Here is a 57,671-nt window from a genome sequence, read left to right as displayed (position 1 = left end):
CGCAGAGCCATGATCTTATGTTAGGTGGACGCTATCGCTGCTTTCAAAATGGAATAAGTAAAGAGCATTGGCCTACCCGCGCACAATATGATTACCCTACCTTATTTTGGAATGATTCTGCGTTGAAATGTAATGGCTTAGATCTGCTGACAAAGGCCGCCAAAGAGTTAGAGCAATTCGACCCCTTTGCCGCCAATATATGCTTTACTCGCCCTATAGATACGTCCTTACCAACCTGTGATACACCGAAGCTATTACCTCACGTGCAGTGGCACCAGAATCCAACTAATGTCGATGAGATACGTTGCCAGAGTAATATTTTCGTTTCTACTAGCCCAAAAGAATACTTTGGATTCGATACCCTCGAGGCAATCGCGGCCGGAATGTGCGTGATCATTCCTCAAGATGGTGCTTATTGGGATCAAGCATTAACTGATGGTGTTAATTGCCTAAAATACAAACCAGGGTGTACTGATTCTCTAATCAAGGCCATTTCTATAGCGAACCAAGATTTGGAATTAGTTGTTAGACTTGGCGATGAGGGTTTAAAAATCGCGAAACAACATCAAGCATCAAACTCTTATCGCGCAATTGTGTGTGGACTTGATAAGCCAATGTTTACGCCTGCGCCATTTTTACTCATCCCTACGAACGAAACTCGTTAAGGTTGATATTATGCGATTGCCAAAACTACCTAACTCACTAAAAAACATGGCCATATACGCAACCAGTATATTTCTGGTAAAGGGTATGTCGTTAATAATGCTTCCTGTCATGGCTCAGTTTCTTTCTCCTGCTCAGCTAGGAAAAATGGAATTGCTCGCCACCGTCACTGTTTTTTTTAGTTTGCTTGTTGGCCTAGCAATGCACGAAAATTTATATCGATTCGTTGGGGAGTTAAAATGTAAAGTCGAACAGTTTAGTAAAGTCAGCGAGCTTTATACTTATGCTGCAATTCTGTCTATCATCATAGGCAGTGTCGTGACCCTATTCTTATTTATTGCACCGCAATTGCACGCCACGTTTACCAACGTTGATATCGCCTTACTTTGCCTCGTTCTAGGTTTCGAAAGTGCACTCGGTATTAGTATGGCGTGGCTGAGGTTTCAAGATAGAGCAATGGTGTTTTTTGCCATCAGTATTGTAAGTAGTGCGATACAAGTTGCCGCCGTTATTTATGTGCTTTATACCGCACCAGTTGTTACTTATATTTACGCTGTGGGCGTATTTACAGGTGTATTTCAACTATTTATTTTGCACTTCATCAATCAGTTCAAATGGTCTTGGGCTGGCCTCTCAAACCTAAAGCAGTTATTGCAATACTCTATCCCTCTCATGCTCTCAACACTCGTTGCATTTGGGCTAACTGGAGCAGAAAAATGGATCATTGGGTCTTCATTTTCAATCGAAGAACTGGGTATCTATTCAGTTGCAGCCAAATTCTCTTTAGCTATGTGCATTTTAGTTCAACCTTTTGGTATGTGGTGGATGCCTAAACGCTTTAACGCACTCAAATACCAGGGAAAACCTTACACGGCTCAAGTCACTCAATGTGGTGTTGTGTTTATTTCCACTCTCGCAATTTCAGTAGCTTGTGCTAGCCAACTCTTTATTTCATGGACATTACCTGTTGAATTTTCGTCTGCGGCGAATCTAATGGCCGGAGTCATTCTCGTTGCCTTATTCAAAGAGTTGTCAGATCTTATGAACATTGGCATCCTTCAGCATAAAAAAACGCAGCTAATGTTGGCGATTAACGCGAGCTGTACATTAGGGGGGCTTATTTTTTGCTGGGTCAGCGTGACCTACTCTTCGATGGGAATCTGGGGGATTATTGGTTCTATTGCGCTTGCTCAAGTGTCTCGGGCAATACTGTTATTATACTTTAGCCAACGTTTAGTCACGCTTCCTTTCCGTTATTCGGCACTTTCTTTAATTTTAATGAATACTTTCTGCTGCTTAGCTCTGAGTTACTTTAATCAACAAGCAGTATGGTTAGTTCTTATCACTCTATTTGGTGCTATATTCAATTTAGTTGTTGCACTCCGATTCAAGTTCTTAAATGGATTTGGTTTACCTAACCTAGCCCACTACTTCCCTTCGGCAATTAGAGGATCGTAATGACAGACAAGCAACGTAATTATTCTATATTATTGATTTTATTACTATGTAGCCTAATTACTGTCGCTTGGTATTTTGTTCCACATCCCGTAATTCCGATCTTGATCGCGTTTATCCCTCTCGGGGCGCTGTTTGTTCTCAGCCAAACCTTTTGGTTGGTGACGCTATTCGTTCTGTTTTCTTTCTTTCGCATACATGAAGCACTGCCCGTCCTCTATTCGTTAAAAATCCCACTGATGCTTTCCTTAGGCGCACTTTCAGCGCTTCTTTGGCATTCTCTCGTTAGTCGACAGATAAAGATCTATTGGCATCGCTCGTTTACTTGGCTTTCTATTTTCTGGGTACTTGTCATTGTCGGGGTATTTTTCGCCTCAAGTCGTGGTATCGCAATTGCTGCATTCACTTCGGTGTATTGGAAAATCATTGTTATGACTCTCGCCATTGCTTGGCTAGTGAACAACAATAAAAACATTGGGCGTATAGCCATCATGATCACGCTCTCTGGTGCACTTATCGCTTGCGTTGCGCTCTATAATTCAGCAAATGGCATTGACCTTGTTGAAGGTACACGTGTTTCAATTGGTCGAAAATTTGGTTCAATGTTAGGTGACCCTAACGATTTATCGCTCGTTCTTATGTTCCCACTCGCGTTTGCTATTGGCTTAGTGACCACACCCAAAACGCCATTTATAAAGCGGCTGATTGGGCTTATTACAACCTGCCTATTAATGAGTGCCATTATTGCAACACAAAGCCGAGGGGGACTACTGGGCTCAGTCTCCGTGATAGGTATCTACGCGATTAAGATTATCCGCTCTAAGGTTTTGTTACTAACGTTAGGAGCGATAGGTGCAGTGATCTTGTATTTTGTTGCAGGCATTTCTGATCGTGCGTCAGGGGGCGCTCATGAGGAAGGCATTGATGAATCGGCTATGGGAAGAATCTATGCTTGGGAAGCCGCTTTCAAAATGGCGCTACACAACCCTCTCACTGGCGTCGGAATAGATAACTTTTTCGCTAACTATTTCTTTTATAGTTCACATTGGGATGGCTTAAATCATGCCGTCCATAGTACTTGGTTTGGGGTTCTTGCTGAAACAGGATTCCTTGGGCTGATTATCTTTCTCTGTTTCATCACTTCGCTCATTTTAAGTGCTCGACACACACTCGCGGCAATTGCTAAACATCCAGAGATTTATTCACCAAACCTAGTTGTTGCAGCCAATGCTGTCTATGCCGGGTTAATTGGCACCATCGTATCTGGAACATTTTTAACTCAAGGATTTAACTGGCCTATCTATATCCTCGCCGCACTTACCGTCGCTGTTGCGAATATCGCAGAACAATGTGGCCCTAAATCTGACGAAAACTCCGAAGAAACTGATGTTCAAAGTCATTCTCAAATTGAGAATCAATAGACAAACCACGATAAAACCAACTCAGAACCAACGTAAGCAACTGATTAAATAAGAAATAAATTCTGGCACGTTCCGTGTAATACCTCTGTATTAGAAACGCATAAATACTAAAACAGACAGGTGACCCCATGATCGCGAATAGACTAAATGAGGTAAAGATTTGGCTTCAGTGCCATCCAAATCCGGCTTATAGAACTCTCTTTATGACTCTTAAAAAGATTCGCATGTTCGAACTGCCAACACCGAAGTTCTTTAATAAAGCAATCTATGGGTTATACAAACTGACCTCTTCTGTATGGCACTCAATCATTCGAGTTCTATTTCATACTCCTGCTTTTAAAGGCCGTTTGAACCACTATGAGCGTGGCCTGTACCTTTATGGTGGGATTCCCTTTGTTTCCGGCCCTTTAGAAATCAATATTGGTAAAAACTGTCGAATTTCAGGACAAACAACGTTTAGTGGTCGCACGTTATCAGAACAGCCTAAACTCATAGTAGGTAATAACGTGGATATTAGTTGGCAAACTACCATTGCCGTTGGACGAAACGTGATAATTGAAGATAACGTGAGAATTGCAGGTGGGGCGTTTATTTTTGGCTATTCAGGGCATCCTCTTGATGCACGTCGTCGAGCGTTAGGTGAGCCCGATGATGAATCACAAGTCGGAGACGTTATCCTAAAAAAGGATGTCTGGCTTGGTACTAATGTTACAGTTCGTCAAGGGGTAACGATAGGAGAAGGAACCGTTGTCGCTGCAGGGAGTGTTGTCGTCGGTGATCTTCCTCCTTACTCAATCGTTGCAGGAAACCCTGCCAAAGTGATTAGACCAATACTGTCTAAGCAACATGGAGGAGTAGCCCATGCGTGATCTTATCGTATTTGGTGAGGACTTTGGTGGCCTACCCTCAAGCACACAACACCTAATTAAGCGTCTTACTGAACATCGAAAAGTCGTATGGGTAAACTCTATTGGCCTTCGCCAGCCTAAATTAAACCGTCACGATGCAAAACGTGTGGTTAACAAATTATGTGGTCGTTCTAAAAGTGGGTTTTCTTCCAACACGATCCAAGAGCCTCAATCAAATAGCGCGGGCAATTCTAACCACTTCGTCCCAAAGAACTTAACCGTTGTAAATCTTAAAACCATACCGGCTCCAAAAAGCAATCTGGCTAGAGGATTGGCAAAATCCGCAATGCTATCTCAACTTCGTCCCATTTTAATGAACGCAAGATTACACGACCCAATTTTGTGGTGCTCGTTACCAACCGCTGCTGACCTTTGTGGCCACTTAGGAGAGTCAGCCGTTGTCTACTATTGTGGTGATGACTTTTCCTCACTCGCGGGCGTTGATCACGATGTCGTATCGATACATGAGAAAGAACTTATATCAAAAGCTGACCTCATCTTTGCTGCGAGTGAAGAGATGAAAATGCGTTTTCCAGCTTGCAAAACTCAACTATTACCACACGGTGTTGACGTAGCCCTTTTTTCTACCCCGGTTCAAAGAGCAAAAGACTTACCGAATCGAAATCGACCCGTTGCAGGGTTCTACGGCAGTTTATCAAACTGGTTAGATTATGAAATGATAGACAAGGTCGTGAAGAGTAACCCTGATTGGGACTTTATATTTATAGGACCTCAAGAGCTCAGCCAGTCAAAATTGCCTTCAGCTAGCAACGTTTTTTATCTCGGCCCTAAGCCACATCATGAATTACCACAATATAGTCAGCATTGGGATGTAAGTCTGCTACCCTTTAAATTAAATGAGCAAATCATTGCATGTAGCCCATTAAAATTAATGGAATATTTAGCAGCAGGTAAGCCTATTGTTTCGACTTCCTTTCCAGCATTGGAACCTTACAAGAAGTATGTCAATGTTGTCAGCACGAGTGAAGAGATGAGTGACGCGTTAAACATGGCCCGCCAGCAAGCATTCCTTCCATCTGGAATAGTCAATCAACACAGTTGGGATGAACGAAGCAAGTTTGTCGACTGGATACTGGAGCTTTTATGAATGAATTAAAGATTCGATTGATTATAATTCTGAGTGGCGCATGGAGAAGGCGCTATCTCATATTTATGCCGATTCTTATTCTTCCTTTTGTTGGTATTGGTATCTCTAAGCTCGCCCCCACTAACTATCGCTCTCATACCAGTATGTTGATACAAGAAACGGCAAAGATGAATCCATTTCTTGAAGATATTGCCGTCTCTACAATGTTAAAAGATCGAATGAACGCGTTAAGTACACTATTAAAGAGTCGACACGTTTTACATTCGGTAGCGCTTGAGCAAGGGCTTATTGATGAAGACACGTCTGCTGCGGACGTCGACCGAGTGATGAGCGAAATATCATCGAGCTTGAGTGTTTCTCAGCTTGGTAAAGACTTTCTTAAGATCGAATTAAAATCGGACCAAGCAGAAGGAATGAAAGAGCTCCTTCAATCCATTAGTGATCATTTTATCGAGCAGCTATTAGCGCCTGAACGTTCATCTATTAAAGACTCTAGTGAGTTTCTCGCCTTTCATATCGACAAAAGGCTAAGTGATTTAGATACGGCAGAAAACGCACTGGCCAATTTTAAAAATGAGAATTCCTCTGTTAGCCCAGAGATGCAAGCACAAAGTTTAAACCGTCTTGCCACTCTTAAGCAGAGCTTAGCCGAGAAACAAGCTGAACTGGCTGGCGTTAAAAAAAGCTTAGGTAGCCTTGATGAACAACTGTCCAAAACTAACCCGGTTGTGGGTAAGATTGAAGAGCAAATCATTGATATTCGAAGTGAACTTAGCTTATTAAGAGCAAAATACACGGAAGAACACAGTGCGGTACAAGCAAAGAACAGAGAGCTTTCTCGATTAGAGATTGAGAGAACATCACTACTAAATGTAGAGCAACCTAACCTAAGTAGTGATCAATTATGGGATATCGCTAGTACCTCGACACTCTCTGATATGTCCGACATTCAGCCACTCTTAGTGACCCAACTTCATAGCTTGCAACTGGTTCGTGGCCAGTACGAATCCCTTAATGAAGAGACCAAAAGTTTAAAACAGATGATTTTTGAACTTGAGCAACGAGCAAACAACTTTGGTGATAACGCAAAGGCACTCTATCGTTTACAACGAGATGTTCAAATCAAACGCCAGTTATACGATGAGTTAGTCGAGCGTTATGAGATGGCGCAGCTTACTGGATCGTTAGGAATATTTGAGGAGAATAAACGAGTTAAGATCATTGATTTACCTTATACACCAAGTGGTCCTTCTAACCTGCCCTTAATCATTTTTGTTATTGCGGGCTTTGTAGCAGGCATTGGTCTGGGTTGCGGTTTAGCGACCATTGCCGAGCTCTTCGATACTTCGGTTAGAAGAAAAGATCAACTAGAAGAACTCACTGGCGTCCCTGTGATAACGATCATTCCTAAAGTTCATCATTAAATAACTTTCCATGTTGCCTTAAAAGGAACGAGACTGACCATAGTAAGTCTCGGCCTAATTCATTCTAATTCCTTTCAATAGTGAAAATTCAATTTGTTTTTCAATTTGTTTTTCAATTAGATTCTCAATTTGAAAACAATAAATCAATCAGGGCAAAACCCTCAGTAAGCCATTGAAATTATAGGCAATGTGAAACTGGCATACTCCCTGCAATACTGTAATACAAACGCCAATATCGTTATATTTCTTATTAAGGGGCAAGCTATGAAAACAACTGACACACTAACGGGCCAAACAGTTATTCATGTCGTACAGCATCTTGCTCCAGGTGGGCTTGAAAGCCTCGCTCTCGATCTTCTGGCTTTCTCTACACCGATTAACCAAGTGATGATCGTAAGCCTTGAAGGTAACAAAGATCAGGCGATTGAAAAGTGGCCTCGACTAAAACCATTTGCCAACCAAATTCTTTTTCTTGATAAAAATCCGGGTGTCAAACTTCAAACCATCATGCAATTGGTTAAGGCTTTTAACCAATTTAAGCCGGATGTCGTTCATACCCATCATATTGGTCCACTACTTTATGCCGGACTCGCGGCTCGCTTAACCTCAGTCCCAGTTCGTATTCATACCGAGCATGATGTTTGGCATTTAAACAATGACAAGCATGTACGTCTTGAAAAAATGGCACTTAACGTAGCGAAACCACAATTAGTAGCGGATGCAAATTTAGTACAAGATACATTGCTTTCTCATTTCGATTACAAAAACACTTCCACCATTAAAAACGGGGTTGATTGTGAGAAATTTCGTCCGGGTTCAATGAATGTTGCAAGAGCCCATTTTAATCTTCCTCAAGATAAAACCCTGATCGGTTGTGCTGGTCGACTGGAAACGGTAAAGGGCCACGATTTAGCCATTGCGGCGCTTTCCTATATGCCACGTAGCGTTCATCTGGCCATTGCTGGTAATGGTAGCCAATTGACGCAATTGAAGAAAATGGCGGACCAATATGATGTGAGTGACCGCGTCACATTCTTAGGGTTAGTTGACGATATGCAACGATTTTATCAAGCGCTAGACCTGTTTTGCATGCCATCTCGCTCTGAAGGCTTCCCTCTTTCTCCACTTGAAGCTCAAGCATGTAACATTCGAACCGCCGTCACCAATGTTGGTGCAAGTAAAGAAACGCTATGTCCAAAAACCGGACACCTCATCAGAGCCAACGATATTCACGATATGGCCGATGTTCTCTTTCATATGACTTGTATCAGTGTTGATGCCAACCCACGTGACTTTGTTCTTAAACACAATAACATTCGTAACATGGTTAAGGCGTATGAATTACTGGCTGTCGAAGCGATGCCAATGGGGGCCTTAGCATGATTGACACTATCGCAATATTAATATCAGTAACAAGTGCCGTTTTAATTGTCTATCATCATATTGGCTACCCACTTGTTCTTAAATGGTATTCAAAGACTCACCCACAACAAGAGTCGGTCAATTTACCTCGAGGCTATCGCGATAATAAACAAGACCGCGCTCGTCCTTCTATCACTGTGTTAGTTGCGGCATACAATGAAGAGCGCTGGATTTCCGATAAGATTCGTAACCTTGCAAGTTTAGATTACCCACGTAATCGTCTAACCATCATTATCGCTTGCGACGGATGTACCGATAAAACGGTAGAATTCGCTCAAGACACTATTCAAGAATCCATTTGTAGCGATACGCATTTTGAGATTCGTGCATTCGATGAGAACCGAGGAAAGGTCGCTCTGATCAATGATCAAATGAAAACCATCTCTTCAGATATCACGGCTCTTTCAGATGTCTCAGCTCTGATTTCAATTGATGCATTGCTTGTTGCAGAACAACATTTTAAAAATCGCTCTACAGGTGTTGTTAATGGTCGGTACCAGTTACTTGAAACTAGCAATGAAGGTGAAGCTAGTTACTGGAATTATCAAAGTAAAGTGAAACAAAATGAAGCGTCACTCGGTTCAACACTTGGGGCTCACGGCGCTTTCTACCTATTTCGTACTCACTTGTTTGAATCACTTGCAAAAAATACGATTAACGATGATTTCGTTCTTCCGATGCAAATTGTCAAAAAAGGGTATAACGCCATCTATGACGACAAAATGGTCGCAGTCGAACTAGAAGCCACCAGCCAACAGAGCGACTTTAAACGTCGACTACGGATTTCGGCAGGAAATATGCAGCAAGCGATTCAGCTCGTTAGCCTATTTAGCCCAAAATATAAGGGTGTGGCTTTCGCCTTTATATCAGGTAAAGGGTTGCGACTTGTCATGCCCTACTTAATGTTAGCGTGCTTTATCACATCAATTATGCTGATGAGCCACCCTCTATTTTTAGCCGCTCTAATTGCGCAAGTAAGCATCTATACTCTTGCTGCAATGAGCTTAATCTTTCCAACTTTAATAACATGCAAACTGTGTAAGCTTATGACTTATCTAGTATCCGGCCATTTCGCCAACCTAATTGGCGGACTACGTTACCTACTAGGTTTTGAATCAGGTCGCTGGACAAGAGTTAACCGCTAAGGAGAATATTATGAGTACTAATAAATCAACCCGACTTTCAATTTGGTGTGCAAAACGAATCTTTGACTTAACGGGCGCTATCGTTGGCCTATTAATACTAAGTCCTATCATGCCAATCATTGCTCTAGCGATTAAAGTATCTTCACCAGGCCCTGTTTTTTATAAACAGCAACGTGTTGGTAAATCGACACCAACTCACATGGAGTTCTTTGATATCATTAAATTCAGAACTATGTACCAAGACGCAGAGACTCGCTCAGGGGCGGTATGGGCAACAGAAGGTGACCCACGTATTACACCTGTTGGTCGCTTTTTAAGAAAAACGCGCCTAGATGAGATTCCACAGCTCATTAATGTTGTACGTGGTGAGATGTCTATTATTGGCCCACGCCCAGAACGTCCTAGCTTTTATAACAAACTAGAGACAGCAATTCCTTATTTCGCCGATCGTACTTATGGTGTGATGCCAGGTATCACAGGGCTTGCTCAAGTGAACCAAGGTTACGATACCTGTCTTGATGATGTTCGTCGTAAAGTCGGTTTTGACCACAGTTACGCGCTGTCAATGTCTTCACTTCGCAACTGGTTAGCAATGGATTTAAGCATTATTTCAAAAACCATTGTTGTGATGGTTGATGGACGAGGTCGTTAACGCCACCGACTCTCGAATTGATCTCCTTTTAGGGAATGACAGATTTTGTCATTCCCATTGTTTTAAATGAACAAGACAATGATAACTCGTACAAACTTACAGAGAAGTAGATAGAAGCAATCAAGTGGCTTTGCTATCATAAGCGCCATTATTTACGCTTCATTATGACGGACCTTGTTCATGCATTTATCTCAACTGAACCAACCAATCTTTGATCACCTTTATAAAGACATCACAGAATTTCGTAGCACATTCGATCTTCCTGTTGCTGATGCTTCAAGCCTAAACGACAAAGCAGATACCCTGCACACATCGCTTATTATTGAAGAGTTAACAGAGCTTGCTGAAGCGGATTGTAAGATGGAACAAGCCGATGCAATCGTTGATAGCGTTTATGTTTTGATGGGACGTTTGGTTCATTTAGGTCACTCAAACGTCGAAGATAACCTTGCAATTAGCTACTTAATTGATCTTCTTCTAAACGTTTCAATTAACCGCGGTATCGAGTTCATTCCTTGTTGGGATGAAGTTCATTCTAGCAACATGAGTAAAGTTTGCCGCAATGAGAAAGAGTATGCTGAAACAGAAGCATTTTACGCAGAACAAGGCATCAAGCTGATGGCGGTTCAGAAAGGGGATTACATTATCGCTAAGTGCGCTGAAGATTTCGTATCAGAAGCGAAGACAATTCGCCAAGGTAAAGTATTGAAGTCTGTTTATTATCGTCCTGCAGATTTAGCACCGTTAGTTTAAAGCTCGAACACTTCACCTCCGATATTTTATCGTTGATACCTTATCTTTGATAATAAAGCAAAAACACGACCTACTTAGGTCGTGTTTTTTATTTTCACTTCTCAAAGGAATCTCTAAGGGCCGTTTTAGTCAAAAATAAGGTAGTAATTACCTTCAACCTTAACCTTATTTACCGTGGTTTGAAAAACATCCGACAGCATGTTCGCCTCTAATACATCCTCGACCTCACCTACCCTTTGCATGACACCATTGGCAAGTAATAGCGCTCTGTCGGCATGACGTAAGGTTCTATTTAAATCATGATTTGCCATAATAATACACACCCCCCGCTGCGCGACTTCATTAAGCAGTTTATAGAGAAGCGCTTCTTGACCTATATCTAAGGGAGCTGCAGGCTCATCAAGAATCAGCAGTTTCGCATTTGGATTCAGGGTTGGCCAAACCTGTAGACAGATCGCAGCTAATCGAACTCGTTGCCATTCCCCTCCAGATAAATGATGAATAGAACGATGAATCTTGTCCTCAATATCCACAAGTTGAGTCAGAATTTCAATCGCTTCTTTGACTTTTAACTCATTCAGTTGGCAACCCTTAGGGATTGAAAGAGCGAGATATTGATAGACCTCCAAATTAAAAGTGGGTCTACCACTTTGGCTCAAAAACGCTCGGTATTGTGCTAATGTCTCGAGCGACGATGAGCCAACATCTAACTCTTCAATGAATACCTCTCCGGAAAATGGAAGCACTCCAGCGATGGCTGACAAAAGCGTGCTTTTTCCACTCCCATTGGGGCCTATCACATGTAAGATCTCTCCTGCTTTGCACTCGAATGACAACGGTAAAACTCGAGAATCTACGCAGACACTGTTAATGCGAATCATGGCTTTTCACTAGCATCCAGATAAAGATTGGTGCTCCTATTGTTGTTGTTACCACACCAAGTGGAAGCTCAGCCGAATCGAGCGCTAATCGTGCGACAAAATCGGCAATAACGACTAACAGTGCGCCGCTGAGTCCAGCCATTGGAATGAGGAATCGATTTTCAGTACCAAACGCCAGTCGTAACAAATGCGGTACAACCAGTCCGACAAATCCGATAATTCCGCCAATCGCCACTGCCCCTCCCACTAAAATTGATACAGCAAAGATCAACTTCCATCGAACAGAATCAATATTGATCCCGAGCTGTCTGGCGTGTGCCTCTCCCATCATCAACTTATCAAGTACGTGGCCTTGAAAACAGAGCCAAATTAAAACGGGAAGAATCACCAGTGTCACAGTATGTTGATACCAACTGGTTCCACCAATACTACCCATTAACCAATACATTAACTGACGAAGGCTAAGGTCATCACTGAAATAGAACGCCCATGTCACGACTGCGCTCGCCAAAATACCCAGTGCAACGCCGACTAACAGTAATCGTGACGTCGTCAGGCGCATTGCTTTTGCCATGCTAACCAATATTAAGGTGAACACCATTGCGCCAGTGATTGCTGCGAGCATAAAGATATGTGCTGATGCAGCCATAGGGAAGAAGAATAGAACGACCACCATCGCAACACTGGCTCCCCCCGATATACCAAGAACGCCTGGCTCTGCAAGCACATTCCCCAAAAGAACTTGAAGTACAGCGCCTGATATCGCAAGAGACGCACCAATGGCCATTGCAGCGAACAGTCTTGGTAAGCGGAGTTGATAAAGAAGTTGATATTCTAAAGTAGAGAGTGAGTCAAAAGGGGAAATAAACAGTTCGCCCACCATCAGATAAAGAGCACTGATAATAAAGAGAAGTGCGGAAAAAATAACAGAATAACGCATCCAACGACGATGCTTTTGCATTAGCAATTGATTAAAATTCATCTTTTTAGCAAAGCTAGACGCTTGATAACCCATAAAAACAACAATGGCCTAACCTTAACGTTAAGCCATTTAAATTGATACTACTAAAACACCGAGAACAGCGTTCGTGAGCTAATTATTAATCATATACTGCTTGGTCATTCTCGTAACGAATCGCGACTTGGCAAACCATTAACGCAGCACGTTGACCAATGGCAACATGTCGATTAGGGAAAACGATCGCTTCATCTTCATTTTTAGCCATCAATGGTTTCTCGCCATCGTAACCAAACACTTCTCCATGCTTGAAGCTAGTAAAGTTTTCAACACCATCATCAAACAAGAAGTTAAATTCCTGATGCATTCTCACCAATGTACGGCTAACACGATACAAAATGGCTTTCTTTGGTAGATGTTCAGGTTCACTTGTTGCTATTAGATCTCTTAGCGAGAGATCAAACGCAACCAGTTTATCTAAATCATTCTCCCCAATCGCCGCCACTTGTCCTAGCTCAACCGTTAAGGCCTGAGCAGAGAAATTTTCGGCACTGTACCAACTGAATGTACTCGACGGAGAGTTTGAGAATAAGATCGCTTCAATGTGTGCCTGTTCAACAAACTCTAAAAGCTCACGCCCTCTCACTGGGTGTCGAGTTTTGGGACTAACTGCAAATGAATAGTGTTTAGATGATCGAATTGCACAGTGAAGGTCTAAGTGCCATCGAGATTCAACGGGCGTATTTCGATAAAAGTTCGAGACATGCACTTTTAGGTTATCAGCAATGGTGACTTCACGGCTTTCCCCGTGGTTCTTCTTATCAAACAGACGATTTAAGTTCTCTTCGATAAAGCGAGTGTGTTGATTGGTGGCCTCAGGGTGCGCAATGATAAACAAGCAGCGCTCAGACACGGCCTGAAATCCAGAGTGAATATCTGAGATGATTTTATCCATGATCTCCATTGGTGCTGTCTCATCACCATGGATCCCACACGAGACAATAATATTTTTAGTCTGCTCATTGGATTCAACAGGGATCACTTCCAAGATACCACGTTGATGCAGTTTTAAGATGGCTCCAGATGGCGCGGTATACCCCGCAGCTTCTATTTCTTGTTTTAAATCTAGGCTGTCCAAAAGAAAAGATTGGCGAAAGATACTCTTCGTCATGTGTTACTCCTTTATTTCACAGCGGTATGGTAATGAATTGAACACGCAAATTATGTTGATAGGATCCCACTTATTAACAGAAACCTGATTACAAATCGCAAAAATGGCAATGCATTCACTTAATAGATAATTTCACGTCATCTATATAGGTGCAACACACTGCCTATAATAAATATAACAACGACTTAGTTTACATTAACCCACACTAATTTCAGGTTTATATAACACTTTTATGAAAGCAAATATGACGTTATTTCTTCGATTCAATCTGGTTCATTAATCGTTCAAATTCATCCACTTTATCTTTGACGAGATCAACACTCTGCTGCCAAAAATCTGCTTTAGAAAGATCCATTCCTAAATGCTTCTCAACCACTTCTTCTGCGGTCATAGACCCCGTATCACGAAGTAAGGAAATGTAATCTTGATAGAAGCTAGCTCCTTTGCGTTCTCTTTGGGCGTAAACCCCTTTACTGAACAAGAACCCGAATAAGTAAGGGTAGTTATAGAAACTCACTTCCGAGATACTAAAGTGAAGCTTACTTGCCCAAAAGTAAGGATCAGAGTTGGACATTGACTCGCCATACCACTCGGCCCAATGCTTGCTCATCAGTTCACAAAGCTGATTTGCGGATAACTCTCCATCTTTACGCGCTTGATAAAATGCCTTTTCAAATTCGAACCGAACTGGAATATTAACCATCAATGCGAAGCATGATGACAGCTCTTCCCAAAGCATTTCCAATTTTTCACTATTCACTTCAGCCTTATTCAGCAAATGGTCTCGAACAATATTTTCAGCAAAGATAGACGCGGTTTCTGCTAACGTCATAGGATAACGAGTTTGACACAGTGGCATGTCTCTCATAACCCAGTTATGGAAGGCGTGACCAAGCTCATGAGCTAAGGTCAACAAATCAGATCGACTTCCCCCCCATGTCATAAAGACGAGCGGTGATCGTGTTGCAGCTAACTTAGTACAGTAAGCGCCTAAACGACGTTGCTTGCCAGGTGCTGCATCAATCCAACCGTTTTCTACCATCACATCGACAAAATCCGCCATTTCATCATCAACGGTCGCAAAGGCCTCTCGAATGATCGTTATCGCGTCATCAAATGCATAAAGCTCTGTTGTGCTATTCTCTTCCGCGTTCAGTGCTGGCATTGCCGCCATATGGTTCCACGGCTTCATTTCATCAAGTTGATAAACCTGAGCCATTAGGCTTCCTGCTTTTTGGCCGATGTGACGATTAGACTTTGCGACATCCATCATCGCGTCCAGTGTCGTTGAGGTAATGCGGCTATCGTGCAGGCTCGGCTCTAAAAAGTGAACATCACGCTTAGTTGAACGCTTTGCTATCTCAGTTAAACGCCAGCCTGCTAATGCATTTAATATTGAAGCGAAACTCTCTTTGTTCTGCTCCATGGCTTTTTGTATCGCTTTCCAAGCAATCGGTTGTAATTCAAAATCACTGCCATAGAGCACGCTCGCCGCTTGTGAAAAGCCCATCACTTCGGTTGCGCCATCGGAGTGCTCAAGCACTACTTCTAGCGTACCAGTAATGTTGTCATAGAGTCGTCCCCAAGCGTCTTTACCATCCACTTCCATCGCCGTTAATAGTTGCTCTTCTACCACCGACAGTTTGGTGTCTGCTAAGCCTCTTAAACAACGTAATTGAAATGACTGCCCTGCGACATCACCACTTTCGTGGTCTAGTACTTGCTCAATGTATTGCTCATCTTTATGGGTTAATGTGTCACTGTAAGGGGCAAATGCCTGGCTCAATTCCGAACTAAGCTTTGCAATTCGACCCATCATTGCCTTTGCATCTTCGTCTGATGAGTCAACTGACGCATGGCAAGTAGCAAACGTATTGATGGTGGCCATAAGTGTTCCCGCAGCCTCAGACGTTTGCAGTGCATTTTGCATCACAGACACTTGGTTACGATGTTCAACATTAATATTCAGTGCGCTAATGCACTGCTTAATTAACTCAATATCTTGTTCTATTTTCGGATCGTTTAAGCCGTTATATGCAATCGATAAATTCCAACTAGGTGCTGTCATATTCTTTCCTTATAGCCATAGTCGCGAGAGGTTACTAAGGCGCTTAAATGGTGTTTTTTATAATTAAAGTGGCTTACCGATCATTTGTATATGCGGTTTATTTTGATACTGCTTTAGAATCTTTATTTGAGTGACCGATTGATTGGCGATATTCAGTGTTGAATACCAATTTGGATTTTTCCAATCTATACCAAGTAGTTTAGCCAAGATTAAACGGATGGTACCACCGTGGCAGATAACCAGTGTGTCGTGCGTTGATTGCTCGATTAAGTTGCTCCAGCCTTCACTGACACGTGAATAGCACGCTTGTAATGACTCAGCATTAGGTAACGTATGGCTTGCGGGATCACGCCAAAATGACTCTAACTGTTCCCAGTGTGGTTGAAGTTCATCAAATGTCCGCCCGTCGAAATCACCAAAATCCAATTCTTGAAACTTAGACTCAATTTTTAACGTTAGGCTTTGGTCTTGTTCCACTAACTTGTTTGCTAAATCGCAACATCGAATCAGCGGCGAACTCACAACATGAGAAAACGTTATGCCGTCTTGATAGAGTGTCTCAATGATCGCTTGCTGCGTTTCCTCGGCAACTTCGACATTCGTTTTTCCGTTAAGCGCTGCAGGTCCTAACGTTTTCCCGTGACGCAATAAGTAGATGTTGTACGATTGATTTTCGCGATCACCCATTCTTGTACCTTCAATATTCGATGCTTTGATTAACCTGCTGTGGTTTCAATTGCAGGTTTATCGCTTTAATGGCTGTTTATGGTTTTAATTGCTATTTATGACTTTAATTGCAAAGGCAACCCTGCCGCAATAAGCTCCACTTTTGATGCTATCGTGGCGATTTTTTGATTCATCCAACCCGCATGATCAACAAACAGACGTGACACTTCACCTAAAGGGACAACCCCTAGCCCTACTTCGTTTGAGACAAGTAAAACCGTCGCCTCTGTTTTTGCTAGTGCATCGACTAGCACAGTGATATGTTGTTGAATCTGTTCATCAGTGACATTGTCACCTAGGTGATAGATGACATTATTCAGCCATAAAGTTAAGCAGTCGATTAAAACTACATCACTGGAACCGAACTCCTTTAGAGCGGAAGCCAATGCCAATGGTACTTCATGCTCTTCCCATTGATCGCCCCTTTGCTCTTTATGATGCTTAATCCGAGCTGTCATTTCATCATCAAAGGCTTGAGCGGTTGCGATGTAATGCAAGGATTTATTGATGTATTGGGATTCCAGGTAATGCGCTTTAGCCACGCGTTCTGCATGACTAGATTTTCCTGATCGCGCACCACCTAAAATGAGATGAACACTCATAACCATCCCCCGAACAACGACATGTTGTTATGGATAAAGCCAACCAATATTAAATAGATGAGCAACTCACTAAGCTGCTGCGCTGCTCCTAAACAGTCTCCCGTGAACCCGCCAATACGCGAAATCAACCACTGCTTAAAGAAGAAACGAAAAACAATGAGAACAACGGTTACCGTTATAAAAGCTATAGGAGAAAGCATTAACCCTACAATTACAGAGCAGAACACTAGGAAAATAAGTTCTCCCGTTGTCTGTTTTTGAGCGAGTGGCTTGCTTTTGCTGTTAGATTCTTCCGTAACGTAAGGCATATCGTAGATCAATGACGCAGCCAACGTGCGACTAATGGTATAGGCAATGATAAGAGTTAACGCGACTGTTGGTATTGTCGCTGTTCCAGTGGCACCTAAAAACTGATATTGGTTGCCTGCCGTGTTAGCGATAAAACTAAGTAAAATAAATTTACCAAGTAGCGCCATTGCCAGAGCAGATGCCCCATAAGTGCCGATTCTACTGTCTTTCATTATGGTTAATCGGCGTTCTTGAGTCATACCTCCGCCAATGCCATCCGCCATATCAGCAAGCCCATCTTCATGAAATGCGCCCGTGAGAAGTAAACTGAACACCATCGTAATAAATATGGCAACTTCAGATGGAAGAAGCATACTTACCAACCAATACACTAAACCACAGAGCCCACCAAGTAATGCACCAACTACGGCGAAATAACGCCCTGATCGGTTCATACGCTCATCATTGTAAGGCGTAGATTTAGGGATTGGGAGCCGTGAAAAAAAACTCAACGCTAACCAAAACAGTTCTAGCTGATACCTAAGCCTTGAGACCATTAAACGGTCACTCCAGCATCTTCAAAACTGGCCATGTTATTATAAAATTCTGCCGCCGCTCTTAATAACGGCATCGCCAGCACAGCACCAGTTCCTTCCCCTAAACGCAATGAAAGATCCAGTAATGGTTCCGCATCCAACGCTTTAAGAACCGATTGATGAGGAGCCTCTTTAGACTGATGAGCAAAAATCATATACTCACGACATTGTGGTTCTATCATCACAGCAGCCAATGCCGCTACGCTGACAATAAAGCCATCAACTAGAACCGGCGTTTTTTGTTCGCATGCTGCAAGAAAGCCTCCCACCATCTGAACAATCTCATACCCACCAAGTTCAGACAGAACCTTGATTGGCTCTTGAGATTGGCATCGCTTAACGCCTTTTGATACAAGTTCAACTTTCTTTAGGCGTTGCTCTTGAGTAATACCCGTGCCTAAACCGACAGAGTCATCAATATTCTGATTTGTCAGTGCTGCCAATATAGCGGAAGCGCTACTGGTGTTACCGATCCCCATCTCACCAAACATCACGACGTTACAACCTTGAGAAATGATTTCAGTGACAAGCTTGTTACCTAGTTTGATCCCTTCAACGACCGTTTCTTCCAACATCGCCGCTTGTTCAGCGAAGTTATGAGTTCTATTCCCCAGTCTTTGAACAACCAAGTCTTGATACTGACCTTCCACAGGTAACAGGATGCCTGTATCAACAACCTTTAATTCAACATTATTCGCCCGACAAAAACAGTTAATAGCAGCTCCACCAGCTAGAAAATTCAAGACCATCTGCTGAGTAACAGCGCTAGGAGCAATACTGACCCCTTCGTCGGCAATACCATGATCTCCGGCAAACACCACGACGGTAGGCTTATTAATTACAATGGAATTCGTAAATGCGTTTAGATTTTGGCTTTGAATCAGCGCCAATTGATGAGCAAGGGCTTCTAACTGTCCTAGCGCACCTAACGGCTTGGTTTTTTGGTCGATACGCTGTTGAATTGCTGCTGAAAACTCACGATTTAACATGATGGGGAACATTCTCATTTCATTGAGGACGCTAACTTTATAGGGCATACCTATAAGTCTATCGTTTGTTAAAACACGTCCGTGTATAGGGTTTCCTAGTTTAACCCGAAATCAAACACTTAACTATCATTCAAACACGTCGATTAACGATCTTATCTCTAAGCGATTCTCATAATGAAAATCAACCTGAAATGGATATTGATAGATTTATCACCTACCCTTTATAAACGCTATAATTTTGGCGTGATTTCCCATTAATGTTGGCACGAAGGATGCAGGTATATTTGTGAAGATAGTAATCTAGAACACCGTGTTTACTATAACTGTAGAGCTGGACTTACATAATAAAGATAAGCAAGGAGTCGAGATGTTTGCTAATCAAAAATCCCCAACTAGAAAAGCGAAAAAGCAGAAATCCAACACACGCACTCAAACTAAGGGGACAAACAAAGTCCCATTATCACTAATTTAACGAATAACACTGAGAAAATTGTCATTGTTTTTCCATTGTCAGCCTCATTTAATGAGGCTGATTTACTATCTCACTCGCACTCTACTAAAAAAGGAGACGACCAGTTAACGAATTAAACACTTTGGTTAATGGGTCACAGAACCCCGAAGTAGGTTTGTATATATTTCGAGTTGATTTGTCGATACGTAATACGTTTATGATTTTAGGAAGCAATGGCATGAGCACTTTAGGTGATAACACAGTCGTTATTCTAGCTGGAGCATCTGGGCTTGTTGGTACAGAGGTACTTAAGCAAGTACTCGAAGATGACACCATTAGTCGTGTCTATGCCCTAACACGTAAAGAATTGCCATTCTTTCACTCTAAACTCGAGCAAATACAAGACAACGAACTCAACATAGTCGAATGGAATAATGAGAATCCAACCCCAGAGATCGGTGTCATCTGCCTAGGAACCACACTGAAACAAGCCGGTAGCAAAGAAAAGCTAGAACACGTGGATTATCAGCTTGTTTGTGACGTAGCGAGCTCAATGAAAACATTAGGCGTTAAAAAGATCGCGGTTGTGTCAAGTATTGGTGCCTCTTCGTACTCTTTGTCTCATTACTTAAAGTGCAAAGGAAGAATGGAAGAAACCATAAGTGGAATGGAGTTTGAAAAGGTTGTTTTTGCACGCCCCGGCCCTTTAACTGGGCTACGAGAAGAAACTCGAAATAATGAAGTTGTCATCGAGTATATCTTTAAAGTTTTAGCGCCTTTTATGGTTGGTCCTTTAGCGAAGTATATCCCCATTAAAGCGGATAAAGTGGCGAAAGCAATGCTATGCGAACTCTTTGACCACAGTGGTGAATCTCCTAAAACACTCAACAGCTCAGAAATGAAACGCTTGATCAGTCGGTATAGCGCTTAATCAATTAGTATCGCTAATCGTTATTGAGATCTAACGGCTCTTCATACGATTCAAACAATGCTTCTAGCTCTTCATAGCCTTCGAGCTGCATAATTAAATCCACTTTCCGTCGCTTTACGATATGCAGCCAATGTGTACCTTCTAAAGCCCCCACTAAGGCGTACAATAAATTTAAACTTGGGTTAATAGCGCCATGCTTTTTTACTTGGATAAACGATCTTATCGCACCTTTCTCTTTTAACATCGCAACTGAGTCTATACCCGCATCAATTAACATAGCTTCAGATTTAGGACCGAGTCCTTGCAGATCTCTTAGCTTCTCCATATCTTCTCCTTCCGTGGCGCTATTAACGGATACCATTGAAGATCAGCATTATCGAAAGTTTGGCGCAATTCTCGACATAACAAACATGTCTGAATACTTACCATGCTTGAAGGTACTTAACCTTTTTGTTCCTTCATGCTCAAATCCTAGTTTTTCATAAAGCGCGACCGCTGTTGGGTTATCACAATGAACCTCTAACTCTAATCGCACGAGGTTGAGCCAATTATCCGCTTGTTCAATGGCTTTTATCATTAACGACTTACCGACCCCCTTACCATGAAAATCAGGGTGAATAGCAATCCCCACACCTGAGCAGTGTCTGTCTCGAACTTTCGTCGTCATAAACAAAGTAACATGACCAATGACCTTTGAATCATATTCCGCGACAAGTGTGTAATGATCTGGGTTACTAAACAGGGAAGCCACTTTCTCTGAACTTAGGAAAGGAACTTGAGAGGTATTTTGAGTAACGGATTGAAAACTGTATATTTCGGCCAAATCTGATGTATCGGTATTTTCTAAGCATCTAATAATATGTTCCATACGATCTTCTATTCTTCTTATTTCATTGCCAAACAGAGTTACTGATACTGAGCCGAAGTAATAAACTCACCAAAGGTTTCGCACCACACAATGGCCGTACTATATTTTGAAGGATCAACCTCTAGCGGTACATCAACGACGAAGTTGTCGAATGTTTTGATGTCCCCGACATACATCATGGTTGACTTCAAACGTTCAAAATCCGCTTCGGTTTCAACAAAGACATTTGATAGGTACAATTTGTAATCTGGACCTGGCGCTAACTCACCTTCAAAAGTGATGTGTTCCGCTCCAATAGAGAGCTTACCTTCACCCCAATGAAATCGGTCACTGTCCTGTCTATTACGCTCAAATTGTGCTGAATACAGTGAACCAGACGACATGCTCGTTATTTCTGATGCCGTCGGAGCCGATGGGGCTATTAAGATGGGCAGCATATAGATTCCGAGCGCAAAACCAAATGCTCCAATGCCGAGATGGGAAATGACCAATACAATCCATGTCTTACTCTTCATGAGTGTTCCTTATCTGTTTCTAAGCTTCCAGCTCAAAGATGTTGTGTTTCGTTCATACTAGCTACTTTCAAGAGATTCGCCTAGCCTAATTGCAACGCCATTCTCTGTAATACCGTCACGTTAGATCTCACATAAAAGCAGTGTTACGTATTTGGGGCCTTATGTTCAATAAAGCCCCATGACAACGGTAATATTAGTGCTGTTCCACCACGGTTTTCTTCAGCATTGACGCAAAAACGGCTACGCTCATCGTGACCAATAGCACCAATAACGACACTGCGGTTGGTATTTCCCAACTTGTTCCAACTAACATCATCTTGATACCAATAAATACCATGATGAAAGACAACGCAGGTTTTAAGTAGACAAACTTATCCATCATGCCTTGTAAAACGAAGTACAAAGAGCGAAGCCCCAACAGTGCAAAAACGTTAGCCGCAAGGACTAAAAACGGTTCTCTTGTCACCGCAAAAATAGCGGGGATAGAGTCTAACGCGAACATCACGTCCATAAACGCAATCACGCCGATCACGACCATCATTGGTGTCACCCACCAGCAACCACGCTCTTTAACGATCAGTGCATTTTCTCGAAAATCATCGGTCACCTTAGCCACCTTGCGGATCAATTTTTCGGGTAATGGGTTTAACTCTTCATCGCCATTTTCGCGCGCTAACTTTATCCCCGTCCAAATTAGGAATAGTGCAAACACATACAATAACCAGTGGTACTGTTCTAATAATTGAGCACCGACAACAATCATCACTGCACGAAGCACTAACGCCCCAATCACGCCCCAAAGTAACGCTCTTGGACGCAAATGCTCAGGGACTTGGTACTGATGAAAAATAATTGCGAAAACAAATAAGTTATCAACGCTTAGCGACTTCTCTAACAGATAACCAGTAATAAACGAGACAGTTGCTTTTTCCGCCGTGTAATCACTATTAGGCGCGTAAAAATCCCAGAAAACATAGATTGAAGCTGCAAATGCAAATGCCAAAACAAACCAAAAGACACTCCAAGCAGCGGCTTTTTTTATCGTGATTTGACCACCACGGGTTTGCCAAATGTCGAGCAGTACGAGTGAGAGTGTTAATAAAGCAAAAATAAGATAAGTCATCAAGGGCATAGATCCTCCAAGCGCGCAAGGATCGTTGAGAAAGACTCTTAGTCGACACCTTACGCAATCAAACACGCTATGCATCACCTACGCCGTAAAACGCTAAACCGATGGTTTATTGCTAAACAGACATAACTAACTTCATAGCTACGATTACGTTGGTCTTGTCGAAGTATGAATCTGAATATTCAGATTCAACTTATACTTACCGGAAAAGCGAAAGCTTAACGAGATGACGATAAGTAAACCAAAGGCGACTACTCCCCAAACAGAGCGGATTCTATTCCTCATTTTCGCTCGCGTCTACAAAAATATTTCCAAATGTAAATTTTATTCCTTATCGCCACAAAGAAAACTAAAGCACTGTTATAAAAGAGTTTTTATTTAATGCATTAACCTATTAAATACACATCAGCCTGACTGATAGATGTTGCCTATCAAACCAATAGGTCAAAACAATTGGTTCACGGTTTATTGTTGCCACTGTTTTTCGTATCGTACAAGTAACACTTTGACGCTCTTTGCTTACCCGTTTCAAATACAATGATAGAAACGTTTTGTACAGTACCGAGCAATAAACAAATGATAGAGAATGCCATGTCGACTTTTAATACCCGTTGCCCATCGTGTGAAGGGCTAAATAGAATCCCAAATGAACGAATTTCAGAAAGCCCAAAGTGTGGTAAGTGCCAAACTCCACTTCTTGATGGTGCGGCTATTGAAGGAACGTCATCTAACCTCTCTGCGCTACTGCAAAGCGATCAACCTGTTGTCATCGACTTTTGGGCCCCTTGGTGTAATCCATGTGTTGGCTTTGCTCCCGTATTTTCTGACTCAGCAGAACAGCACAATGGCCAAATACGCCACGTTAAAATTAACACTGAAGCTCAACAAGAACTGGCGGCACAATACCAAATACGTAGCATCCCAAGCATTATGGTGTTCAAAGATGGTAAACGTGTCGACATGATCAACGGTGCGCTTCCAAAAAATCAATTTGATCAATGGTTAAACCAAGCTATTACTAAGTAGCCCCCCTATTTAAAAGTAAGTCCATTAAGGCTTACTTAAGGACTAAACAGTCCTCTAACCACAGTCAAAAATTGTCATCCCTTTTAATGCTCCTTGCGATAAATATCTTTTGTCGTGAGGAGTAATATTATTCGTTTTACCTCATTCTAATTTAAGCTCATATTCGCCCCCGAAAACGGTTCTAACTCATTAATTTCGGAGGATCATACATTGGAAAAAACGATTACTGCTGCGCAAAATGCTCGTATCTCTGTACCTGTCATTGCACTATCTCTATACGCTGTCGCATCAGGTTATTTAATGAGTTTAATTCCTCTTATGTTGCCTCATTACGGATTAGACGCGAGTTTATCCAGTTGGCTGGCCAGCATTTTTTATGCAGGTTTACTTGTCGGCGCGATTGGCGTTGAACCTATTGTTTCTCGCTTTGGTCATCGCAATGCTTTCGTACTGTGTTTATTCGTACTAATGGGAACGGTTATTGCGCTTCCAACACTGAACTACGCAGCAGCTTGGCTTATCGCGCGTTTCATCGCAGGGGTTGCCGTTGCGGGCGTGTTTGTAATTGTAGAGTCTTGGCTGCTACATGGGGATGAATCTAACCGAGCTAAAAGACTTGGCCTGTACATGGGCGCCCTTTACGGGGGGTCTTCTCTAGGCCAGCTAGGGATAGGCACAATTGGCGTCACCGGCGGAGTTCCATTTATCGCTATTTTAACGCTAATGTTAATTGCGGTATTTGTGCTTGTATTTGGAGAGTCAGACCAACCAGAAAGTGAAGAGCCTGCGAGACTATCATTTAAGCAAATTGCAAAGCTCAATCATGCTGCAATTATCGGTTGTATCGTGTCTGGATTAACCTTAGGGGCTATTTATGGGTTGATGCCATTAGAGCTAAAACAACGTGGGATTAATAACAGTGACATAGGCGGGTTAATGGCGCTGATTATATTAGGTGGAATGGCGGTTCAACCTATGGTTCCTTGGTTTTCTAAGTTCTTGGGCAGAACACTATTAATGGCCATGTTTTGTATGTTAGGTGTCGCAGCGGTAGCGGCTACCGTATTGAACAACGATATGGGCGTATTTGCTGTCAGCCTATTTGTTTTAGGTATGGCGATCTTTGCGCTATACCCAGTCGCCATCAACTTAGGTTGCGATCGCTTAGACGCAAAATACATTGTTTCGGCAACACAAGTCATGCTATTTAGCTACAGTATTGGCTCGGTCTCTGGCCCGGTCATTGCGGACAAGTTCATGACTTCCCAACACGGGCTAATGGATTACTTATTTGCTTCACTGCTTGCAACTTGCATCTACATGCTTTTCGCCAGCGTGAAAGGCAAACGCCAAATTATGGCGGGTGAATAAAAGCATCGGCAAGTTTTCTATAACGCTTGAAGGGCTAAGTTTTTAACTTGGCCCGATTCTTTTTTACTCGATACTATTATTACACTCTCTTAACCCTATTCCCTATTTGCACTGGTACAATAGGTTCACTACCTTCTCAAACAGGCTTGATGATGGACAAAAAATACCTTCTTATAACCAGTGATGATTTTGCAATTAGCCACAGTGTCAACCAAGGCATCCTGCAAGGCTTTCAGCATGGCTTATTAAAAAGCAGTAATTTTATGGCTGCTGCACCTTGGTTGCCGGAAGCCGTCCGTCTCACCAAGCAACATGATTTACCTATTGGTGTCCATCTAACATTAACCTGTGAATGGACCAACATGAGTTGTGGGCCCATTAGTGGTGCTACATCACTATGTAATGAGCTCGGCTATTTCTACAGTAGCTATGAAGAGCTGTTGACCACGCTTAACATTGAAGACGTCAAAAACGAATATCGCGCACAGATAAAGCGTGTGATCAACAGTGGTGTTACCCCTACGCATGTTGAAACGCATATGCTCCCAGAGTTGCTCTTTAATGGTTCAGAAGCGTACCAGCCTATCGCACAAGCTGTAGAGGAAGTCGCAAGCGAATTTGGCTTAATTTATACCTATGCGGTAGACAATGATCGATTAAAGTATTTCAACGATAGCTTTACAATGACTCATATGAGTTTTGAGCAAATCACTGAACGACTCTCGAATTATCAGTCAGGTATCTATCACATCATCGGTCACTGTGCTCTTGACGATACTGAGCAAAATGCCCTTTCTTTACCTGAAGAACCCGTCTATCGATGGGCCGCAAAATGCAGACAACAAGATCTGGATATCATTAGATCAGAAGCGTTTAAAACATTCCTTGAAATCAATAACTTTGAGCTTATTGGAATCAAAGAGTTACTTGAGTTACATAATTTATAGTATGAATTTATCATTTTATTATGTCACCGACGCTTAATATAGATTACTAAAGCCCAAAATTGCGAACACCTTTCTTTTTTAACAGAAAGGCGTTCGCTTTTATCGCTTCTTTTACAAAATAAACTCCGTTAGTCAATAAACGCCAATATCATCTTAATCAGGTAAACCATCTCTATCGAGCCTAAATTGGCTACGGAGCCACTGGTTCGCAATATCATCATTTCGATTACCATGCCAGAATACGCTGAGTGATGGCGCTGAATATTTAAAAGGCACCGCCAGAGTTTTGATTTTATTGCTATCGAAGATCGTATTCGAGACCGTTTTAGGTACGGTGGCGATCCAGTCGGAACCATAAATCGTGTCAGAAAAGTCTCGAATTGAATTAAGCTTTCGTGCCACTTTCCTCTCCGAAAATATCGGGCTATGTATATCCGACAATTGATTAACACGATAATTGTCATGTGTAAGCATGACATGCTTTTCTGAAATATAACGCTCTAGGCTAATCTCACCCTCTATCCTTGAATGTTCATGACTGCAAACAACACATAGCTCATCACTCCAGATTACTTTACTTAATAATGTTGGATGAGCTGCACTGTGGTCGACGACTAGATCAATCTTCTTCTCTCGAATATCAGTAAACATGTCCTCTTTTATATTAACAACTTCAATAACACAATTTGGCGCAGCTTCTTGAATATTATCCAGTATTTGGGGTAATAATACGCAATTTGATATGTTTATTGCGGCGATTCTAAATGTACCAGTACATTCTTTAGGTTCAAATCGTCTAGTCGAAGGCAATGAGTGTGATACAAGCTCAAATGCTTGTTTCAATATTGGGTATAGTTCATTTGCAAACGGAGTGGGTTCAAGCGTGTAGGATTTCCTAACGAACAGTAAATCACGATACTCTTCACGCAATCGCTTTAAATTAGCACTTAGACTCGGTTGTGTAATATTCAGCCTGTCTGCAGCGTAGGTAAGGTTCCCTTCTTCATAAATTGCGATAAAGTAGTAGACGAGATTTAGGTTAAATCGTTTCATTATATTCTCAAGTGACAGCGTTCTGTTAAATGGTGATAAATCGACAACCGTGTCATGTTACATGTTCAACTATTTATTTTAATATTTCGTTAGCGCCATGACATAGTACTGTTAGATTTTTCAATGGAATTTCCAAACAAACGAAATACATTTAAACCACGTTAATACTCTAAGTTATTAATCTTACGAGGATATAGATTTAAACTATATCTAATATAGGAAAACCCCTATATTAGATCTGGCTTGTGTTTGGCATAATCCGCGGTTCCAAAAAATACACCTATAGAAGTAGTGAATGATGAACCGATTTGTAAAACCGATGATTATATCAGCAAGCCTTGTAACGTTATTTGGTTGCGTAGGTAGCAACGCCGTAACGGGTAAGCTAATGGAATTTAACGTAAAAGCGGTTGATAACCGATACGCTCGTGGCGGCTTGAATATGTTACTTGCGCCAGCATACGGCATCACGGTCGCTGCTGATTATATCGTGTTTAACTCGCTAGAATTTTGGACGGGTAAGAACCCTATTAACAAAAAGCCGCATATCTTTGATTCTAAAGTTGGCACTTATATAGAGATTAACGACCAACTGGATAAAAACCTTACCGACGCGCCACTTGACCCATTAGTTAAGCGTGTTATCGGTCATGGTGAAATGAAAGTAATCGATGACAATCAAATAGCGATTGAATTAACTTATGATGATGGTTCTCGTGCCACATTAACAGGCGAGCGCTTTGGTGACGAAGTTCACTACTCTCTAAATAATCAAGTAATTGCAAAAACAAGCATAGAAGAGATGCGGGTATATCTAGAGTCTGCTGAGAACTCTTAACTATTTTCCGTATACCCAACATTGATAGCAACGGTCAGTGTTTAACCTATCAAGGCTTATAACTAAAGAAGGTTAGCCCTAAAGCTAACCTTCTTATTTCTTAATCTATGCTAAAGGGCTAATCTTGCTCTGACACTTCTTCAATGTTGCAGTCTGTACAGCTTTGCAACGCAATTTCGTGTTCGAAAACGATGATACCTTTACTATCAGTCGCCAGTTCCACGACTTCATTCGCCACTTCTTGCTTATCTTCGTCTTCAACTTGATCTGCTAACTCTTCTATAGAGTAACCGTAAAAGTTCAGCAATAAGTAATCATGCGCTTCATCAATAGTACAAGACACATTGACGGAAAGATCGGCTTCTACATTGTCTTGTTCGATGATAGCCGCCAACTGGGTCATAACATCGTCTTTCATCGCCGGTGTTAGCCACCCAAGATCCGTATTTACTGTCGTTTTTTTACAGTTAAAACAAGGCAGTTTCTGAAAATGATATTGAAAATCAGTCATAAGTAATTTCTTCTTTATATATTGTATTTCCGAGATTATGCGCGTTTTTTAGAAAAATACTATCTCAAATGCCATTAACCACCTTTAAAGAGGTTAATTCTAAGGGGATGGTCCCCTACCATGGAAAAGCATTCCAATAAATGTTTCTCGCGAAACTAACGAATTATCTCGATGTTCAGTATACTCGGCATGTGTCTCCGCGGTAGCGAGTGGGTCTAACTGAATACTCCATAGCGCTTTGAATTGGTTCGGTAGGATTGAATATCGCACATCGATGATTCTAAATTCATCGATAGGGTCCTGCGCTAAAAATCCTCTTGAAAATCGTCGAAAACGCTCAATGTCATTGGCTTGTTGAGAACGAACATTAAGCCATGGAAAGTCCCGTTCAGTGTTGAGCTTAGCAATCGATTCTCCCGGAAACGTTTTTACTGACGTCCCTAACCTCACTGCATCTACATGGTAATGATCGTTTGTTTCGTATATCACTTTCCACAGTAAGATATTCGCAAAGCTTGGTTTGGCTTCTAGCTGAATGGGTAAATGTTGCCGCTCCTTCGCTAATTCCCACCCTACCGTCTCAGCTCTTTCCTTTTGTATTGCCCCTACTCCCAAATAAGTCACCGACCAAAGAATGGCTAAACGAGCAACCCAACGATTTCGCTTTATCATTGAAAATACAACCATTGCTATGATGGGAAGTGAGAATACGGGGTCGATTACTGATATTGTATTCCACGCATAACGCTTATCAGATATAGGCCAAAGTAATTGCGTACCATAGGAAGTACATGCGTCCAAAATCCCATGCGTACCATAGCCTAAAGCACAATAAAGCCAACTTCGCCTAAATGAAAGTCCGCGTTGTTTACCAAATAATTGATGTAAAACCAGAGCACAAATAAAACTGCCCAGAGGTATAAAGAAGAGAGAGTGAGAAAACTGTCGATGGTATTCCAAAAACAGTAGCGGATCACTTTGAGACCGAATAAATACATCCAAATCCGGTATCATGCCAGCGACTAGCCCAAAGAACCCAGCGATAACCAAGTTTTTTCTTTTACTCACTGACTGCGACAAGGAAGCTCCGAGTACCCCCTGCGTTATTGGATCCATAAATAACTCATTGAAAGTATATGACTTAATAGTAGCTCATTGTTTAAGAAGCACCACTAAACCTCACGACTTTGCTTAATCTATAGCAATGCCTACAAAAACTCTCTTATGGAAAGTCATCATCTCGAAATACCTATACTCAGGTATAGGGCCCAGAGGCACGGTGTCTAATCATCGCCTGAAAATTCGTGTCTATTGTAGTCTAATATTCAGGCTAAACTCGTTTCAAGTCATTACCAAACTCCCCTAGAGAACAATCTTAACCAAAGAAATTAGGTATAATTAAATGAACCGACACTTTTAAGGTATAAAAATGACTCACTTATTGCGAGTTGCAGCACTCACCTGTTGCCTTGCTAGCCCAGCTTTTGCCGTCAAACCCCTCTTCGAAACGACACCTTCTGAGACGACAAAAAAGCTGGATGATATTTTAGCTATATTCGGTGCGGAAGAAGAGTACGATCCGAACAAGGGCATTGACTCTAGCTACATTCCCGCTTTGTTCTATACGCCTGAGCAAGGCTTTGGTGTTGGCCTGTTGTACGTTGGCCTTTATGGCGACACTCATGGTGGAACCACCCAACCTTCTTCAATGGTGATCAACCCTTATATTTCCACTAACGGTTCTAAAGGGATCACGTTCGAGAACCGACATTTCTTTTTCGGCGATCATCATCGCTTTTACCTCGATTTAGAACTGTTTGATGATGCGGGTGTGTACTATGGTGTTGGGCACGACGCAGGCAGTGTGAACGATAACAAAATCAACTACTCAGAAAAGGTAGCGTTGATAGAGCCCACTCTACTCACGAAAGTCGCGGATGATTTCTACCTTGGCCTAGGGGCGAACATTACTTACGCCAAAGCCAGTGATTTTGAATTAGATGACGGCCAAGGCTCGTTAGATAAATCAGCTGATTTGGAAGAAAACACGAGCTACGGCGCTAACGTGAGCGCGGTTTATGATTCTCGAGACAACGTATTAAATGCCTCTGAAGGTTTATTGGTCGACATGACCGCCGGTTATTTTCACTCATCTCTTACCAACGATTGGTTTGGGAAATACAACTTTGAATTGGCAAACTACATCAATTTGGGCGAGTTTCCCGGTCTCATTGCCTGGCAAGTTCAAGGCGATTTCACCAGCGGTGATGTACCTTGGAATCGCTTGCCAGACATAGGAGGCGCTAATGGATTACGTGGGCACGTTGAAGGCCGCTACCGAGACAACCATATGGCGATGGGGCAAGTGGAATATCGCTTGCCTATTTTCTGGCGAGTCGGGGCCGTATTTTGGGGAGGCGTAGGTTCCGTTGCACCCGAAATAAATGAACTAAATGAAGATTTACTTACTTCTGTTGGGGCTGGATTGCGTTTCAAAATCAAAGACAAAGTTAACATAAGAGCGGACATTGGATTTGGTAACGATGAAACGGCATTCTACTTCCATGTTAACGAAGTTTTCTGATACCTAACCTGTGAATATACAGTATGTATTGGCGCCCCCTTTAGAAGCAGCACGCGTAAGAATTCATAAAGAAGAGAATCTAAGACAAGATATTGATGATAGAGCCGTACTTTTAAGATCCTCACACAATTAACATCTTATCGCCCTCACCAATCAGTTATTAACTATAATGATACGAAAGATATCATTATAGCGAAACCAAAGGGAGGGCGAGAATATGCAGGTAGCAAACAACATTTCGAACACAATTGGCGAATCTCCAATTTGGAACGTCCATACTCAGAGCTTAGTGTGGGTAGAAGCAGCAGGAAGCGATGTACACGAGTATTTCCCACTCAATGGCACAATTAAATCTTATGAGGTGCCTTTTGAAATCACGGCCATTGTCCCCTGTGATAATCAACATTGGGTATGCGCCAGCAAACAAGGGTTATTTCTGGCCTCTCCGGAACTGGACAATTTTACCCTTATCACTGACCCTTTTGCTCAATTTCCTCACCTTCATTGTAATGACGCTGTGGCGTCGCCCAACGGACAGCTATGGTTTGGTTCGATGAATTGCCAAGACCTTGAATCTCCTGATGGAAAGCTTTTCCAGTTTAACCAAGGGCAAGTTCAGAGCATGGACGCTGAGTTTAGCGTGGCTAACGGGATCTGTTTTAATCATCACCTTAAGCGTGCCTACTGTTCAAACATGTTTCAAAAGGTCGTCTTTGAGTATCAACTGAATGACGATATGACTGAGATTATCGATAAAACCATTTTCGTTAAGTTTGATGATCTAGAGGGGCTCCCTGACGGGTTGTGTAGTGACCGTTATGGCAACATTTATATCTGTCACTGGGACAATGGAAAAGTCAGCTATTACATGCCTTCGCCCAATCGTATTGGTAATCCGGATAAGCTTGGTGAAGTTAAACTTCCTGTAAAGCACGCAACGCGCTGTACGTTTGGTGGTGAATATTTGGATACCTTATTTGTTACCACCGCAAATTATGAACTAACCCCGACTGAAAAAAAGCTTTACCCTCACTCTGGGCAGTTATTCATACTTAATGCACCTACGAAAGGTAAAGTTGAGCCAACAATAAACTCTGCGCTGCTCTAATCGTAGTCTTTGTCCAATATGAATATAGCGTTTATGCTTTGGCTAACTGGTTGAAAATGCATGGGGAGTCTGGGAAGATACCAACTTCGGCCTTGCTCTTAGGCCAACTCGAAGAGCCGTTTAAAAAGGAATCTATAGTGTCGGAAAAAGTGGTGTCAGAGAAAGTAAACTCCGTGGATCGTTTGGTCAACGTTATCGAAAGAATTGGATCATCAAAAAGTCCAGTTCCTGCTTCTGATATCATTTTCGAATCTGGCATTCCTAAACCCACTTGTCATCGACTGCTTCAGCTTCTAGAAGAAACGAATTACATTCAGCAAGACGAACGTGGACACTTTTACCCGAGTTCACAGATGCTCTCGATTGCCTTGGACGTTAAATGGACTAACCAGCATAAGCTGCAACGCCAAGCCATATTACACGGTTTATCTCGTAAGCTAGAAGAAACCTGTGGGCTCGCATTAGCGAACGATGATCCTATGCCACACATGGTCTATTACGATCGTATACAGACCAACTGGCCGCTTCAAATTGTTATTCCTGTTGGGTTTCCGACCCCATTATGGGCCTCCGCCAGCGGAAAACTTTATCTGAGTACACTAACACCAGCACAACTTCGAAAAGTGTTGAGCAAAATTGAGTTAACCCAATGCGCCAAAAACACCATTACCGATCTACAAACGCTTAAGAAAGAGCTCAGCTTAATCAAACGTCGTGGATACAGCCTTGATGATGAGGAGTTTATCGATGGAATGGTAGCAATAGCATTGCCCCTTTACGATCAGCAAGGACACTTTATGGCAGCGGCCTTTTGTCATTGCCCGAAAAGCCGTAAGAGTGTTAGTGATCTAGAAAATTACCTGCCGATACTGCGTTCTGCACAGCAGAGTTTAGAAACGGTATATCAGGATATGAAAGACCAGTTCAACTAAACCCAACTGCTAGTTAGCAAACGAATAGTAACCAGACGGATAGCAAACAAAATTACGACGATTTACGCGCCATTTCTTCAACCGTAAAATCAAGGATCTCTTTCGCAGCGTTTTGCATCTCTGGAAGATACATTTTTAGCTGCTCTAAAGAGGTTCTGAAGCTCGGTGCATGACAGAATAGATACCCAAAATTAAGCTCATTGGAACCAATAGGCACGGAAATCGCTGCCATTCCGTCTACAAACTCTTCGTTATCCTCGCCAAATCCTTGATCGCGTATCCGCGTCAATTCTTCAAGAAATATTGCTTCATTGGTAATGGTCTTAGGCGTGTATTCGGTCAGCCCCATATGTTGTACAACGTTCTTCCTAATCTCTTCATCGAGCATTGAAAGGTAAAGTTTACCCGACGCAGAAGCCGCAATAGGAACTGGGCTCCCCTCTGCAAGGTTTATCTGCAACGGCCAATTACAATTAACACGTTCAAAGTAGATCATCTCTATGCCGTTCGGTACTGATATACCGCAAGTTTCCCCTATACGATCAGACAAGCGTTGCAGTACAGATTCGCGTTGTTCAGAAAAGCGCTGATTTTTAAGAATATCGTGAGATAAGGTTTGTAATTTCTGCCCTGCGATAACACGGCCAACAATGTTTTCTTGGAGGTGCCCTAACGATATCAAGTGCGTGATTAGCTTATTTGCTGACGCTATAGGCATGTTCAGTTGATTGGCTATCGACTCTCTATCTAAATGCCCTCTGCTGTTCGCGACTAAAGACAGCACTTGAAGCACGCGATCTAGGGTTGATCCTTTGGTTGTGCTAGTCGAACTTGAAGTTGGCATAAAGGTAAACTCTTTTTGAAATCGGTTTCAACGTGCTTGCTATAGCCTATTGTTTTTGTTGCCTAAGCGCAACCGTGCTGCAACCTAGGAGCCCAATAAACAAGGGCTTACTAATAAGGTAAGCCCTAAATTGTTAATACTTCGTCACTCTAAAATAATGATTATTGAAGTGCAGCATTCCCCCAACTTGCATGGTCATATCCGTTTCCGTTGCCAGTATCATTAACCTTAAGCGTAATTGACGTTGTATCAGCTGGTATATCAATGGATATTGGCTGAGCTGCGTCACTGCCCGTTAAAGTCACACTTTGATAATAAAGCACACTATCCAGCTCTACTTGAAACTGAACCGACCCAGAATTACCTACTTCGTCATCTACACCAATACTAGCGGTAAATTGACTGTATTCGCCCGCAATGATTGTATAGGTAATCGATGAGTTAGCATGAACACCCAGTCCTTTGGCAAACTGTTGCCCACCAATTGATATGGTGACACCATCCGAAGCCGCCTCTTCACCGTTACTCATGTCTTTTTCAATCGGTCCCCAACCGTTTGTGGATGTATCTTCTTGAATATCACTCAAATACACTAAGGTTGGTTCGACAGGCGCACTACCCGGGTCTTCGGTCATAAACAGATTGCCCGTGCCGTTGTCTGACGGGTGAATCCAGTTCGTCCCGCCATCAGGGTCATAAGCAAATGCTAAACCTGTATGGGGCCCACTGCCGCCATTGCCATTACTCAATCGAAGTTCGAATTGATGCCAACCTGGTGCAAGATTTAGGTTACCGGTAGAGACTCTATCGCTCCACAAATCACTGCTTAACACCAATTGCCCATCAATCCATAGGCGCGTTTTATCGTCATTGTTTTCACTAAACGATATTTGTCCATCAGCGTCATAGATGTACCCTGTATAAACCTCTGTAGTATTACCAGCAATACTGTCCTCAGTTTCACTCAAGCTAGTTGTGATCCACATTTTCGGGTTCTCATCTGTCACATTGATGTTGCCCGAGACCGTACCGTAGAAAAGCCCAGGTACAGCGGCACTTCCACCTTCACTCGGTATACGCAATTTAGCGTCTCCCCATGAAGCGTGATCACTACCAACACCATCTCCAGCGTCAGACACCACCAACTTCAATTCTTGAGCACTACTGCTAATGTTGACGGCGATGTACTCAGCAACATCACTACCTCTAAGCACACTACTTTGATACGCCATTACATCATCAATCCATACTTCGAATACGACAGAGCCATTGCTTCCCACTTCATCATCTACACCAATAAACGCGGTAAACTGATTGTAGTTATCCCCCGTTAAGCTGTAGGTCACTTCAGAGTGAGCATGAACACCTAGCCCTTTATCAAACTTACTGCCTCCTATTGAAATGGTTGAACCATCACCAGCTGCGTTTTCACCCACACTGGTGTCTTTCTCGATTGGTCCCCAACCGTTAGTTGACGATGTTTCTGACACATCACTGAGATATACATAAGTCGTCGCTTGTGGCGGATCGGGTACAACAATGGTTGGCCCTTCGTACTCAATTTGTTGTAAGTACGCGACGAGCGCGGCGCGTTCACTACTATCAGATACCGTATGTTGAGCGCCTATCTGTAATACTTCATCTAATGTCGATGCTTGACCATTATGGAAATACGGAGCGCTATTCCAAAGCCCTATTAAGCTTGGGGTATCAAACCCAACACCTGCTAATGGTGCGCCAATACCTTGCCCCGATGTTGCATCGATAGTCCCAACGTCGTGCCTTTCCATGTCAGTAAAGTAGACGCCTTCGTGACAACTATTACACCCTTTAGCTGCAAAAAGTGTTTCACCGCTTTGCGCCTCGCTAGTTAGGTTTCCATTGTCATCTCGATATGGACTTTGAGGGAATTCATTTAAACTGCTTACGTAAAACGCTAGGTTATCTAAGTCTTCACTTTTACCCGATTTAGAGGTTCCAAGCGGTGACTCGGTTAAGGTAAACAAAGCATCGACCATAAAGCCGCGGCCACCAAACGCATATCGAATGTCGTTTTCAAAATCTTGGATTTCATCGAAACTCGCGGTCCAGTGAACTCGGCCATGTCCCGTACCTGTTTTACCCAACAACGAGATCGTATTGCGTAGCCCTTCTCCTCTGTCGGTAAAGTCCCAGACTCTATGGTCGCTGTCGCCATCAGCGTGACAAGAAGCACACGATATGTAGCCATCTTGCGTCATTCTCGCATCGGCTGCGTTATAGAAGATCTGCTTCCCCTTCAACACTCTAGGATGGAAGGATTCATTTTCTACGGTGGAGACTTTCGCAAGATCGGTTATCTCTCCTCGGTTCTCTAAGAAACTCGTGAGGTCATGAACTGATACCGTTCGAGACATAAAGTTATGCACGAACAGCGTATTTCCAGAAAGTACCAGGCCTCTTGGTGCAAGCCCTGTATCAAAGATCTCGCCTGTACGGTTAAGCGTGTACGTATTGCGTATTTCAATACTGTTCTGACCTTCGACGGCAATGAAAATCAGGTCTCCAATATCGCTGAATACTGCTGATTTAGGTTGCGCACGGTCATCGATGTCTAGTGCATTCGCCATGACGGTTTGTGAATTCAGATCAAGCCTATTCACAATTGCTCTAACCGTAGTTTCAAACGTCAGCTTTTTCGCCTCGTCACCTTCTAAATAAGAGCCACGATCAACGTTCGCTTTATTCGATGGTAACCACGCACTGTAGCCATCAGGGGAGATCGCCACCGAGCCTAAGTAGTTCGCAATACCGCGGCTTCTATCGGGTCCATCAATTGTCGTGGTGTCTTTGGCTATCTGATACCTTTGGTCGATGGTCATGCTCGATACATCCACAGCCACCACTTCCGCATACGATTGTGGCGAAATAAATCGAGTCACTAACACTTGTGAGGAAGAACTGTCAATCGCGATGCCTCGCGCATTGTGTCCAACATCAAGCGTATCAATAATCGCTTTTGAAGTAGGATCTATTTTCACCAACTGGCCGCTAGACTGAAGCGACACAAACGCACTCGTGCCATCAGGCGTAAATGCAATACCGTAAGGCTCTGCGGCTCTTGGTAATGCTACTGTTTCTAGCGATTGCCCTGTTGAACTTAAAATAGAAACGTTAGAGCTCGCTTGATTCACTACCCAGATATTGCCATCGGGTGCTACCGCTAAGGTTCTCGGTTGATCGCCTACTGCCGTTTCCCACTGTTTTGCATATGGGGCGGTATTAGCAATCGCACTGACCGAGTCGTTATCTTCGTTGACCACGAGGACCTGCCCATTACTTTCTATAATGGTCGAAGACGCGGTAGGACTATTAAATGTAGGTTGACGATATACTGTAATTGGCACCGATTTACTGCTTTCAAACACACCATCAACTGTGGCTTCGCGCACAGTGACTACGGCTGACCAATGGTTAGGTTCACCGTAAAGATAGGATGCGCTACCACTTGGGGAAAACGGTGTAGAACCTCCACCATCACCAAAATTCCATGAGTATTCAACATCACCGCCTAAGATTGGCGTCGTTGACGCAGCAAAATTAACACTGCTTCCTAGCGTGATTTTATCCACCGAAGAAATCTGAACATCATGTCCAACCTGTGATCCGGTTGAGAACCGATATTCCGTTCGTGCCATTGGGTTGCCAGCAAAGTCTTGAATGCCTTCAAGCGTCACTTCATAAATACTGTCCGCTTCTAATGGCTGTGAAGGGGTAAAGTTGATAAAGCCTAAGTTCGTACTGTACTCACCTTCTAGAGGGGTACTGCTACCAAATTTAGTGACCGTGAAAGAGCTGCTGTGAACCGTGTCCATCAACACACTGTCAGACAAGGCGATGCCGACTCGAGTTGTTAAAGGCTGAAGAGTAGAATTAATATCGGGTACAGCGGCTGATAGATACGGAGGTATCATGTCTGGCGAACTTTGATGAGCAATTAAGCCACTGCCCGAGCCATGATCATTGCCAACCCAAACAAGGTTACCAAACGGAAACACTTGCCCGTGGTCTGTGTTACTGCTTGTCGCGTTGAGTGAGCCTCTACCCAGTTCTCGGATATTATTAATATCGCTCACATCTAAAATGGCGATATCATCCTGATTTCCTAGAAATAACTTATTGTCTTGTACGTTACAGTAAAGATTTTCAAACCCAGTGAGTTTCTCATTCACTAACGTCATCGGGTTAGTCGTTGTGTCGTACACACGTAGCATTTCATTTGTGCTTCGTGCACCAAAGTACGCGTACCGACCATCCCAGCATGACGCATAATATTTCTCAGGTAAGCGGTTAACGGTTTTCGCGAGTGTTGGGTTTATTGGATCGTCGATATTGAGAATGGAGAACCCTGCCGTGCCTTCCATACTTGAGATAAACATTCGATTACCCAAGGCGAAGATTGGCCCAACATTAAAACCGCCTAGCTCTGAATTTGGGATGGTTTTGACTAGCGTTGGGTTATTCATGTCTGTGGTATCAACAATGGTAATCCCTGCATTACCACGTGCTACGTAAAGATATGGCGCTTGCCAAAACAACTGCCATGACACATTGTTATAGTCACCAAAGTTTACGCCTGATATCGCCAATTTAGAGAGGCGAACTGGGCTAGAGACATCACTCCAATCCCAAATTTCGATGCCTTTGCCCGATTGAATTGCAATCGTGTTGTTTTCACCCAAGCCAAACGAATGCGGCTCTCTAAACTCAGCCGTTCTTAAACCGTCACCCGTTCGATTCTCGTTGGCTAAGTCTGGCTCATAAACGGTTTTTACTAATTGCATAGATTTGGGGTTAGACACATCTAACGCTATCCAACCACCAGGGCCTCCACCACTATCAGGTGCAAACACCCCGACCATATAACCATTTAACATGGTCATTACGTTAACGCCGTAATGCTTTCTACCTGGATAATCCGGAGGTAGAAAATTGGTTGTATCATCTACGAGTGGACTCGATACATGGGTAAACGCTTCCGAAGAGCCGTAGTTAAGATTCCCTAACCCCGGTCCCTGCGCGGCATTCACCGACGCTATCATAGAAGTTCCATATAACCCTGCTATTACACTGCTTACAACAAAGCGACGCCAAGTCTTTACATACTTATTTAAGCTTCCGGCTATCATCGCCTTCTCCTTGTTTTTATAGTCATTAAATAAAGCTCGCTTCACTTGAGTGTCTTAACCCAAGAAAAGCGAGCACCTAAAAAACATGAAGAGGACAGAATTACCTACCCTATTACATCGCGTTCAGTAAACCTACCGCGCACCTCCTCACATCAATGCGTTATTTCATAGTCGGCATGACGAATTCGGCTTGAGTTTGGGTACTTTCTTTAGAACCTGATTTAATATCAGATTCAGGCCAGCGTGTGGTTATCGCTTTCATTCGAGTAAAGAATCGAACACCATCAGGGCCATGCATGTGTAAAGGTCCAAACAACGAACGCTTCCAACCACCAAAACTATGGAAAGCCATAGGCACAGGGATTGGAACATTCACCCCCACCATCCCTACTTGAACCTTGCTTGTGAAGTCTCTTGCTGCATCCCCATCTGCTGTGAAGATAGCGGTGCCGTTACCGTACTCATGATCATTAATGATTTTTAAGGCTTGCTGGTAATTGTCGGCGCGCAACACACACAACACAGGACCGAAGATCTCTTCTTTATAAATCGTCATTTCAGTCGTTACGTTGTCAAACAGCGTGCCACCAACAAAATACCCATCGCTGGATTTTGCGAGTGGTAACTCCCTGCCATCTACAACTAAGGTTGCACCTTCGTCGACACCTTGCTGAATATAGCCAGAGACTTTTTGTTTGTGCTCTTTGGTGATAAGCGGTCCCATGTCATTCTCGATTTCTTGACCATAACCTTGACCCACTTTGAGAGTTGCCAGTTTATCTTGAAGAAGGCGCACTAATGCATCCCCTGTTTCTTCGCCAACGGTAACCGCGACTGATATCGCCATGCAGCGTTCACCGGCTGCACCATACGCTGCGCCCATCAAAGCATTAACAGCGCCATTCATATCCGCATCAGGCATAACAAGCATATGGTTCTTAGCACCGCCTAATGCTTGAACACGCTTGCCATATTTAGCGCCTTCAGAGTAGATATACTCAGCAATCGGTGTAGAGCCGACAAAACTTACGGCTTGAACGCGCTCATCTTGCAATAACGTATCAACCGCCTCTTTATCGCCTTGAACAACATTGAACACGCCATCTGGAAGCCCTGCCTGTTTTAGTAACTTAGCCAGGAATAGCGGTGCGGAAGGATTTTTCTCCGACGGTTTTAAGATGAACGTGTTGCCTGTAGCAATGGCAATTGGGAACATCCACATTGGCACCATGACAGGGAAATTAAACGGTGAAATACCAGCGACAACGCCTAAAGGCATCATCAGAGAATGGGAATCCACACCCGTACCCACATTTAAACTGTGCTCGCCTTTTTGTAGATGCGGAATCCCACACGCAAATTCAACCACCTCTAGCCCGCGAGTAATCTCACCTAACGCGTCACTAAACACCTTTCCGTGCTCACGACTTATTATCTCAGCCAGTTCGTTTCGGTTCTCTTCTAACAGTGCTTTAAAGCGAAACAAAACACGTGATCGGTTAAGAGGCGTAATCGTTGACCATGTTTTGAATGCTTTATCGGCGACTTGAATGGCTAACTCGACTTCTGCTTTAGCCGACAGTTTTACATGGTTTTGTATCTCACCCGTTGCAGGGTCATAGACGGGTTGCTGCCTTTCTGAATGGCTCTCAACACTTTGGTTATTGATGAAATTACAGATCATATTCTCTTCCTTGTATAAAATATTTAGGGCTTTGATTTAAAGTTTGAAATTCGTGTTACCAAACTGCTTTGTACAGCTCGATCATGGTTTCTTTATCGGGTACTCGTGGGTTGTTATTAGGAGACCCTGACGCCAAAGCCTGCTCAGACATGATGTCGAGGTTTGACCAAAACTCTTGTTTGTCTATGCCAAACTCACTTAACGAAGGAACGCTTAGGTCCCTATTTATCGCTTTTAGTTCAATGAGTAATGCGTCAACAGCGGCATCATCACTGGTTGATAACTCAACAACTCCCATTGCGCGAGCACATTCTGCATAGCGAGCTTTCGCAGCTGGAATCGAATACTCAGTCACCGTTGGAAGCAACATAGCGTTGCTCATGCCGTGTGGTACGTGGAAATGGGCACCGATCGGTCGGCTCATACCATGAACTAATGCCACTGAAGCATTGGAAAATGCAATACCAGCGAGTGTTGCACCAAGCATCATTTGCTCTTTGGCGTGCTTATTATCCGGATTATTCACAGCCTCACGTAAATTAGGCGCAATAAGCTTCATTGCGAGCAGCGCTTGCTGATCAGTAAACAAACCGGACTTTCCACTCACATACGCTTCTACTGCGTGAGTCAGCGCGTCTATTCCTGTATCCGCTGTGATACGTTCAGGCGCAGTCATTGATAGCTCAAAATCGATAATGGCAGCAGCGGGAATTAGCCCTGGCCCCATACAAAGCAGCTTTTCATCGTTGGTTTCATCGGTAATGATGGTTACTTTCGTCACTTCAGATCCCGTACCTGCGGTTGTTGGAATAGCAATGAGTGGCATGATTGGTAATGTGACGACATTTGGTACAGAGTGATCGCGTATGCGGCCTTTATATTGAGCTAATAACGCAATGGCTTTTGCGCTGTCGATTACGCTGCCGCCGCCTAATGCAATAATGCCATCGTAATTTCCTTCAATCGCTTTTGTAACTGCAGGAAGAATCGACGCTTCAGTAGGCTCTGGAATCGTATCGGTAAAAATATCGGATTGAATATCGGCTTTTGTGACAATCGCTTGAAGATTTTCAACGTGACCTAACGTCTTCATAATTGGATCCGAGATTATCAACACTCGTTTACAACCTAACTGACGTGCTATATCGCCAGTCGCGCTTTTTGCACCTTCTCCGACTTCTAAGAATTTTGGTAAAACAATAGATTGGCTCATAAATCACCTTTAATTTAATATCGATACATTTAGTATCATTATTTACTAAAATATATTTTGGGCGCAGAAATGCTCTATCTAGAGATCATCACTGGCTAGTTACTCTTATTTGATCGCTTACTTACTCATGTAAATATTTGCTTATATAACATTTAGTGAAACAGGCATTTGGTTAAACAGACATTTGGCTTAAAACGATCGGCTATTTTTCTAGACGTCGGCCAGTAACTCTTTCAAAGCACAATACTTCTTAAATCTTGCTTCATAGAACTCATGACGTTCATCGCTTGGTCTAAATAGGCGTTGTGACCTCTTCGTTTGAACCTTATCCATCAAAGAACGGTCGTTAGATAGCAATGCCGTAACGCTATTTAGCGCAAGCATAGCTACGCCCTTAGCGCCAACTTCATTAGACGAGCTCACTTTGATTTCAACGTTAAGAATGTCAGCAAACAACTGGCACCAATAATCACTTCTAGACGCTCCGCCACTAATTGCAACAGAGTCCATCTTATAACCCGCACTGCGTAGGCGATTGATATGCTCTAAGTGTGCAAACACTATTCCCTCATAAAAAGCATAAACAATATGAATATCTTGGTGCCAGCCTTTCAACCCAATCAAATTGGCAGATGGTGACGATTGACCTGTCGACCCATATAAGTAAGGGTGAAACAGCGGTAAGGCATGATTCAACTCAACATCTTCTAACTGACGATTAAATCGCTCAAATACACTCTCACCTGATGATGATTTATCGATTTGTTCTGTAAAGAACCGCTGAACGAGCCACTCCAAATTCGAGGCTGAACATGTACTTGCTTCAATCGCTAAATAACGATCTTTCCCAAGTTTACACGCCATAAATATATCTTGTGGGGGAAGCGTATCAGTGACAATTTGGTTAATATTCCATGTCCCTGCGACAACAGACGTTTCACCTAGGTGGTGTGCTTCCGAGCCATACGCGCAAGCAACCACATCAAATAGCCCAGCAATAACAGGCGTACCAATGTTGAGTCCAGTTAACTCTGAAACCTCTGACGTAATGCCGCCAATCACCTGATTACTCTCTAGAGTGTCTGGCAGTTTCGTTTTAATGTCGGCAATATCATAAGCGCCTAATAACTCATCAGAAACACTGTCCGTTTCAAAATCAAACAGACCTGAAGCCGTGATGTCCCCCCATTCCGTGGCACACTCTCCTGTGAGTTTAAAATTCAGATAGTCTTTACAAAAAAGTACTTCGCCTATTTGTTCGTACGTCTCTCGTTGATGACGCTTTAACCAATGCAATAACACCGCCGTTTGGGAGCTCCAAACACCTTGATGATTTTTTCGATTGATGACCGAAAATAGCGTTGATTTTTGCAAACGTTCAACATCTGATTGCGCTCGGCTATCTAGAGATTTTATACCGAGCAGTGGTGCTCTATTTGTGTCCAATAGATAGAGCCCGTTTCCATGGCCACTACAGCCAACTGCGACAACATGGTTTCGATCTACCTTAGTTTTCTCCATTACTCGGCGAATAGCATCAGCACACAGCTCCCAGCACTCATCAAGATCAGCTTCGGTATAGTCAGGTTTAGGAATATGGGTCGGATAGTTATTAGCAACTGTGGCTATCTCCACGCCATTTTCATCAAACAACGCAGCCTTAACCGCTGTATTGCCACAATCAATCCCAAGTGCGTATGACGTCATATTCCCTCCCTGACTTTTCATTTAATACCAATTGTTACTTATCGAAAATTGTTTACTTGTCGCCAATGTAGATGTTCATGGCCTCTGATGTAGACGCATCGTTATGTATCATCGCCATCAGCGCATCAACAACACGGCTTGGGTTCGGATGTTGATAGATATTGCGACCGTAAACCATCCCTAACGCTCCCTGATCAAGTAACGCTCTTGCTTTACTAAACACCGACTCAATATCTTCTCGACCACCGCCACGTACAAGGACGGGGCAACGACCTGCTTCAACCACTTTATGAAAGTCTTCAGCATTCGCAGTAGGGTCAGCTTTAATGATGTCAGCCCCCAACTCACGTGCCATTCGAGCAAGCGTCACGATTTTTTCGCAATCACCGTCGACCATGTAAGCCTGCCCTTTTGTATTTGGCTGCATCACTAGCGGTTCAACCATCAATGGCATGCCGTATTTTTCACATTCCGCTTTCACTTTGCTGATGTTCGCGACACATTGTTTAAATAGATCGGGCTCATCAGGAAGCATGAATAGATTGACCACGACACACGCAGCATCCATCTGTAAAGCCTGAATAATAGGCTGCTCTGCATTTTGTAGAAGCGCCCACATGTGGCGGTGACGTTCGGCGTTATACGGGTTACCCAAATCTATTCGCATCACTAATGCCGGCTTATCTTTACCGTCAACATTTTGTAGAAGGTCCGCTTGACCAGCGTTCATCTGAATAGCGTCAGGTTTTGCGTTAACTAACTGCTCTACAACCGAGCTCATGTTTTCTAGCCCGTCTAGAAAAGACGGTTCGTTACAGACGCCGTGATCAATCGCTACATCGAGGCATCGCCCGTTCTTAAACAATCGGTTCATCCTAACCTTATTGGTCAAATACATACTCTTCTCCATTTAGTAATTGTTGATTTTCAACATTATTTAATTTTGATGTGGTTTCAGGCGTCTTTGTTAGGCCGTCTAACTCGACGCCATGAAACGTAAGCAAGACACGCTTAGTTTGCTCGCGATCTTCCTCTCTTTGTTGTGAGTTCCAGTTGAAGAAATCGGCAGTAATGTCCGATATTTCTTCAAAAACCTCGTTATTCAATTTGCCTTCAATGGCAATAGACGTTCGTCTCAAAAATACGTCCAGAGACGTGACAACATGCTCATGTTCTAGAATGTATGTGAGTTCGCCTAGGCTATAATCTGACAGAGAATTCAGGCGTGAATCTGACTGGCCTTCCAACCATTCCAATAGACTTTCACACCCTGTACCGTAACGCTTGAACCAAACGTCAATTAAGCTGTGTGACTGATTTGAATAACGATCGGTAAGTGTCGCTACGTATTGATCCTTGTCTTTTTTAGTGACAGGGTAACCCTCCCCGCCACCGATCTGTTTTTGCTTGGTACTACAGCGTCTAGGTTTATCAAGAATGTTTAACAACTCATCAGACACTTCTTCCCCAAAAGCACGAAATGTTGTCCATTTCCCACCAATCAGCGAATACACTTCGGTTCCGTCTATTACATCTCGTTTAATCGAATGACTTCTCGGTATTTGCCCCGTTGTCGAAGCGTTCACAGAAGGCAACGGACGCACGCCACTGAATTGGTAAACGATTTGATCTCGACTGATAGTAAGATCAGGCAGAACGCCTGTTAACGATTCTAAAATGTAATCAATTTCTTCATCGGTACAGTGAACCGATTCAGGATCACTGACTGGAATATCGGTTGAGCCAATAAGCACCTTGCCGAAATATGGAAACAGAATGCACACTCGCCCTTCACTGTTTTCATAAAACAACATATTGTCGTTTAGCTCATGTAAAAGTTCTGGGTTATCAACAATGATGTGCGATCCCTTTGTGCCTTGCATGTATTGACTGGGGGCGGTCAAAAGGCCATTGGTACTATCTACCCATGCCCCTGTTGCATTCACGACATGACGGCTGAACACTTGAACTGATGATTCACTGTCCGATTCACTGCTCGGCTGCTGCAACGTAAGTTGTCCATCGCTTAACTCGGTTACTTTTGTGTAGTTAAGCGCAGTACCACCCGCTTTAATGCCTTCTTGAATCAGCTCCATAGCTAGCCTTTCTGGAGAGCTTATCCAAGCATCAAAATAGGTTGCGCTACTACGGACTTTCTTGCCCATTAACGGCCAACGTTTTTGAGTTACGGTCGCAGAGTGCATTTTGTGGGCAGGCATCATTTGGTCTCGTTTGGTAAACCAATCATACAAACTTAGGCCAAGCTTAATAACCACAGATCCGCGCTGAGAAGGACGATCTTTAAGGCCGATAAACTTGAACAACCCATCAAAAACGCCAGACCAGGTTGAGAATATTGGTATGGTTGTTTCCAGTGGCGAGACTAAATGAGGCGCATTACTGAGTAGACGATTACGCTCGAACAGTGCTTCTTTCACTAAAGAAAATTCGCCGTTTTCAAGATAGCGCAAACCACCATGTATCATCCGAGAGGGAGCCGCACTTGCCTTGGAGCAAAAATCGTCTTTTTCAACAAGCAGTACCTTAACGCCTTGCAGTGCTAGCTCTCTAAATACGCTAATACCATTAATACCGCCTCCAATAACCACGACGTCAAAGCCACTTTGCTGCTCTAAGTTTTGGAATACTTTTGTGTTGTTATTCATCTTTGCTTCCTGCCAAGTGCTGTTCCCTTCCGAACCATTTTCAAACGCTACGATTTACGCTCTAAGCCAGTTCCAACTCACCAAAAAACTCTAGAGATTTGGCATCGATGAATTTCACTTCTTCCAGTGATAGTTCAACACTCCCAGCAGCTGCATTCTCTATCGCTTGTTGCGGGTTTCTTGCACCACACAAGGCGTAGGTAATTCCAGGTTGTTGCAAGGTTGCGGCTATCACCAGTTGAGCGACACTGATGTTTTTTTGTCGAGCAATCGGCTCAATTGATTGGCAAAATTTCTGTACCCAGCGGCGATTCTCAATGGTGAACATAGGATCAGTAATGCGTTGGTCATCCCCAGTAAACAAGCGCTCTGGCGTTACCTTCCCACTTAATAGCCCCATCGCCAAAGACGAATAACTTAAACAGGCAACATTGGTTTGAATCGTTGTTGGTAATAGTGTTTGCTCGAGTTGACGATCGATTAGGTTATATTTCTCTTGAACCGCATCAACAACCCCACAGCTTTGATACTTCGCCAGTTCCGCTTGATTGGCGTTACTAATTCCAATCGCTCGAATTTTTCCAGCCTTTTTGAGAGATAACAGCGCTTCCATCGTCTCTTCGACTGGCGTAGTCGGATCTTGCCAATGCGTAATATAAAGATCGAGGTAATCGGTTTGTAATCGTTTAAGGCTTTGTTCCACTTCGTGTTGAATCGCATCAGCGCCTAAATAGCGATGAACGGGTTTGCCATTTTCATCAAAGAAGTGATTGCCTTTGTTTGTATGCCAAACTAATCCACACTTGGTCGCTAAGACCACTTGGTCACGCTTACCTTTTATTGCTTTACCGACAATTTCTTCTGACACTCCAAGACCATAAGCCGGTGCGGTATCAATCAGCGATACACCATTATCAAGCGAGGCATGGATAGCTTCTATTGCGGCTTTTTCGTCAGTGCCACCCCACATCCAACCGCCCATAGCCCATGTACCCAAACCAATCACAGATGCTTCAATTCCTGACTTTCCTATTTCTCTTGTTTTCATGATCTTTTCCTATTTAATGAGTTCTAATACACGGGCTACCGTATCTTCATCCGAAACAATGCCATTCATTAGTCGACCTTTTAGTGCCGCGACTAGAGCATCAACCTTTGAATGAGTCGCTGCTACGCCAATACTGTGTTCGATATTGTTCAATTCTTGTAGATTCAGTCCAATCAGCTTCTGGTTAATATGTTCAGCACATTTGTTTCCATCCTCATCGTAAAGATGCGCAAGAACTTCGCCTTTGCACTGAGCGCTGATGACCGTTTCTGCTTGGTGACCACTTAGCGAACGTAAGTCGTAATAGCTGTCACTCTCACTGGCGACAGAACCAACCCCAACCAAAGCAATATCCGCACTTCTCGCGAGATCCAATACCTCTTTAATACTGCGCATTTCCATCAGTATTGAGCGTTGCTCGTCGGTATCCACAAATAAAGGCGCATGAAGTTGAGTACTGCTACCTCCTAGCTTTTCAGCTAGGCGACTCGCGAGATAATTCACATCCGTGAAATGGTGGCCTTGGATGCCCCCCGTTGCGGGGACAACTCGAACATTGGGAAAGCTCATCGGTTTAATCTCTTCCACTATTTGAGCCATGGTTTTACCACCACTGATGCAAATAACGCTGTCTGGTTTCACCGTTTCTATCAGTAATTCACCTGCTGCTTTAGCGACTTGGCGAGTGACCACACTTTCATCTTTACTTAAGCTAGGTTGAATCACTGCCGTCTTGAGCCCAAAAGCGTCGAGCATTCGTTGCTCCAACGTATGGGTTCTCTCTTGTGGCAGGTTTAACGTTATTTCTACTAGCCCATCATCGTGAGCTTGCTTAATAACGCGATTCACTTTAGCCGTCGACAAACCAAGTTGCTTCGCTATATCGGATTGATTTAGATTCTCCATATAACGTAACGTCAGAACTTTTGCCGTTTGCCTCAAGATGTCGTCTTGTTCACTCATCGCCATAATCCTTCCCTAGTTCACTGTTTATTCTTGTCTATATAGCTAGCTATTTACTGACTCATAAGCAGTGAAATTTATTTCATCTGAGTAAAAAATAATCACAACAAAGAACTTTTACAAGTTAAAACGATACAAATAGTTTCGTTTTAGTTGCTTTGTTGCGAAAGATCACATTTATAACAATATTGATACGTAATGTATCAATATGAGATTGACCGTCTAATTTTCATTCACTACCTTTTAACACGTGAAATACATTTCACCGTTTGAAAGAAAATTCAAATTAGTGATAACAACAAGTGAATACCCAATACAAATGGAGAAGATCATGAAGTCAGTAACATTAAAAAAGATTTTTAATAAAGGACTTATCGCTACAAGTATTCTTGTTGCTTCAAGCCTTGCTGCTACGACACAGGCAAATGAACGAATTGCATTTTTCGTTTCAGACTTGTCGAATGTTTTCCACCAATCTCAAGCAACCGAAGCGAAACGCTACGCCAAAGAGAAGTACGGCGCGGAAGTGGTTATCTTCGATGGCAAAGCCGATTCAGCGGTAATGACACAAAACGTAGATCAAGTTGCAGCTGGCGCATTTGATGGTGCATCACTGCACATTTGGGATGGCGAAGCCGCTACACCAGGTGTGAAAGAAGCACTTGAAGAGAACATCGCGATGACTTCGTTCTTTAGCCCAATTACCGATACGGGCATTCCAACAGCACGTAGCGACGAGGCGACAGTGTCGTTTGATATGGGCGCACAAATGGCAAAAACGTGGAAAGAAGCAAACCCAGATAAACCAATTGTGATGGTTCAGCTAGGTTGGCCAAACCATACAGAAGTGAGTTCAGGCCGTACTAACCCATTTGCTGAAGGCGTTTTATCCGTTGATCCTACCGCGAAGAACCTAGGTGCCCTTGATGCAAGTGGCGGTCAAGAAGCCGCAAAACAGATAGTCGTAGACCTTTTGACCCAACAGCCAGAAGTTAACCTTATCTATTCTGAGGCCTCTAACTTAACAGTAGGTACGATGGCTGCGTTGTCTCAGCTTGGCCGAGGTAAGTTTAAAGATGGTAAACCTCACACTGAAATTGTGGCAAGCGTCGACTTTGACTCGGTTGAGTTTGACCAAATTTACGATCCTGACTCAAGCCTGAAGCTATCAATGGGTCTTCCACCTGTTGAAACAGCACGCGGACGTATCGACTTGGTTATGGACGTAATCAATGAAAAAGTAGCGCCAAGTAGCGCTGAAGCAGAAGAGTTCTTCTACAAGGCTTACACCATCTCTTATTGGTCAATGCCAAAGCCTGATGCAGAGCAATGGCTAGAAGCTCAATTTAGTAACTAACATCACTAATTAATCACTTAGTGAAAACCAATGGCGGCTTAATGAAGCGTTAAGCCGCTTGTTAACTGAAATTAGATTCAAATCTCATAGACAAGGAATGGTCACTTCAACTGTATTACCAACACTGACTCATCAGTTTTGAAGAACCAACAACCAAAGGAGAGATCATCTTGAATAGTCAAAATTCTACTTCTGTTCTTTCAATTCAAGGGCTCATTAAAGACTACCCCGGGGTGCGGGCGGTTAACGATGTCAGCTTTTCAATTGAACACGGTACAGTGCATTGTTTAATCGGCGAAAATGGTGCGGGTAAGTCGACACTGGTGAAAATGATCACAGGCGCTATCAAGCCGACTCGGGGCACCATGAAAGTAAACGGCCAACCGTATCGCCCAAAAGGAACACAATCCGCTAGAGAATCCGGTATTGCTACCCTTTTTCAAGAGTTACATGTTGTTGACGAACTGACTGTACTTGAGAACCTAACCTTGGGTATGGAAAAAAGTAGATTTGGGTTTCTAATAAAATCCGACTTAGAAGAGAGAATGATCCGTACGTTAGCAACAATTGAGCCTTCAATTGATCCCTACGCTAGAGTCTCGACGCTAGGTGTCGCGCAAAAGCAGATTATGGAAATCGCTCGCGCTGCCTCTTCTGGTGCTAACATCATTATTATGGATGAGCCAACCGCCGCTTTATCTGAGCGCGAGGTTGAACGGCTCTTCACGGTAATTCGCCGCCTTCAAGCTCAAAATGTCACCGTTATCTACATCTCTCATAAGCTTGATGAAATACTATCGCTAGGTGACACCGTTACCGTCATGAGAGACGGTCAACATATCGCAACCAAACCTATTTCTGACGTAGAAGGTCGCGCTGAACTCATCGACATGATGATCGGCCGAACCATCTATCATGATTACACTCCTCGTGACACCGTTACTGATGAGGTGTTTCTGTCGGTTCACAACCTTAATAACCACCGACTTAAAAATGTCTCTTTCAATATTAATAAGGGAGAAATCGTCGGCTTCTATGGCCTTGTTGGCGCAGGAAAGACAGAAATCGCAAGAGCTATTTTTGGCGCAGATAAAGTAACAGGCAGCATTAAACTCAATGGCGAAGAGATCGGCCAGTCCCCTAAAGAATCACTCGCCGCAGGTATCGCGTTAGTACCCGAAGAGCGTAGAACGCAAGGGCTTTTTACTAGCTTAACTATTCGCGAAAACATTCCGGTAATGAACTTACCAAGAATGTCAGATTTGGGCGTATTCAAAGCGGATGATGAACTAAACGCCGCTAATGATTACGTTGAAAAGCTCTCCATAGCCACCAGCTCAATTGAAAAGCCCGCTGAAAAACTCTCTGGCGGAAACCAACAAAAGATCGTCATCGCGAAATGTTTATTCTCCCAAGCCAAGTTACTACTGCTCGATGAGCCAACACGCGGCGTCGATGTGGGTGCTAAGACTGAGATTTACGATCTCGTTAAAAGCCTCGCCAATGACGGTAACTCTGTCGCGGTATTTTCAACAGAACTCGAAGAAATACTCGGTGTCTGCGATCGCTTATTCCTACTTTATGACGGTTCATTAGTCTCTGAGATTAAAAATGGGCCAGACGTCGATACAAACCACATATTAAACGCGGCCACTGGTGGCCTTGAGGAGGCGGTATGTTAAATACTTCCATTAAGTTAAATCACTCACCTGTGCAACATCGCAGGGTCAGTGATCAAATGTACATTACGCTATTAGTCGCCTTTGTCGCCGTTGGGTTATTTTTGGTCGCGTCCGTCTTGGTGCCTAACTTTTTTCAAGTCCAGAACATGTTGAACTTGGTCACCAATAACTGGGCTGTGATTTCACTCGGCGTTGGCGTCTCGTTTTTGCTTATTTCGGGTAATTTCGACCTTTCTGTTGGTGGTATCGTCGCCCTATCAGGTGTTCTATCGGTATGGTTTGCTCAATCAGTCACTGGTGCCTCGACTCTATCGTCTGGATTGGGTTTACCTTATTGGATGGCGATTGTTGGTGCATTGTTAGGCGCACTACTCATTGGTGGGTTAAACGCCCTTTTCGTTGTTCGATTTCGTATCCCTTCTATCATTGTCACGTTAGGAACAATGATGGTAGCCAGAGGAATCGCCCAAGTGATTACTCAGGGCTCACAACGAAACACCAATTTACCTTCTGAGTTTGGTGTCTTGGGCAGTTTAAAAGTGTTCGGCACGTCTATGCAGTTCCCTGTTCTTTTCATGCTTCTTCTCTTTTTAGCGGCCATTTTTATTGAACGTAAAACCGTTTTCGGACGCATCACCTATTGGATTGGCGCGAACCCTGAAGCGGCGAAATTATCAGGTATTGATAACGCGAAACACATTACCTACTTGTATCTATTTAGCGCTTTAGTCGCAGGGATAGTCGGAATACTGCTCTCTTCTGAGTTCAAATCTGGCTTCTCTAATCGTGGCCTACTTATGGAGTTCGATGCGTTAGTTATCGCACTTCTCGGAGGCATCGCGATTGCAGGCGGGTTTGGTTCTGTCATCGGTATGTTCTTTGGCGCCATCATACTTGCGGTGGTGACATCAGCAGCCACTGGCCTCACCTTGTCACCCGACTGGCAATTTATATTAAGGGCCGTCGCAGTGTTTTTAGCTATTACAGCTCAAACGTGGGCGTTGTCCCTTCGCAGTAAATAACCGAAGTAAATCAATAGGTGAACGTCATGTCTGATTCAACAAAAGTGTTAAACACACCGTCGAGCTTTGGTAACCAAGTGTCTAAGTTTGTTCTCAATTACTACATTTACTTTGTATTAGCTGCGATCGTGATTTTTCTTAGTAGTGTTAACTTAGAACAGTATGCGCTGTTCGAACGCGGCAACTTTCTTTATAAGAAAAACATCATCAATATTTTACGTGTGTCTGCGCCAATCTTGGTGCTAGCTGGGGCATTTACTTTATTGATGATCTCAGGTTATATCGACCTTTCCGTAGGAAGCACCATGGGGTTAAGTGCTGTTATCTACGCCCTGCTCGCGATTAATGGTGTACCATTTTGGGCAGCCTTTTCTATTACCGTGTTCTGTGGGGTTTTACTCGGGGCATTTAACGGATTGTTAGTCGTGAAGTTTGGAATTACCCCTGTTATAGCAACCTTGATTACGTTGAGTTTGTATAAAGGTGTGGCGCTATTGTTGGTTGAAGATGGTGTCTCTGCGATTAAATCAATGGGCGATATGAAAATGCCAGGTTGGTTTAATGACTATGGACGAGATGCGGTATTAATGGGATTACCAATGGCCTTTTGGGTAGCCGTCGGGGTGACGGCTTTTCTCATCTTGCTACAAAATCGCTCACTACTTGGAAAATACGCCGCGGCTACAGGGGGCAACCCAACAGCAGCCAAGCTATCCGGTATTAAAACAGGGTTAGTCGTCTTTAGCTTATACGCTATCGTTGGGGCTTGCGCTTCTTTAGCTGGCATTGCCCGAGCGAGTTTTATGTCCATCGGTGATCCACTATCTGGCGATGGTATGGAGCTAACTGCTATTTTAGTCGTATTGATTGGTGGTACTGCGTTTAGTGGCGGTGAAGGTAAAGTGCTACGCTCTTTCGTTGGTGCACTTATCATCATGACACTCACTGTTGGTATGCTGACCCTTGTTCCTGCGTACTATCAAACCTTAGTTATCGGTGCTGCGCTATTGGCGGCGGCCGCTTCAAATCACTTAGTCAGTCGTAAGAAGGTGAATAGCTAAGCCATTCACTGTTTTATTTAGATTCAATACTTAGAAAAATACGGCAAGCCAATGGCTTGCCGTATTTTTAAACGTTTAAAGTATTTTCAATACTCTTTTTATTCAAATCCTTCTAGCACCACTTTGCCAATCGATTTACCCGACTCAAGCAATGCGTGTGCTCGACGCAAATTCTCAGCATTGATTATTCCGAAATGCTGCCCTAGCGTTGTGATTATCTCGCCATCGTCAATCAACGTTGACACTGCGTTGAGCAATTGACGTTGCTGATCCATGTCTTCCGTTTGAAACAGAGTACGAGTGAACATCAACTCAAAGTGAAGAGAGAGAGACTTAGCTTTCAGTTTCATCACATCCAACGGCTCTGACGGATCATCAATCAATGCAAAGTCACCCTGAGGGGCTAGTATTTCCATACATTGGTCAAAGTGGTCTTGGGTCTGATTCAGGCTGATAACATGCGTAACGTTGTCGATGCCTAATGCTTCTAACTGAGGCGCAAAGGCTTTCGTGTGATCGATAGTATGGTCTGCGCCCAGTTCGGCTAACCAGTTCTGGCTTTCTACTCTAGACGCTGTGCCAATGACCGTTGCATTGGTCAGCTTTTTCGCCAGTTGAGTCAATATAGAACCAACCCCTCCTGCTGCGCCGATGATCAAAAGCCTGACAGAATCATCCGTTGTAGTGTTAGGCGTGGGTGTAAATTTAAAGCGCTCAAACAGTAATTCCCATGCAGTAATCGCTGTAAGAGGTAAAGCAGCAGCTTGAGCATCACTTAAGCTCGTTGGTTTTTTACCTGCAACACGCTCATCAACCAAATGGAATTCAGAGTTTGCGCCAGGACGATTGATGTCTCCCGCATACCAGACGGCATCACCCACTTTGTAATGTTCGACAAGGCTACCCACTGCAACAACCTCTCCGACTGCATCCCAACCTAATACTTTATGCTGCCCTTCATCTGGCTGATTGCGTGTACGGATTTTAGTGTCTACAGGGTTGACAGAAATAGCGTTAACCTTCACCAACAAATCACGTTCTGATGGTTGAGGAACAGACAACTCGATATCGATTAGGGAATTTGCGTTATCAATGGGTAATGACTTTTGGTATCCAACTGCTTTCATGGTTAACATCCTATTATTGTGTTCATTAGGGTTCGTTTTGCTCTACAACTCACAATAGTGGATTCCAACTCAAACAAAAACACAGCAATACTATAATCTTTATCAAAAGTATTTTGATAATAGGCGTACCATGCAGACCAATGACCTCACTCTATTTGTTGCAACTGCGGATTTATTGAGCATAACCAAAGCCGCGACAAAGCTTGACTTGAGCCCTGCAGCTGCCAGCGCCGCGATAAAAAGGTTAGAGCGCGAGCTTGGCGTGGAGTTATTCGTACGTTCCACTAGGCAGTTACGTATCACTGAAGAAGGTGAACGCTTTTTATCGCACTGTAGAAGTGCGTTGCAATCGTTGGATCACGCTAAAGCTTCGTTATTAGAGATGCGGGGTGAAGTCGCAGGTAAGTTACGTTTATCCGTGTCGTCTGACCTTGGTCGTAATGTTGTATTGCCTTGGCTTGACTCGATTATGGATACTCACCCTAAATTGAGTTTAGATTTGACCATCAGCGATTCTGTGGCCAATTTATATCAAGATAGAATTGATGTGGCGCTGCGCTACGGGCAACCAGAAGATTCGTCGATGGTTGCGTTTAAGATTGCCGATGTACAACGAGTCGTTTGTGCTTCCCCTGACTACATCGCTCGACACGGACAACCCGCCCTGCCTACAGAACTGCTAGAGCACAACTGTTTATTGTATCGGCTTGGGACAACGCAGTTCGATCAATGGGTGTTCCATTCTAAAGCCGATGAACCTTCATCCCGAGAAATTAAGGTTAAGGTAAGAGGAAACCACCGCTGCGATGATAGTGAGATTGTTCGTCGTTGGTGCGTGGCTGGGAAGGGAGTTGCGTTGAAATCCCGCCTAGATATGCTTCGTGATTTAAAACAAAACAGGTTAGTTGAATTACTACCTGATTATGTAGTCTCCCCAACCAGTTTGTGGCTTATTTGTCCGAATAGACAACAGGTGACGCCTGCGATTCTATTATTGAGAGATGAACTTCGTATTCAGTGCAAGAAGCACCTTGAACCCTGATTTCTATTGTAGGTGTGTGCGTTTTATCGCGACAACATAATATGTGTGCCAATGCTTCATTCTACCTAGTGAAGTCTTCGCTTCTTCATCACGTTCAAAAAACCTAACGATTTCAAATTCAGTGAACAAGCTCATGACCTCAGATTCCGTTAACGGTGTCGTAGGGCTTCGATAGTTTTCGGCCCAACTGTCTTTAAAGCCCATGAAGTCACCGACAAACACCCCACCTACTTCAATTGAAGATTTGATGTTGCTCCAGGTCACTTCAAATTGGTCAGGGTCTGCGAAGAACAGGCTTGAGTTTGCGATAACTACCCCAGATTTCGGATAGTCGAACGATTCAAACGAAGACTCTGCGATATTCACTAATGGCTTTGACCTAAATCTGTCTCTACAAATAGCAACGGAATCAGGATTAATATCGAAGCCATGAACTTGATACCCCTGCTGTTCTAAATACTCGACATCACTCCCTGTCCCGCAACCGCAGTCTGTGGCTACCTTGAGGTTTGATTCATTAAGCCGAACTGCGAACTCAGTACGTTTTGAGTGTAGACGAGTAAGTGCCTTTTCGTAATATTGACGCCAAATATCAGTGTTTATATCCATAAAGTGATGATTTCCGTAAAGTACATAGCACCTTATTAATTGGTGAAAAACCTAACCACCAATCTAATCCACTACACCTTAAAAATTAAAGCCGATTCAACTCAAAGTGCCGAGCGTTGCGAATCTGTCTTAAACGCTATGTTATGTGTTTTCTTCGTCACCTTCGAAGACTAGAAATTCGTTCGACTCACTAAGTTCTGTTGGCATTTCATACAATTTGCCATCAGCTTGATATAGCGTAAGCCCAAAACCAAATGAAGCTAGTTGAATTCCTAGCTCTGTCAGTTCCCAACCGTTTGATTTACTTGAGTTAACAGCTAAACCAACAGAGGATAATTGAGCTATATATGGCTTTGAACGTTGATAATAGGTTCTTACTTGATTGCTATATAAGTTCATTAGTCCTTGCATCGCTCTAAGGGCAGGAACTGTTGCAGCACATATAATATGCATTAACGAGTTAAACTCATTCAGATCGATTTTACCCTTAGCAAAACTAACACAAAGGCGTCCAAGTATTTCAGCCTGGATTGGGCGCTCTGCAGAAGTAATGATTTCAAAAATGGTTTCAGCTGCTTCTTCTGCCTGCTCAGTATTAGCAAATATCTGACCGGTGAAATATAGGGCTTCTTCCGAATTTAGAGTGGATGCAGACTTGATAAAGTTAGCATAGTTTCTTTTTACCTTTGCGACTTGGTATTTATCATATGCATTCTTTATTGAGAACGCATACTCTACGAATGGGACTTCCGACAAGACTTCACTTTCAATGAAGATATCTATTGAAGACTCTGCAGCCTGACAGAGCTCCTTTGACGCTTCACCTGCATTCAAAAGCGAGTCTTTCATATTTCGAATCAATTTCATCTTACTCTCGATAATTGTGAGCTCTTCGGACACATAACGCCCTATTAAGGTGTGAGCAACGCAATACCGATGTCTCAGAAGGCCACCTTAAACACAAAACGAAATGCATAGCAAAAA

At 43.1% G+C, this 57,671-nt stretch carries 50 protein-coding genes (1 of these 50 running past the window's edge); 23 read left to right on the top strand and 27 right to left on the bottom strand.

Annotation, left to right across the window (positions count from 1 at the left end; all coding sequences use genetic code 11):
* The 10 genes from KP803_RS16830 to KP803_RS16785 all read left to right on the top strand — a co-directional run.
* Positions 1 to 665, top strand: partial view of a glycosyltransferase gene (locus KP803_RS16830; RefSeq protein ID WP_248010027.1) — the 3' portion only. The gene continues 520 nt to the left of window position 1, outside the view; the window shows 665 of its 1,185 coding nt (coding positions 521–1,185); its start codon lies beyond the left edge, outside the window; it ends in the stop codon at positions 663 to 665.
* A 10-nt stretch (positions 666 to 675) separates the two neighbouring features.
* Entirely contained in the window at positions 676 to 2,121 is a 1,446-nt protein-coding gene (locus tag KP803_RS16825) for a lipopolysaccharide biosynthesis protein (protein WP_282437316.1), read from the top strand.
* Positions 2,121 to 3,539, top strand: a complete 1,419-nt coding sequence (locus KP803_RS16820; RefSeq protein WP_248010025.1) for an O-antigen ligase family protein — start codon at positions 2,121 to 2,123, stop codon at positions 3,537 to 3,539. Before KP803_RS16825 ends, KP803_RS16820 begins: the two co-directional genes overlap by 1 nt.
* 128 nt (positions 3,540 to 3,667) lie before the next feature.
* Positions 3,668 to 4,408: an acyltransferase gene (locus KP803_RS16815; RefSeq protein ID WP_248010024.1), complete on the top strand. Its 741-nt coding sequence runs from the start codon at positions 3,668 to 3,670 to the stop codon at positions 4,406 to 4,408.
* A complete protein-coding gene (locus tag KP803_RS16810) occupies positions 4,401 to 5,555 on the top strand; it encodes a glycosyltransferase (protein WP_248010023.1) in 1,155 nt (384 codons plus the stop codon). Before KP803_RS16815 ends, KP803_RS16810 begins: the two co-directional genes overlap by 8 nt.
* Positions 5,552 to 6,979, top strand: a complete 1,428-nt coding sequence (locus KP803_RS16805; protein ID WP_248010022.1) for a GumC family protein — start codon at positions 5,552 to 5,554, stop codon at positions 6,977 to 6,979. Before KP803_RS16810 ends, KP803_RS16805 begins: the two co-directional genes overlap by 4 nt.
* Positions 6,980 to 7,243: 264 nt before the next feature.
* Positions 7,244 to 8,362 (top strand): glycosyltransferase, encoded by a 1,119-nt coding sequence (locus tag KP803_RS16800; RefSeq protein ID WP_248010021.1) that lies wholly within the window; start codon positions 7,244 to 7,246, stop codon positions 8,360 to 8,362.
* Positions 8,359 to 9,546, top strand: a complete 1,188-nt coding sequence (locus tag KP803_RS16795; protein ID WP_248010020.1) for a glycosyltransferase family 2 protein — start codon at positions 8,359 to 8,361, stop codon at positions 9,544 to 9,546. The genes KP803_RS16800 and KP803_RS16795 overlap by 4 nt, the downstream gene beginning before the upstream one ends.
* A gap of 10 nt (positions 9,547 to 9,556) precedes the next feature.
* The gene (locus tag KP803_RS16790; RefSeq protein WP_248010019.1) at positions 9,557 to 10,198 is read left to right on the top strand and encodes a sugar transferase; all 642 of its coding nucleotides are present in this window, start codon (positions 9,557 to 9,559) and stop codon (positions 10,196 to 10,198) included.
* 180 nt (positions 10,199 to 10,378) lie between these two features.
* The gene (locus tag KP803_RS16785) at positions 10,379 to 10,951 is read left to right on the top strand and encodes a nucleoside triphosphate pyrophosphohydrolase family protein (RefSeq protein ID WP_248010018.1); all 573 of its coding nucleotides are present in this window, start codon (positions 10,379 to 10,381) and stop codon (positions 10,949 to 10,951) included.
* Positions 10,952 to 11,076: 125 nt separating this feature from the next.
* Here the strand turns inward: KP803_RS16785 and btuD are convergent, their stop codons facing one another.
* The 8 genes from btuD to cobT all read right to left on the bottom strand — a co-directional run bounded on the left by btuD (position 11,077) and on the right by cobT (position 19,230).
* Entirely contained in the window at positions 11,077 to 11,832 is a 756-nt protein-coding gene (gene btuD, locus KP803_RS16780; RefSeq protein WP_248010017.1) for a vitamin B12 ABC transporter ATP-binding protein BtuD, read from the bottom strand.
* Positions 11,819 to 12,814, bottom strand: a complete 996-nt coding sequence (btuC, locus tag KP803_RS16775) for a vitamin B12 ABC transporter permease BtuC (RefSeq protein WP_248010151.1) — start codon at positions 12,812 to 12,814, stop codon at positions 11,819 to 11,821. Before btuC ends, btuD begins: the two co-directional genes overlap by 14 nt.
* A 118-nt stretch (positions 12,815 to 12,932) precedes the next feature.
* On the bottom strand, positions 12,933 to 13,961 hold the full coding sequence (locus KP803_RS16770) for a succinylglutamate desuccinylase (protein ID WP_248010016.1): 1,029 nt from the start codon (positions 13,959 to 13,961) through the stop codon (positions 12,933 to 12,935).
* 250 nt (positions 13,962 to 14,211) lie between these two features.
* Complete coding sequence (locus KP803_RS16765; RefSeq protein WP_248010015.1) at positions 14,212 to 16,029, bottom strand: M3 family oligoendopeptidase; 1,818 nt, start codon at positions 16,027 to 16,029, stop codon at positions 14,212 to 14,214.
* Positions 16,030 to 16,092: 63 nt separating this feature from the next.
* On the bottom strand, positions 16,093 to 16,716 hold the full coding sequence (locus KP803_RS16760) for a histidine phosphatase family protein (RefSeq protein WP_248010014.1): 624 nt from the start codon (positions 16,714 to 16,716) through the stop codon (positions 16,093 to 16,095).
* A 95-nt stretch (positions 16,717 to 16,811) separates the two neighbouring features.
* Positions 16,812 to 17,357, bottom strand: a complete 546-nt coding sequence (gene cobU, locus KP803_RS16755) for a bifunctional adenosylcobinamide kinase/adenosylcobinamide-phosphate guanylyltransferase (RefSeq protein WP_248010013.1) — start codon at positions 17,355 to 17,357, stop codon at positions 16,812 to 16,814.
* Complete coding sequence (locus KP803_RS16750) at positions 17,354 to 18,202, bottom strand: adenosylcobinamide-GDP ribazoletransferase (protein ID WP_248010012.1); 849 nt, start codon at positions 18,200 to 18,202, stop codon at positions 17,354 to 17,356. Before KP803_RS16750 ends, cobU begins: the two co-directional genes overlap by 4 nt.
* Entirely contained in the window at positions 18,202 to 19,230 is a 1,029-nt protein-coding gene (gene cobT / locus KP803_RS16745; RefSeq protein WP_248010150.1) for a nicotinate-nucleotide--dimethylbenzimidazole phosphoribosyltransferase, read from the bottom strand. Before cobT ends, KP803_RS16750 begins: the two co-directional genes overlap by 1 nt.
* Positions 19,231 to 19,919: 689 nt before the next feature.
* On the opposite strand from cobT, the gene KP803_RS16740 reads away from it, so the two are divergent.
* On the top strand, positions 19,920 to 20,612 hold the full coding sequence (locus KP803_RS16740; protein WP_248010011.1) for an NAD(P)H-binding protein: 693 nt from the start codon (positions 19,920 to 19,922) through the stop codon (positions 20,610 to 20,612).
* Between the two features lie 13 nt (positions 20,613 to 20,625).
* Here KP803_RS16740 and KP803_RS16735 read toward each other — a convergent pair whose 3' ends face one another.
* The 4 genes from KP803_RS16735 to KP803_RS16720 all read right to left on the bottom strand — a co-directional run bounded on the left by KP803_RS16735 (position 20,626) and on the right by KP803_RS16720 (position 23,127).
* Positions 20,626 to 20,937: a TfoX/Sxy family protein gene (locus tag KP803_RS16735; RefSeq protein WP_248010010.1), complete on the bottom strand. Its 312-nt coding sequence runs from the start codon at positions 20,935 to 20,937 to the stop codon at positions 20,626 to 20,628.
* A 48-nt stretch (positions 20,938 to 20,985) separates the two neighbouring features.
* Complete coding sequence (locus KP803_RS16730; protein WP_248010009.1) at positions 20,986 to 21,480, bottom strand: GNAT family N-acetyltransferase; 495 nt, start codon at positions 21,478 to 21,480, stop codon at positions 20,986 to 20,988.
* 38 nt (positions 21,481 to 21,518) lie between these two features.
* Positions 21,519 to 21,995 carry a DM13 domain-containing protein gene (locus tag KP803_RS16725; RefSeq protein ID WP_248010008.1) on the bottom strand — a complete coding sequence of 159 codons (477 nt, stop codon included), beginning with the start codon at positions 21,993 to 21,995 and terminating at the stop codon, positions 21,519 to 21,521.
* A gap of 193 nt (positions 21,996 to 22,188) precedes the next feature.
* On the bottom strand, positions 22,189 to 23,127 hold the full coding sequence (locus KP803_RS16720; protein ID WP_248010007.1) for a TerC/Alx family metal homeostasis membrane protein: 939 nt from the start codon (positions 23,125 to 23,127) through the stop codon (positions 22,189 to 22,191).
* Positions 23,128 to 23,715: 588 nt separating this feature from the next.
* Between KP803_RS16720 and trxC the strand changes: the two genes are divergently transcribed.
* From trxC to KP803_RS16705, 3 genes are all read left to right on the top strand, one after another.
* Complete coding sequence (gene trxC, locus KP803_RS16715; protein ID WP_248010006.1) at positions 23,716 to 24,150, top strand: thioredoxin TrxC; 435 nt, start codon at positions 23,716 to 23,718, stop codon at positions 24,148 to 24,150.
* A 210-nt stretch (positions 24,151 to 24,360) separates the two neighbouring features.
* Positions 24,361 to 25,521: an MFS transporter gene (locus tag KP803_RS16710; protein ID WP_248010005.1), complete on the top strand. Its 1,161-nt coding sequence runs from the start codon at positions 24,361 to 24,363 to the stop codon at positions 25,519 to 25,521.
* Positions 25,522 to 25,670: 149 nt separating this feature from the next.
* Positions 25,671 to 26,468: a carbohydrate deacetylase gene (locus tag KP803_RS16705; protein ID WP_248010004.1), complete on the top strand. Its 798-nt coding sequence runs from the start codon at positions 25,671 to 25,673 to the stop codon at positions 26,466 to 26,468.
* A 153-nt stretch (positions 26,469 to 26,621) separates the two neighbouring features.
* Here the strand turns inward: KP803_RS16705 and KP803_RS16700 are convergent, their stop codons facing one another.
* Positions 26,622 to 27,521: a LysR family transcriptional regulator gene (locus tag KP803_RS16700; RefSeq protein ID WP_248010003.1), complete on the bottom strand. Its 900-nt coding sequence runs from the start codon at positions 27,519 to 27,521 to the stop codon at positions 26,622 to 26,624.
* Between the two features lie 295 nt (positions 27,522 to 27,816).
* Between KP803_RS16700 and KP803_RS16695 the strand changes: the two genes are divergently transcribed.
* On the top strand, positions 27,817 to 28,359 hold the full coding sequence (locus KP803_RS16695; protein ID WP_248010002.1) for a DUF3332 family protein: 543 nt from the start codon (positions 27,817 to 27,819) through the stop codon (positions 28,357 to 28,359).
* Between the two features lie 118 nt (positions 28,360 to 28,477).
* Here the strand turns inward: KP803_RS16695 and KP803_RS16690 are convergent, their stop codons facing one another.
* Together KP803_RS16690 and KP803_RS16685 are read right to left on the bottom strand one after the other, a co-directional pair.
* Complete coding sequence (locus KP803_RS16690) at positions 28,478 to 28,870, bottom strand: hypothetical protein (RefSeq protein WP_248010001.1); 393 nt, start codon at positions 28,868 to 28,870, stop codon at positions 28,478 to 28,480.
* A gap of 99 nt (positions 28,871 to 28,969) precedes the next feature.
* Positions 28,970 to 29,986, bottom strand: a complete 1,017-nt coding sequence (locus KP803_RS16685) for a metal-dependent hydrolase (protein WP_248010000.1) — start codon at positions 29,984 to 29,986, stop codon at positions 28,970 to 28,972.
* Between the two features lie 313 nt (positions 29,987 to 30,299).
* Here KP803_RS16685 and KP803_RS16680 point away from each other — a divergent pair, with 313 nt between their 5' ends.
* The 3 genes from KP803_RS16680 to KP803_RS16670 all read left to right on the top strand — a co-directional run bounded on the left by KP803_RS16680 (position 30,300) and on the right by KP803_RS16670 (position 33,494).
* A complete protein-coding gene (locus tag KP803_RS16680; protein ID WP_248009999.1) occupies positions 30,300 to 31,454 on the top strand; it encodes a BamA/TamA family outer membrane protein in 1,155 nt (384 codons plus the stop codon).
* A 217-nt stretch (positions 31,455 to 31,671) separates the two neighbouring features.
* Positions 31,672 to 32,562 carry an SMP-30/gluconolactonase/LRE family protein gene (locus KP803_RS16675; RefSeq protein WP_248009998.1) on the top strand — a complete coding sequence of 297 codons (891 nt, stop codon included), beginning with the start codon at positions 31,672 to 31,674 and terminating at the stop codon, positions 32,560 to 32,562.
* 137 nt (positions 32,563 to 32,699) lie between these two features.
* Positions 32,700 to 33,494, top strand: a complete 795-nt coding sequence (locus tag KP803_RS16670) for an IclR family transcriptional regulator (RefSeq protein ID WP_248009997.1) — start codon at positions 32,700 to 32,702, stop codon at positions 33,492 to 33,494.
* 52 nt (positions 33,495 to 33,546) lie between these two features.
* Here the strand turns inward: KP803_RS16670 and KP803_RS16665 are convergent, their stop codons facing one another.
* The 9 genes from KP803_RS16665 to KP803_RS16625 all read right to left on the bottom strand — a co-directional run bounded on the left by KP803_RS16665 (position 33,547) and on the right by KP803_RS16625 (position 48,787).
* Positions 33,547 to 34,338, bottom strand: coding sequence for an IclR family transcriptional regulator (locus KP803_RS16665; RefSeq protein ID WP_248009996.1), 792 nt, complete (start codon positions 34,336 to 34,338; stop codon positions 33,547 to 33,549).
* Positions 34,339 to 34,499: 161 nt separating this feature from the next.
* On the bottom strand, positions 34,500 to 39,506 hold the full coding sequence (locus KP803_RS16660; RefSeq protein WP_248009995.1) for an NPCBM/NEW2 domain-containing protein: 5,007 nt from the start codon (positions 39,504 to 39,506) through the stop codon (positions 34,500 to 34,502).
* A 160-nt stretch (positions 39,507 to 39,666) separates the two neighbouring features.
* The gene (locus tag KP803_RS16655) at positions 39,667 to 41,190 is read right to left on the bottom strand and encodes a CoA-acylating methylmalonate-semialdehyde dehydrogenase (RefSeq protein ID WP_248009994.1); all 1,524 of its coding nucleotides are present in this window, start codon (positions 41,188 to 41,190) and stop codon (positions 39,667 to 39,669) included.
* A gap of 55 nt (positions 41,191 to 41,245) precedes the next feature.
* Complete coding sequence (locus KP803_RS16650) at positions 41,246 to 42,403, bottom strand: iron-containing alcohol dehydrogenase (RefSeq protein ID WP_248009993.1); 1,158 nt, start codon at positions 42,401 to 42,403, stop codon at positions 41,246 to 41,248.
* A gap of 210 nt (positions 42,404 to 42,613) precedes the next feature.
* Complete coding sequence (locus KP803_RS16645; protein ID WP_248009992.1) at positions 42,614 to 44,110, bottom strand: FGGY-family carbohydrate kinase; 1,497 nt, start codon at positions 44,108 to 44,110, stop codon at positions 42,614 to 42,616.
* Positions 44,111 to 44,162: 52 nt separating this feature from the next.
* Positions 44,163 to 45,008 carry a class I fructose-bisphosphate aldolase gene (locus KP803_RS16640; protein ID WP_248009991.1) on the bottom strand — a complete coding sequence of 282 codons (846 nt, stop codon included), beginning with the start codon at positions 45,006 to 45,008 and terminating at the stop codon, positions 44,163 to 44,165.
* The gene (locus tag KP803_RS16635; protein WP_248009990.1) at positions 44,992 to 46,776 is read right to left on the bottom strand and encodes a glycerol-3-phosphate dehydrogenase/oxidase; all 1,785 of its coding nucleotides are present in this window, start codon (positions 46,774 to 46,776) and stop codon (positions 44,992 to 44,994) included. The genes KP803_RS16640 and KP803_RS16635 overlap by 17 nt, the downstream gene beginning before the upstream one ends.
* Before the next feature lie 61 nt (positions 46,777 to 46,837).
* Positions 46,838 to 47,824 (bottom strand): aldo/keto reductase, encoded by a 987-nt coding sequence (locus KP803_RS16630; RefSeq protein ID WP_248009989.1) that lies wholly within the window; start codon positions 47,822 to 47,824, stop codon positions 46,838 to 46,840.
* Positions 47,825 to 47,833: 9 nt separating this feature from the next.
* Complete coding sequence (locus KP803_RS16625) at positions 47,834 to 48,787, bottom strand: sugar-binding transcriptional regulator (RefSeq protein ID WP_248009988.1); 954 nt, start codon at positions 48,785 to 48,787, stop codon at positions 47,834 to 47,836.
* 331 nt (positions 48,788 to 49,118) lie between these two features.
* Here KP803_RS16625 and KP803_RS16620 point away from each other — a divergent pair, with 331 nt between their 5' ends.
* The 4 genes from KP803_RS16620 to KP803_RS16605 all read left to right on the top strand — a co-directional run bounded on the left by KP803_RS16620 (position 49,119) and on the right by KP803_RS16605 (position 53,909).
* Entirely contained in the window at positions 49,119 to 50,144 is a 1,026-nt protein-coding gene (locus KP803_RS16620) for a sugar ABC transporter substrate-binding protein (RefSeq protein ID WP_248009987.1), read from the top strand.
* A gap of 170 nt (positions 50,145 to 50,314) precedes the next feature.
* Positions 50,315 to 51,826: a sugar ABC transporter ATP-binding protein gene (locus KP803_RS16615; RefSeq protein WP_248009986.1), complete on the top strand. Its 1,512-nt coding sequence runs from the start codon at positions 50,315 to 50,317 to the stop codon at positions 51,824 to 51,826.
* A complete protein-coding gene (locus KP803_RS16610) occupies positions 51,820 to 52,848 on the top strand; it encodes an ABC transporter permease (protein ID WP_248009985.1) in 1,029 nt (342 codons plus the stop codon). Before KP803_RS16615 ends, KP803_RS16610 begins: the two co-directional genes overlap by 7 nt.
* A 26-nt stretch (positions 52,849 to 52,874) precedes the next feature.
* The gene (locus tag KP803_RS16605) at positions 52,875 to 53,909 is read left to right on the top strand and encodes an ABC transporter permease (RefSeq protein WP_248009984.1); all 1,035 of its coding nucleotides are present in this window, start codon (positions 52,875 to 52,877) and stop codon (positions 53,907 to 53,909) included.
* A gap of 98 nt (positions 53,910 to 54,007) precedes the next feature.
* On the opposite strand, the gene KP803_RS16600 is transcribed toward KP803_RS16605, so the two are convergent.
* Positions 54,008 to 55,036, bottom strand: a complete 1,029-nt coding sequence (locus KP803_RS16600; RefSeq protein ID WP_248009983.1) for a zinc-binding alcohol dehydrogenase family protein — start codon at positions 55,034 to 55,036, stop codon at positions 54,008 to 54,010.
* Positions 55,037 to 55,166: 130 nt separating this feature from the next.
* On the opposite strand from KP803_RS16600, the gene KP803_RS16595 reads away from it, so the two are divergent.
* Positions 55,167 to 56,078 carry a LysR family transcriptional regulator gene (locus KP803_RS16595; RefSeq protein WP_248009982.1) on the top strand — a complete coding sequence of 304 codons (912 nt, stop codon included), beginning with the start codon at positions 55,167 to 55,169 and terminating at the stop codon, positions 56,076 to 56,078.
* Positions 56,079 to 56,081: 3 nt separating this feature from the next.
* On the opposite strand, the gene KP803_RS16590 is transcribed toward KP803_RS16595, so the two are convergent.
* Both KP803_RS16590 and KP803_RS16585 read right to left on the bottom strand, forming a co-directional pair.
* On the bottom strand, positions 56,082 to 56,687 hold the full coding sequence (locus tag KP803_RS16590; protein ID WP_248009981.1) for a class I SAM-dependent methyltransferase: 606 nt from the start codon (positions 56,685 to 56,687) through the stop codon (positions 56,082 to 56,084).
* Positions 56,688 to 56,828: 141 nt separating this feature from the next.
* The gene (locus tag KP803_RS16585; protein WP_248009980.1) at positions 56,829 to 57,554 is read right to left on the bottom strand and encodes a hypothetical protein; all 726 of its coding nucleotides are present in this window, start codon (positions 57,552 to 57,554) and stop codon (positions 56,829 to 56,831) included.
* Positions 57,555 to 57,671 lie beyond the last annotated feature (117 nt).

Source organism: Vibrio amylolyticus (genome assembly GCF_023145695.1).
In the GTDB taxonomy this organism is placed as follows: domain Bacteria; phylum Pseudomonadota; class Gammaproteobacteria; order Enterobacterales; family Vibrionaceae; genus Vibrio; species Vibrio amylolyticus.
Note: the sequence above shows the minus strand (reverse complement) of the source record. Positions and strands in the feature narration are given on the sequence as shown.

Bases quoted from the DNA above. Each gene is read 5' to 3' on its own strand.
- KP803_RS16825 (WP_282437316.1), top strand. From the start codon at position 676: ATGCGATTGCCAAAACTACCTAACTCACTAAAAAACATGGCCATATAC.
- KP803_RS16820 (WP_248010025.1), top strand. From the start codon at position 2,121: ATGACAGACAAGCAACGTAATTATTCTATATTATTGATTTTATTACTA.
- KP803_RS16815 (WP_248010024.1), top strand. From the start codon at position 3,668: ATGATCGCGAATAGACTAAATGAGGTAAAGATTTGGCTTCAGTGCCAT.
- KP803_RS16810 (WP_248010023.1), top strand. From the start codon at position 4,401: ATGCGTGATCTTATCGTATTTGGTGAGGACTTTGGTGGCCTACCCTCA.
- KP803_RS16805 (WP_248010022.1), top strand. From the start codon at position 5,552: ATGAATGAATTAAAGATTCGATTGATTATAATTCTGAGTGGCGCATGG.
- KP803_RS16800 (WP_248010021.1), top strand. From the start codon at position 7,244: ATGAAAACAACTGACACACTAACGGGCCAAACAGTTATTCATGTCGTA.
- KP803_RS16795 (WP_248010020.1), top strand. From the start codon at position 8,359: ATGATTGACACTATCGCAATATTAATATCAGTAACAAGTGCCGTTTTA.
- KP803_RS16790 (WP_248010019.1), top strand. From the start codon at position 9,557: ATGAGTACTAATAAATCAACCCGACTTTCAATTTGGTGTGCAAAACGA.
- KP803_RS16785 (WP_248010018.1), top strand. From the start codon at position 10,379: ATGCATTTATCTCAACTGAACCAACCAATCTTTGATCACCTTTATAAA.
- btuD (WP_248010017.1), bottom strand. From the start codon at position 11,832: ATGATTCGCATTAACAGTGTCTGCGTAGATTCTCGAGTTTTACCGTTG.
- btuC (WP_248010151.1), bottom strand. From the start codon at position 12,814: ATGAATTTTAATCAATTGCTAATGCAAAAGCATCGTCGTTGGATGCGT.
- KP803_RS16770 (WP_248010016.1), bottom strand. From the start codon at position 13,961: ATGACGAAGAGTATCTTTCGCCAATCTTTTCTTTTGGACAGCCTAGAT.
- KP803_RS16765 (WP_248010015.1), bottom strand. From the start codon at position 16,029: ATGACAGCACCTAGTTGGAATTTATCGATTGCATATAACGGCTTAAAC.
- KP803_RS16760 (WP_248010014.1), bottom strand. From the start codon at position 16,716: ATGGGTGATCGCGAAAATCAATCGTACAACATCTACTTATTGCGTCAC.
- cobU (WP_248010013.1), bottom strand. From the start codon at position 17,357: ATGAGTGTTCATCTCATTTTAGGTGGTGCGCGATCAGGAAAATCTAGT.
- KP803_RS16750 (WP_248010012.1), bottom strand. From the start codon at position 18,202: ATGGTCTCAAGGCTTAGGTATCAGCTAGAACTGTTTTGGTTAGCGTTG.
- cobT (WP_248010150.1), bottom strand. From the start codon at position 19,230: ATGTTAAATCGTGAGTTTTCAGCAGCAATTCAACAGCGTATCGACCAA.
- KP803_RS16740 (WP_248010011.1), top strand. From the start codon at position 19,920: ATGAGCACTTTAGGTGATAACACAGTCGTTATTCTAGCTGGAGCATCT.
- KP803_RS16735 (WP_248010010.1), bottom strand. From the start codon at position 20,937: ATGGAGAAGCTAAGAGATCTGCAAGGACTCGGTCCTAAATCTGAAGCT.
- KP803_RS16730 (WP_248010009.1), bottom strand. From the start codon at position 21,480: ATGGAACATATTATTAGATGCTTAGAAAATACCGATACATCAGATTTG.
- KP803_RS16725 (WP_248010008.1), bottom strand. From the start codon at position 21,995: ATGAAGAGTAAGACATGGATTGTATTGGTCATTTCCCATCTCGGCATT.
- KP803_RS16720 (WP_248010007.1), bottom strand. From the start codon at position 23,127: ATGCCCTTGATGACTTATCTTATTTTTGCTTTATTAACACTCTCACTC.
- trxC (WP_248010006.1), top strand. From the start codon at position 23,716: ATGTCGACTTTTAATACCCGTTGCCCATCGTGTGAAGGGCTAAATAGA.
- KP803_RS16705 (WP_248010004.1), top strand. From the start codon at position 25,671: ATGATGGACAAAAAATACCTTCTTATAACCAGTGATGATTTTGCAATT.
- KP803_RS16700 (WP_248010003.1), bottom strand. From the start codon at position 27,521: ATGAAACGATTTAACCTAAATCTCGTCTACTACTTTATCGCAATTTAT.
- KP803_RS16695 (WP_248010002.1), top strand. From the start codon at position 27,817: ATGATGAACCGATTTGTAAAACCGATGATTATATCAGCAAGCCTTGTA.
- KP803_RS16690 (WP_248010001.1), bottom strand. From the start codon at position 28,870: ATGACTGATTTTCAATATCATTTTCAGAAACTGCCTTGTTTTAACTGT.
- KP803_RS16685 (WP_248010000.1), bottom strand. From the start codon at position 29,986: ATGGATCCAATAACGCAGGGGGTACTCGGAGCTTCCTTGTCGCAGTCA.
- KP803_RS16680 (WP_248009999.1), top strand. From the start codon at position 30,300: ATGACTCACTTATTGCGAGTTGCAGCACTCACCTGTTGCCTTGCTAGC.
- KP803_RS16675 (WP_248009998.1), top strand. From the start codon at position 31,672: ATGCAGGTAGCAAACAACATTTCGAACACAATTGGCGAATCTCCAATT.
- KP803_RS16665 (WP_248009996.1), bottom strand. From the start codon at position 34,338: ATGCCAACTTCAAGTTCGACTAGCACAACCAAAGGATCAACCCTAGAT.
- KP803_RS16660 (WP_248009995.1), bottom strand. From the start codon at position 39,506: ATGATAGCCGGAAGCTTAAATAAGTATGTAAAGACTTGGCGTCGCTTT.
- KP803_RS16655 (WP_248009994.1), bottom strand. From the start codon at position 41,190: ATGATCTGTAATTTCATCAATAACCAAAGTGTTGAGAGCCATTCAGAA.
- KP803_RS16650 (WP_248009993.1), bottom strand. From the start codon at position 42,403: ATGAGCCAATCTATTGTTTTACCAAAATTCTTAGAAGTCGGAGAAGGT.
- KP803_RS16645 (WP_248009992.1), bottom strand. From the start codon at position 44,110: ATGACGTCATACGCACTTGGGATTGATTGTGGCAATACAGCGGTTAAG.
- KP803_RS16640 (WP_248009991.1), bottom strand. From the start codon at position 45,008: ATGTATTTGACCAATAAGGTTAGGATGAACCGATTGTTTAAGAACGGG.
- KP803_RS16635 (WP_248009990.1), bottom strand. From the start codon at position 46,776: ATGAATAACAACACAAAAGTATTCCAAAACTTAGAGCAGCAAAGTGGC.
- KP803_RS16630 (WP_248009989.1), bottom strand. From the start codon at position 47,824: ATGAAAACAAGAGAAATAGGAAAGTCAGGAATTGAAGCATCTGTGATT.
- KP803_RS16625 (WP_248009988.1), bottom strand. From the start codon at position 48,787: ATGAGTGAACAAGACGACATCTTGAGGCAAACGGCAAAAGTTCTGACG.
- KP803_RS16620 (WP_248009987.1), top strand. From the start codon at position 49,119: ATGAAGTCAGTAACATTAAAAAAGATTTTTAATAAAGGACTTATCGCT.
- KP803_RS16610 (WP_248009985.1), top strand. From the start codon at position 51,820: ATGTTAAATACTTCCATTAAGTTAAATCACTCACCTGTGCAACATCGC.
- KP803_RS16605 (WP_248009984.1), top strand. From the start codon at position 52,875: ATGTCTGATTCAACAAAAGTGTTAAACACACCGTCGAGCTTTGGTAAC.
- KP803_RS16600 (WP_248009983.1), bottom strand. From the start codon at position 55,036: ATGAAAGCAGTTGGATACCAAAAGTCATTACCCATTGATAACGCAAAT.
- KP803_RS16595 (WP_248009982.1), top strand. From the start codon at position 55,167: ATGCAGACCAATGACCTCACTCTATTTGTTGCAACTGCGGATTTATTG.
- KP803_RS16590 (WP_248009981.1), bottom strand. From the start codon at position 56,687: ATGGATATAAACACTGATATTTGGCGTCAATATTACGAAAAGGCACTT.
- KP803_RS16585 (WP_248009980.1), bottom strand. From the start codon at position 57,554: ATGAAATTGATTCGAAATATGAAAGACTCGCTTTTGAATGCAGGTGAA.